At 43.9% G+C, this 57671-nt stretch carries 45 protein-coding genes (2 of these 45 only partly in view); 18 read left to right on the top strand and 27 right to left on the bottom strand.

Annotation, left to right across the window (positions count from 1 at the left end; translation table 11 throughout):
- The 4 genes from MSG34_RS07420 to MSG34_RS07405 form a co-directional block, all read right to left on the bottom strand.
- On the bottom strand, positions 1 to 2608 hold the 5' portion of the coding sequence (locus MSG34_RS07420) for an error-prone DNA polymerase (RefSeq protein ID WP_248336888.1). 485 nt of this gene lie to the left of the window's left edge; 2608 of the gene's 3093 nt are visible here — the first part of the coding sequence; it begins with the start codon at positions 2606 to 2608; the stop codon falls past the left edge of the window.
- Between the two features lie 73 nt (positions 2609 to 2681).
- Entirely contained in the window at positions 2682 to 4151 is a 1470-nt protein-coding gene (locus MSG34_RS07415; protein WP_248336886.1) for a DNA polymerase Y family protein, read from the bottom strand.
- A gap of 3 nt (positions 4152 to 4154) precedes the next feature.
- Positions 4155 to 4862, bottom strand: a complete 708-nt coding sequence (imuA, locus tag MSG34_RS07410; protein WP_048612717.1) for a translesion DNA synthesis-associated protein ImuA — start codon at positions 4860 to 4862, stop codon at positions 4155 to 4157.
- Positions 4863 to 5017: 155 nt separating this feature from the next.
- Positions 5018 to 5758, bottom strand: a complete 741-nt coding sequence (locus tag MSG34_RS07405; RefSeq protein WP_017629695.1) for a YciK family oxidoreductase — start codon at positions 5756 to 5758, stop codon at positions 5018 to 5020.
- A 137-nt stretch (positions 5759 to 5895) separates the two neighbouring features.
- Between MSG34_RS07405 and sohB the strand changes: the two genes are divergently transcribed.
- On the top strand, positions 5896 to 6963 hold the full coding sequence (gene sohB / locus MSG34_RS07400; RefSeq protein ID WP_012603584.1) for a protease SohB: 1068 nt from the start codon (positions 5896 to 5898) through the stop codon (positions 6961 to 6963).
- Between the two features lie 190 nt (positions 6964 to 7153).
- On the opposite strand, the gene MSG34_RS07395 is transcribed toward sohB, so the two are convergent.
- The 3 genes from MSG34_RS07395 to MSG34_RS07385 form a co-directional block, all read right to left on the bottom strand.
- Entirely contained in the window at positions 7154 to 8716 is a 1563-nt protein-coding gene (locus MSG34_RS07395; protein ID WP_048607450.1) for a SpoVR family protein, read from the bottom strand.
- Between the two features lie 11 nt (positions 8717 to 8727).
- On the bottom strand, positions 8728 to 9999 hold the full coding sequence (locus tag MSG34_RS07390; RefSeq protein WP_017062133.1) for a YeaH/YhbH family protein: 1272 nt from the start codon (positions 9997 to 9999) through the stop codon (positions 8728 to 8730).
- A 102-nt stretch (positions 10000 to 10101) separates the two neighbouring features.
- Positions 10102 to 12036, bottom strand: a complete 1935-nt coding sequence (locus MSG34_RS07385) for a PrkA family serine protein kinase (RefSeq protein ID WP_029405329.1) — start codon at positions 12034 to 12036, stop codon at positions 10102 to 10104.
- A gap of 354 nt (positions 12037 to 12390) precedes the next feature.
- On the opposite strand from MSG34_RS07385, the gene MSG34_RS07380 reads away from it, so the two are divergent.
- Positions 12391 to 13146 carry a MipA/OmpV family protein gene (locus MSG34_RS07380; protein WP_248336884.1) on the top strand — a complete coding sequence of 252 codons (756 nt, stop codon included), beginning with the start codon at positions 12391 to 12393 and terminating at the stop codon, positions 13144 to 13146.
- 180 nt (positions 13147 to 13326) lie between these two features.
- Here the strand turns inward: MSG34_RS07380 and MSG34_RS07375 are convergent, their stop codons facing one another.
- The 6 genes from MSG34_RS07375 to MSG34_RS07350 all read right to left on the bottom strand — a co-directional run bounded on the left by MSG34_RS07375 (position 13327) and on the right by MSG34_RS07350 (position 21234).
- On the bottom strand, positions 13327 to 13884 hold the full coding sequence (locus tag MSG34_RS07375; protein WP_050634856.1) for an outer membrane beta-barrel protein: 558 nt from the start codon (positions 13882 to 13884) through the stop codon (positions 13327 to 13329).
- A gap of 396 nt (positions 13885 to 14280) precedes the next feature.
- The gene (locus MSG34_RS07370) at positions 14281 to 14781 is read right to left on the bottom strand and encodes a YfbU family protein (RefSeq protein ID WP_017066932.1); all 501 of its coding nucleotides are present in this window, start codon (positions 14779 to 14781) and stop codon (positions 14281 to 14283) included.
- A 220-nt stretch (positions 14782 to 15001) separates the two neighbouring features.
- Positions 15002 to 15742: a pyruvate formate lyase 1-activating protein gene (pflA, locus tag MSG34_RS07365; RefSeq protein WP_010437353.1), complete on the bottom strand. Its 741-nt coding sequence runs from the start codon at positions 15740 to 15742 to the stop codon at positions 15002 to 15004.
- A 164-nt stretch (positions 15743 to 15906) separates the two neighbouring features.
- Positions 15907 to 16908, bottom strand: a complete 1002-nt coding sequence (locus MSG34_RS07360) for a lipid A deacylase LpxR family protein (RefSeq protein WP_248336882.1) — start codon at positions 16906 to 16908, stop codon at positions 15907 to 15909.
- Between the two features lie 200 nt (positions 16909 to 17108).
- Positions 17109 to 19385: a formate C-acetyltransferase gene (gene pflB / locus MSG34_RS07355; protein ID WP_050621844.1), complete on the bottom strand. Its 2277-nt coding sequence runs from the start codon at positions 19383 to 19385 to the stop codon at positions 17109 to 17111.
- A 307-nt stretch (positions 19386 to 19692) separates the two neighbouring features.
- Positions 19693 to 21234 carry a DUF3360 family protein gene (locus MSG34_RS07350; protein ID WP_048616229.1) on the bottom strand — a complete coding sequence of 514 codons (1542 nt, stop codon included), beginning with the start codon at positions 21232 to 21234 and terminating at the stop codon, positions 19693 to 19695.
- Positions 21235 to 22025: 791 nt separating this feature from the next.
- On the opposite strand from MSG34_RS07350, the gene MSG34_RS07345 reads away from it, so the two are divergent.
- From MSG34_RS07345 to MSG34_RS07330, 4 genes are all read left to right on the top strand, one after another.
- Complete coding sequence (locus MSG34_RS07345; RefSeq protein WP_004736532.1) at positions 22026 to 22796, top strand: ABC transporter ATP-binding protein; 771 nt, start codon at positions 22026 to 22028, stop codon at positions 22794 to 22796.
- A 136-nt stretch (positions 22797 to 22932) separates the two neighbouring features.
- The gene (locus MSG34_RS07340) at positions 22933 to 23703 is read left to right on the top strand and encodes an ABC transporter substrate-binding protein (RefSeq protein WP_017066930.1); all 771 of its coding nucleotides are present in this window, start codon (positions 22933 to 22935) and stop codon (positions 23701 to 23703) included.
- Between the two features lie 79 nt (positions 23704 to 23782).
- Entirely contained in the window at positions 23783 to 24523 is a 741-nt protein-coding gene (locus MSG34_RS07335) for an ABC transporter permease (protein WP_017066929.1), read from the top strand.
- A 2-nt stretch (positions 24524 to 24525) separates the two neighbouring features.
- Positions 24526 to 25203: an ABC transporter permease gene (locus tag MSG34_RS07330; protein WP_017062123.1), complete on the top strand. Its 678-nt coding sequence runs from the start codon at positions 24526 to 24528 to the stop codon at positions 25201 to 25203.
- 71 nt (positions 25204 to 25274) lie between these two features.
- On the opposite strand, the gene xthA is transcribed toward MSG34_RS07330, so the two are convergent.
- The 3 genes from xthA to emrD form a co-directional block, all read right to left on the bottom strand.
- The gene (xthA, locus tag MSG34_RS07325; protein ID WP_248336880.1) at positions 25275 to 26081 is read right to left on the bottom strand and encodes an exodeoxyribonuclease III; all 807 of its coding nucleotides are present in this window, start codon (positions 26079 to 26081) and stop codon (positions 25275 to 25277) included.
- A 169-nt stretch (positions 26082 to 26250) separates the two neighbouring features.
- Entirely contained in the window at positions 26251 to 28341 is a 2091-nt protein-coding gene (locus MSG34_RS07320) for a S9 family peptidase (protein WP_248337241.1), read from the bottom strand.
- A gap of 348 nt (positions 28342 to 28689) precedes the next feature.
- A complete protein-coding gene (gene emrD / locus MSG34_RS07315; RefSeq protein ID WP_017065927.1) occupies positions 28690 to 29895 on the bottom strand; it encodes a multidrug efflux MFS transporter EmrD in 1206 nt (401 codons plus the stop codon).
- Positions 29896 to 30394: 499 nt separating this feature from the next.
- On the opposite strand from emrD, the gene MSG34_RS07310 reads away from it, so the two are divergent.
- Positions 30395 to 32512, top strand: a complete 2118-nt coding sequence (locus MSG34_RS07310) for a methyl-accepting chemotaxis protein (protein WP_248336878.1) — start codon at positions 30395 to 30397, stop codon at positions 32510 to 32512.
- A 128-nt stretch (positions 32513 to 32640) separates the two neighbouring features.
- Here the strand turns inward: MSG34_RS07310 and MSG34_RS07305 are convergent, their stop codons facing one another.
- The 5 genes from MSG34_RS07305 to dinG form a co-directional block, all read right to left on the bottom strand.
- Entirely contained in the window at positions 32641 to 33774 is a 1134-nt protein-coding gene (locus MSG34_RS07305; protein ID WP_248336876.1) for a cupin domain-containing protein, read from the bottom strand.
- 50 nt (positions 33775 to 33824) lie between these two features.
- Positions 33825 to 33995, bottom strand: a complete 171-nt coding sequence (rsmS, locus tag MSG34_RS07300) for a pleiotropic regulatory protein RsmS (protein ID WP_017055021.1) — start codon at positions 33993 to 33995, stop codon at positions 33825 to 33827.
- Positions 33985 to 34533: a primosomal replication protein gene (locus MSG34_RS07295; RefSeq protein ID WP_048612727.1), complete on the bottom strand. Its 549-nt coding sequence runs from the start codon at positions 34531 to 34533 to the stop codon at positions 33985 to 33987. The genes rsmS and MSG34_RS07295 overlap by 11 nt, the downstream gene beginning before the upstream one ends.
- Positions 34534 to 34555: 22 nt before the next feature.
- A complete protein-coding gene (locus MSG34_RS07290; RefSeq protein ID WP_048616240.1) occupies positions 34556 to 35335 on the bottom strand; it encodes a TSUP family transporter in 780 nt (259 codons plus the stop codon).
- Between the two features lie 129 nt (positions 35336 to 35464).
- A complete protein-coding gene (gene dinG, locus MSG34_RS07285) occupies positions 35465 to 37540 on the bottom strand; it encodes an ATP-dependent DNA helicase DinG (RefSeq protein WP_248336874.1) in 2076 nt (691 codons plus the stop codon).
- A gap of 513 nt (positions 37541 to 38053) precedes the next feature.
- Here dinG and MSG34_RS07280 point away from each other — a divergent pair.
- Both MSG34_RS07280 and MSG34_RS07275 read left to right on the top strand, forming a co-directional pair.
- Positions 38054 to 39070: a porin gene (locus MSG34_RS07280; protein ID WP_048607339.1), complete on the top strand. Its 1017-nt coding sequence runs from the start codon at positions 38054 to 38056 to the stop codon at positions 39068 to 39070.
- 74 nt (positions 39071 to 39144) lie between these two features.
- Positions 39145 to 39792, top strand: a complete 648-nt coding sequence (locus tag MSG34_RS07275) for a DUF2057 family protein (protein WP_248336872.1) — start codon at positions 39145 to 39147, stop codon at positions 39790 to 39792.
- 73 nt (positions 39793 to 39865) lie between these two features.
- On the opposite strand, the gene MSG34_RS07270 is transcribed toward MSG34_RS07275, so the two are convergent.
- Positions 39866 to 40594: a pseudouridine synthase gene (locus tag MSG34_RS07270; protein WP_248336870.1), complete on the bottom strand. Its 729-nt coding sequence runs from the start codon at positions 40592 to 40594 to the stop codon at positions 39866 to 39868.
- A gap of 321 nt (positions 40595 to 40915) precedes the next feature.
- Between MSG34_RS07270 and MSG34_RS07265 the strand changes: the two genes are divergently transcribed.
- Positions 40916 to 43141, top strand: a complete 2226-nt coding sequence (locus MSG34_RS07265) for an NADP-dependent isocitrate dehydrogenase (RefSeq protein ID WP_248336869.1) — start codon at positions 40916 to 40918, stop codon at positions 43139 to 43141.
- Positions 43142 to 43490: 349 nt separating this feature from the next.
- On the opposite strand, the gene cspD is transcribed toward MSG34_RS07265, so the two are convergent.
- Positions 43491 to 43712 carry a cold shock domain-containing protein CspD gene (gene cspD / locus MSG34_RS07260; RefSeq protein WP_004736548.1) on the bottom strand — a complete coding sequence of 74 codons (222 nt, stop codon included), beginning with the start codon at positions 43710 to 43712 and terminating at the stop codon, positions 43491 to 43493.
- A 585-nt stretch (positions 43713 to 44297) separates the two neighbouring features.
- Here cspD and clpS point away from each other — a divergent pair.
- A complete protein-coding gene (gene clpS, locus MSG34_RS07255) occupies positions 44298 to 44618 on the top strand; it encodes an ATP-dependent Clp protease adapter ClpS (RefSeq protein ID WP_004737430.1) in 321 nt (106 codons plus the stop codon).
- Positions 44619 to 44657: 39 nt separating this feature from the next.
- A complete protein-coding gene (gene clpA, locus MSG34_RS07250) occupies positions 44658 to 46931 on the top strand; it encodes an ATP-dependent Clp protease ATP-binding subunit ClpA (protein ID WP_248336867.1) in 2274 nt (757 codons plus the stop codon).
- Positions 46932 to 47147: 216 nt separating this feature from the next.
- On the opposite strand, the gene infA is transcribed toward clpA, so the two are convergent.
- The 3 genes from infA to aat all read right to left on the bottom strand — a co-directional run bounded on the left by infA (position 47148) and on the right by aat (position 48856).
- The gene (gene infA / locus MSG34_RS07245) at positions 47148 to 47366 is read right to left on the bottom strand and encodes a translation initiation factor IF-1 (protein ID WP_001040192.1); all 219 of its coding nucleotides are present in this window, start codon (positions 47364 to 47366) and stop codon (positions 47148 to 47150) included.
- A gap of 81 nt (positions 47367 to 47447) precedes the next feature.
- Positions 47448 to 48146, bottom strand: coding sequence for an arginyltransferase (locus MSG34_RS07240; protein WP_248336865.1), 699 nt, complete (start codon positions 48144 to 48146; stop codon positions 47448 to 47450).
- On the bottom strand, positions 48146 to 48856 hold the full coding sequence (gene aat, locus MSG34_RS07235) for a leucyl/phenylalanyl-tRNA--protein transferase (RefSeq protein ID WP_248336863.1): 711 nt from the start codon (positions 48854 to 48856) through the stop codon (positions 48146 to 48148). Before aat ends, MSG34_RS07240 begins: the two co-directional genes overlap by 1 nt.
- A gap of 53 nt (positions 48857 to 48909) precedes the next feature.
- Between aat and MSG34_RS07230 the strand changes: the two genes are divergently transcribed.
- Both MSG34_RS07230 and aroA read left to right on the top strand, forming a co-directional pair.
- A complete protein-coding gene (locus MSG34_RS07230) occupies positions 48910 to 49365 on the top strand; it encodes a glycine zipper 2TM domain-containing protein (RefSeq protein WP_004736438.1) in 456 nt (151 codons plus the stop codon).
- Positions 49366 to 49527: 162 nt separating this feature from the next.
- Positions 49528 to 50808 (top strand): 3-phosphoshikimate 1-carboxyvinyltransferase, encoded by a 1281-nt coding sequence (gene aroA / locus MSG34_RS07225; protein WP_122081766.1) that lies wholly within the window; start codon positions 49528 to 49530, stop codon positions 50806 to 50808.
- A gap of 60 nt (positions 50809 to 50868) precedes the next feature.
- On the opposite strand, the gene MSG34_RS07220 is transcribed toward aroA, so the two are convergent.
- Positions 50869 to 51114 (bottom strand): YciN family protein, encoded by a 246-nt coding sequence (locus tag MSG34_RS07220; protein ID WP_017062104.1) that lies wholly within the window; start codon positions 51112 to 51114, stop codon positions 50869 to 50871.
- Positions 51115 to 51553: 439 nt separating this feature from the next.
- On the opposite strand from MSG34_RS07220, the gene topA reads away from it, so the two are divergent.
- The 4 genes from topA to MSG34_RS07200 form a co-directional block, all read left to right on the top strand.
- Positions 51554 to 54184: a type I DNA topoisomerase gene (gene topA, locus MSG34_RS07215; protein WP_248336861.1), complete on the top strand. Its 2631-nt coding sequence runs from the start codon at positions 51554 to 51556 to the stop codon at positions 54182 to 54184.
- A gap of 524 nt (positions 54185 to 54708) precedes the next feature.
- Positions 54709 to 55938 (top strand): glucose-1-phosphate adenylyltransferase, encoded by a 1230-nt coding sequence (glgC, locus tag MSG34_RS07210; RefSeq protein ID WP_080582251.1) that lies wholly within the window; start codon positions 54709 to 54711, stop codon positions 55936 to 55938.
- Positions 55928 to 57382 carry a glycogen synthase GlgA gene (gene glgA / locus MSG34_RS07205; protein ID WP_248336859.1) on the top strand — a complete coding sequence of 485 codons (1455 nt, stop codon included), beginning with the start codon at positions 55928 to 55930 and terminating at the stop codon, positions 57380 to 57382. The genes glgC and glgA overlap by 11 nt, the downstream gene beginning before the upstream one ends.
- A 285-nt stretch (positions 57383 to 57667) precedes the next feature.
- On the top strand, positions 57668 to 57671 hold the 5' portion of the coding sequence (locus MSG34_RS07200) for an alpha/beta hydrolase (protein ID WP_017062100.1). The gene runs 794 nt beyond the window's last position; 4 of the gene's 798 nt are visible here — the first part of the coding sequence; the start codon lies at positions 57668 to 57670; its stop codon lies off the right edge, out of view.

Here is a 57671-nt window from a genome sequence, read left to right as displayed (position 1 = left end):
GTAAATCCGACGCCGAGTCCATGATCGCCCAGCGAGTCTGGAAGCGGTCTCCAGAAACGTTATGTAGCGCATTGGCCGATGCCAGTAGCTCGATATCTTTCTTATTCATCGATAACTGTTTCACCTGACTAGGGTGGCGATAACCGGATGGTGGACGATTGGCGAGCACGCTTTGAATTCCATGCTCGCTGAATCCTTTGATTTGTCGCAGCCCTAAGCGAATCGCTAAACCATTCTGATGAGAGACAACCGTGTGGTCGTTTTGAGAAGCGTTCACACATACCGGGTGTATCACCACATTGTGTCGTTGTGCGTCTTGTACCAACTGTGAGGGACTATAAAACCCCATGGGTTGGCTATTCAACAGAGAAGCGTAGAAACATTCAGGGTAGTAGCACTTCAACCAAGCTGAGCAATACGCTAACACCGCAAACGAAGCGGAGTGGCTTTCAGGAAAACCGTACTCGCCAAAACCGCATATCTGTTTAAAGATCTGTTCGGCAAACTCTGTCTCATAGCCACGCTTTTGCATCCCTTCGATGAGCTTGTTTTTAAACTTAAAGACGTTGCCATTTTTTTTCCAAGCGGCCATCGCGCGTCTGAGTTGATCTGCTTCACCACCTGTGAACCCTGCAGCGACCATCGCGAGTTTGATCACTTGCTCTTGGAATATCGGTACACCCAAGGTGCGCGACAGTACTGATTCCACGTCTTTAGATGGATAACTGATTGGCTCAATGCCATCTCGACGCTTGAGAAACGGATGCACCATATCGCCCTGAATAGGACCTGGACGAACGATAGCGATTTGAATCACCAAGTCGTAATAAGTCTTCGGTTTAAGCCTTGGCAGCATGCTCATTTGTGCGCGTGACTCAATTTGGAATATCCCGACCGTATCTGCTCGCTGAATCATGCCGTAAACCTGAGGATCGTCCTTAAGGCGAGTGATCTCAGCAATGGTCAGTGATCGCCCGTGAATACGTTTGATCAGGTCGAAACATTTACGAATCGCAGAGAGCATACCAAGCGCGAGCACATCAACTTTCAGCAGCCCCAAGGTTTCTAGATCGTCCTTATCCCATTGGATAATGGTTCGATTGTGCATCGCGGCATTCTCGACGGGAACCAGTTCATACAAAGGCCCAGAAGATATGACAAAGCCACCAACGTGTTGAGATAAGTGACGTGGGAAGCCGATGATCTCATTAACCAAATGGATAAATTGTTGCCCCTTCAATGAATCAGGTTGTAGCCCCAATTGAGTTAACTGAGCCTGCCAACCTAGGCTTTTGTCCCTGCGATTCGTGTTCTTAATGAAGTAGTCGAGCTGAGTTTCTTGTAGCCCCAATGCTTTACCGACATCTCTTACCGCACTTTTAAAGCGATAAGAGATGACCGTTGCGGCAAGTGCAGCCCGTTCTCTACCGTATTTTTGGTAGATGTATTGAATAACTTCTTCGCGGCGTTCATGTTCAAAATCGACATCAATATCAGGCGGCTCATCGCGCTCTTTACTGATGAAACGCTCAAACAGCACCGAGATCTGTCTTGGGTCGACAGAGGTGATTTCTAAGCAGTAACAGACCACGGAATTGGCCGCTGAACCTCGACCTTGGTAAAGAATGCCTTGGCTTTTGGCAAACATCACGATGTCATGAATGGTGAGAAAAAAGAAAGGGTAGTCAAGCTCGCCAATTAACCCCAATTCTTTCTCTATGATCTGTTGGATGTCGTTAGGTACACCTTGTGGGAAGCGAGTCTGTTTTCCCTTTTCGACCAACATGCGCAGATAACTCATGGGTGTTTCACCTTGAGGAATCAGCTCACTGGGATATTCGTAGCGCAAGCTATCTAAATCAAATTCACACAACTCAGCGATGCGGTTGCTCTCTTCTAGCCACTCTGCTTTGAAGATATGAGAGAGCTTATTGATACTCCGTAAACAACGTTCTGCATTAGCGAGTAAGTGACTGCCCACTTCGGTAATGGGTTTTTGATATTTAATCGCAGTGAGTGAGTGCTGCAAGGGTAAGCGATTCGCATTGTGCATCAACACACCACCACAAGCTGTAATCGGCAGTTGGTAGTGTTGTGAAAGCTCAACGCAGTAATCTGTGTACTGCTGGTCGGTTTGTTTTAGGTGTCGTTGTAAGCCTATCCAAAGCCGACCTGAATGGTGCTGGGAGAGCCATTGTCCCCAGTGCGCGTCTTCATTTTTCTGTTGAGGAAGCCAAAGAATAAAGCAGTGCTTAGCCGACATGATATCCCACTCAGAGAGCTGATAATGTCCCTTGCTGCTACGACGTCTCGCGTTGGTAATTATACGGCACAGCTCGGCGTAGGCTTGTCTGTTTGGGCATATCAAGATCACTTGGCACTCTTCATTTAACCAAAACATGCTACCGACAATTTGCTTGAGTGACAGTTTATGTTGCTTGATTGCAGAGTGAACCTTCACGATGCCCGCGACTGAGCACTCATCAGTAACCGCGAGTGCTTTGTAACGCAAGAAATCGGCCTGTAAAACAAGCTCTTCCGCATGCGAAGCTCCCTCTAGAAAGGAGTAATTACTTTGACAGAAAAGCTCTGAGTATTGCTGAGACATAACGTATTCTCACTTAACCATTGCGAGTGAACATGATTGAAAAGGGACGCTGAAATTGAATAAGTAGAACAGACTAGCTAAATAAGCCGTGCAAAAACCACTGCTTATTTGGTGTTCTAAATACCCATAGCCATCGACCGTTTTCACTGTGAGCAATAAAGTAGTCACGAATGATTTTCTCGCCATCCCACCATCCAGAAACAATACGTTCAGGGCCTTGAGATAAGGTGACGCTTTCGGTTAAGGCTTCGGGCTCTGGCAGTAAAATACTGGGCCGGAGTCGTTGTTGATGGACGTTGAGATCTATGGTTTGTTGCTCGCTCTCTGGGGGCGTTTGCCTTTTTGCCACAGACTTACTCAGCGTTGGGAGCGAATACTGATTGGCCTTTTCTGGCCTTGGATCGTGCTGTATTTTCGGTGTTTGAATGCAGGCTTGTCCAAGCTTTGCTTGCAGTAGTGAGAGCAAATCTAACGCGGCAAGTGTTCCGGTATTACCATCAAAAAGATCATGGTAGGCCATTTGGGGTTCTCCATGACGAATCAAGCTGAGGGTTAGCCCCTGAACCGGTGCTGTGAGCTTTAGTGACTCTAAGGTGAGATGAGTAAGGTTCGCCCATTTTTCAGCAAGGTAATCACCTTGTGCCGAATAAAAAGAGACAGGGTGATCGTCTTTATCTCTGAGGTGCAAAGTCAACGTTAACTCGAAAGCCACTCGGTCGCGTAGCTTCAAAAAACACTCGAGTTGATTCAGTAATTTCAGCAACGGCTTTTCGATGAACAGGATGTTTTCAATATCAAACAACAGCTCCAAATATTGCTGGAAATTTTCTGGTGGGTGATAGAAATCAATTGGGTGCTTGAACTGCCCATTAAGGCGACCGACATAATTCACCAAGTCGATATCAAAGCGGCGTGCGACCTCTTGCAAAGGCAGCTTTAATAGATCTTCAACGGTATTGATACCGACACGGTTCAGGCGTTCTACTTGCTTGGTCGGTAGCTCACTGGAATTCAATGCTTGTTGATTGACCCAAATTTTCATCTGCTCAACATTGTTTGTTGCTTGGTTGATCGCTTGCTTACCCAAAAGGATCGCTGAAAGCGGCGAATAACCCGTAGCGAAGCTGAACTGGATATTGAGTGTTTCTAAGTGGCTTTTGAGCTCATGCCAGTAGTTATCTAACCCGTCGTAAAGTGACAGCATGTTAGAGGCTTTAATCAGCAAACCATTAGGTGGCAATAACGCCATGTCGGAAGTGACTAGATACGCCCATTGAGCGATCTCTTTGAGCTTACTTTTCTCCAGTTCAATACTGTAAGGGTGGACGTGTAAGTTGTGGGACAGCGCCGCCGCAGACCCTAAGCCCATACCAAGTGAAATTCCCGATTGCAGCGCAGTTGGGTTCGCTTGCAGTACACGGTGATCTTTTTCATCCACGATGATAATAGGTTGTTCGAGGGAGTCTTCGCTCGAACCCAATTCATTAGAGTTAAACAAGGTATCCAACTGCAGAGATGGAAAGTGCAGATAAAGCCACAACATACGCTAGCCTTGCTTCGCAATAGGAAAAGCCAGCACAGTGTTACCAGACAAAGCACGGTCTAAATTGTCTTCATAAACGACTTTCTCTGTGAGTAGCGGCCAGTTGTGTGTCATGTCTAGAATAAAGCTGCCATACGACCAGCTGCCTTTTCTTTTTGTTACCTCTACCTTCAATCCTTGGGCGTGAGAAGACAGCTTCATGCTTAAAGAAACGGGTAGGGATAGTTGATTATGGCTGGTGGCTTTAAAGTGAAACTGCAGGCACTTACCGGTTTCGCTTGCTGCTTGTAAGCGCTTTGTTTGGTGTATTTCTAGATCGGCTCCCCATAGCAATACAGAGTGACAAGCGCCGCTTTTGAGGCACTGTTCAGCTGCCCACAACGCATCGAGATCGCGTTGGGGCTGGATAACGAGAATGTTCTCTAATTCAATGCCTTGGCTGTTAAAAAACTCGGCACAGATCTTCCCTGGCGGGTTAATGAATATGGCCAGTTTTTGCGAGTTTTGTTGAGATAAATAGGGCGTAAGGAGACGAAGCTCGCCGATCCCTTGTTGTGATTCAACTTCAATAACGCCGTGCGTCGGGAAGCCACCATCAAGCTGTTTATCCAGTTGAGGATAGCCTGTTGAAGTGGTACTTCCTTGCGTTGTTGATTGTAACCCTTTCCAGATTAGCTGGCGGTCTTGTAAGTTTTTTATGAGTTCATGCATAATTAAATACCTGTATATTTATACAGTATATTTAACAATGAAAAAGATGCAAAGCAAAATGATGAAAATCAGGTGAACTAAATATTAGATGGTTGATTTAGATACAAAAAAAGCCGCTATAGAAGCGACTTTTTACTGTTGGTTAATGATATCAGTTACTTAGGTTGAGCATCGATACATTGGCCATTAATGTCTGTCACACTTGGGTTCATTAAGTGTAGGTACAGTGGGATGATGTCGAGTGGCGTTTTTAGCTTATTCGCATCTTCTCCTGGGTACGCTTTTGCACGCATGCGTGTTTGAGTGCCGCCCGGATTGATTGCGTTAACACGGATGTTTGTGTCTTCAAGCTCGTCCGCTAGGATTTGCATCATACCTTCGGTAGCAAACTTAGAAATCGCGTAAGTGCCCCAGAATGCGCGGCCAGAGTGACCAACCGTTGAAGAGGTAAATACGATGCGACCCGCTTCTGCTTTCTTAAGTGCAGGCAGTAATGCTTGAGTCATCAAGAACTCAGACTTCACATTGATCTGCATAACATCATCAAAGGTTTCTTCATCGATCTGCTCAAACGGACTCAGAGTGCCAAGAACGCCAGCATTATGAAGTAGACCGTCTAAACGACCGAACTGTGATTCAATGGTTTCAGCCATATCAATGTAGTTCTGCTTTGTCGCACCTTTTAAATCCAATGGGATAATCGCAGGTTGTGGGTAACCAGCGCTTTCGATTTCATCGTAAATGAATTCAAGGTTTTTAACATTGCGGCCTAACAGAATGACAGTTGCGCCATGTTGAGCGAAGCTTAGTGCGGCTTGGCGACCAATGCCAGCACCGGCACCTGTAACCAAAATTACTTTATCTTTGAGGGCATCTGTAGAGATTGGGTAATCCACTGTGCTTATCCTTCTTTCTTTTATTATGTTCGTCATTCCATTGATGTTTAATCACACAGATAACCGCAGGAATGATGAGAAATTCTTGGTAATCGTGACAAGATGGTTACAATACACTAATTCATACAATAGGGGATATGACATTGGAATTTTTGTTGGACTACGGCTTGTTTTTAGCCAAGATTGCGACCGTTGTAATCGCCATCATCGCAATTTTAGTGATTGCTAAATCTGTGGGTGGGAAATCAAGCGCGATTAAAGGTGAGCTGGAAATCACGAACCTATCTGAACATCATAAACAGACGATTGAACAACTAGAGCACCATCTACATGATGATGCTTTCATCAAAGCCCGTGATAAAGCAGAAAAGAAAGCGGAAAAAGAGAAAGTTAAATCACGCGGTAAAGAAGTGAAGAAAGCAGCGAAAGAGGGTGAGCTTGATAGTAAGCGTGAACCACATCTATTCGTTCTTGATTTTAACGGCAGCATTGATGCGAAAGAAGTGGCTTCATTACGTGAAGAGGTAACGGCGGTTCTGGCTGTGGCTCGTGAAGGTGATGAAGTATTGCTTAAACTTGAGTCTGGCGGTGGCATGGTTCACGGCTATGGTTTAGCATCTTCTCAACTTGATCGCATCAAAGCAGCAGGCTTGCCTCTGACTATCTCGGTAGACAAAGTCGCAGCAAGTGGCGGTTACATGATGGCATGTATCGCAGACAAAATTGTATCTGCACCGTTTGCTATTGTTGGCTCTATTGGTGTTATCGCTCAACTGCCAAACTTCAACAAACTGCTTAAAAAGCACGATATTGAGTTCGAACAGTTAACGGCGGGTGAGTACAAGCGCACGCTTACTATGTTTGGTGAGAACAGCGATAAAGCACGTGAGAAGTTTAAAGAAGAGCTAGAAGAGACACATGGCCTATTCAAAGACTTCATCCGTGATCACCGTCCAGCTCTCGATCTTGAAAAAGTAGCAACGGGTGAGCATTGGTTTGGTACACAAGCACATGAACTTGGGCTGGTGGATGAGATCAGTACTTCTGATGATTTAGTCGTAGCGGCATGTAAGGACAAAACAGTTCTAGCGATTCACTACGTACAGAAGAAAAAGCTTTCAGACAAATTAGCGGGCGTGGCAGGTAAATCTGCAGACAGCGTGCTGATGAAGCTGATTGAACGCGGTCAAAAGCCGATTGTTTAAGCTTATTGAGTTCTAGTTCTAGTTCTAGGCTTAGTGTCTTACGTTCATTTACAGACGTTTGAGCCTTAAAAAGAAAGCGCATAAGTCATCAGACTTATGCGCTTTTTATTGCTCCACTTCCGAGCGGGTGACCACTATGTTGTAGGGGGAGCGGAGTTTTATACCAAGCACTGACTTACTGTGATTGATATTAAATCTTGGCTCCATAATCATTACGTTTTGGACAAGTAGTCAGAATCTCTCTATGACCCGTATCTTTGAGCTCTTCCAAAATCACATCAAAGCCCCACAAGCGATAGAGATGCTTCATCACTTCGTCGTAGCCTTTATCAAGCGGGATACGGTCATGAGGCACATATTGCAGTGTCATTGAGCGGTCACCACGTACATCGACATTAAACACCTGAATATTCGGTTCAAGGTTACTTAGGTTGTATTGCGCCGCAAGCTTCTCACGAATCAGGCGATAGCCCGGATCATCATGAATGGCACTCACCTCGATGGTGTTTTTACGGTCGTCGTCGAGTACAGAGAACAGCTTAAAGTCTCGAATGATTTTTGGAGAAAGGTATTGGCTGATAAAGCTTTCATCTTTGAAATTGTGCATCGCAAAGTGCACTGCTTCTAACCAGTCACTTCCTGCCAGATCTGGGAACCATTCTCGGTCTTCATCGGTTGGCTCTTCACAGATGCGTCGGATGTCTCTAAACATCGCAAAGCCAAGCGCATAAGGGTTTATTCCGCTGAAATAAGGGCTGTTGTAGGCAGGTTGTGCGACGACACTGGTATGGCTGTGTAGGAATTCTAAGATGAACTTATCACTCACCAAGCCTTCGTCGTAAAGATGATTAAGAATGGTGTAATGCCAGAAGGTTGCCCAGCCTTCGTTCATCACTTGAGTTTGTTTTTGAGGGTAGAAGTATTGGCTCACCTTGCGAACAATGCGAACACACTCTCGCTGCCAAGGTTCAAGCAGTGGTGCGTTCTTCTCGATAAAGTAGAGAATGTTTTCTTGAGGCTCGCTAGGGAAGCGGATCTTGGTCTCTTCTTCCTTACTTTTATTCTGAGGAACGGTTCGCCACAGCTCATTCACTTGAGATTGCAGATAAGCTTCGCGTTCTTCTTGTCTTGCTGTCTCTTCTGCAATGGAAATCTTCTCAGGACGTTTGTATCGGTCTACGCCGTAATTCATCAGTGCATGGCAAGAATCAAGGAGCTGCTCGACCTCAGCGACGCCATATTTCTCTTCACAACCACTGATGTACTTCTTAGCGAACAACAGGTAATCGATGATGGAACTGGCATCGGTCCATGTTTGGAACAGGTAGTTGCCTTTAAAGAAAGAGTTGTGGCCGTAACAAGCGTGAGCCATTACCAGCGCCTGCATTGTGACCGTGTTCTCTTCCATCAGGTAAGCGATACAAGGATCGGAGTTGATCACGATTTCGTACGCCAAGCCCATCTGACCATGCTTGTAGTTTTGCTCGGTTTGAATGAATTTCTTACCAAATGACCAGTGATTGTAATTGATCGGCATACCAATGCTTGAGTAGGCATCCATCATCTGTTCTGAAGTAATCACTTCAATCTGGTTTGGGTAAGTATCTAAACGGTAATGCTGCGCCACACGCTTAATTTCTACGTGGTATTTCTCCAAGAGGTTGAATGTCCAATCTGGACCATCAGGCAGCATCTTGTCGTTTTTCTTCTTTGCAGCTTTGTCTTTCTCTGCAACGTTTGATTTCGCTGTCATGGCAAACTCCCTTACGCTGTCTCTTTCTGGAACAGTTCTCTAAACACAGGAAAAATATCATCCACCGTTTTAATGTTTTTCATGGCGAAGTTGTCAAAGCTACTCTCGAGTTTTTCGTATTCGTGCCAAAGCGTTTGATGAGAGCGGCGTGTTATTTCGATGTAAGAGTAATATTGGCAAGTTGGCAGAAGCGTATTGACCAGTAACTCTTTACAACGAGGAGAGTCATCAGCCCAGTTATCGCCATCAGAGGCTTGTGCTGCATAGATATTCCACTCATTCGCAGGGTAGCGGTCTGCGACAATTTCCTTCATCAATTTCAATGCACTCGAAACAATGGTGCCACCCGTTTCTTGTGAGTAGAAAAACTCATGTTCGTCGACCTCTTTAGCCTGAGTATGGTGACGAATAAACACAACATCGACGTTTTCGTAGGTGCGGTTTAAGAACAGATACAGAAGAACATAAAAGCGCTTCGCAATATCTTTTGTGGCCTGATCCATTGAGCCGGACACATCCATTAGACAGAACATCACGGCTTGGCTAGATGGAATAGGGCGCTTCTCATAGTTTTTAAAACGTAAGTCGAAGGTGTCAATGAACGGCACGCTTTCAATCTTTTTACGTAACTCGGCAATCTCTTCTTTGAGGCGACCTTCTTCAAAAGGTTGTGCTGGCTCCGTCATTTTAACTTGGTCAAGCTGTTCCATCAGTAGGTTAAGCTCGCGCTTTTTACCTGCTGTCATCGCGGTTCTACGAGCCAGAGATTGCTGTAGTGAACGAACGATAGCGATGTTGGATGGAATCCCCGCGCTTTGGTAACCAGAGCGGTGAGTTTTCCATTCGGTGATTTTATTGACCTGATTTTTCTCTAGATTAGGTAGAGCTAAATCTTCAAAGAGAATATCAAGATACTCATCTTTTGAAATTTGGAAGGTAAATTCATCTTGGCCTTCGCCATCAGGGCTTGCGTCGCCTTGGCCTGAACCACCACCTTGACCGCCACCTTTAGGGCGTTCGATTTTATCGCCAGTGATGAACTGATCATTACCAGGGTGAACGCGCTCTCTTACGCCGCCTTGACCTTGGTGAAAGTTTGGCTCTTTGATGTCTTTATGGGGAATAGTGACGTCTTCACCCGTTTCTGTATTGGTGATTGAGCGTCGGTTAACTGCATCGGCCACAGATTCTTTGATTTGCTCTTTATGACGTCGTAAGAAACGCTGTCTATTCACAGCACTCTTATTTTTGCCATTGAGCCTCCGATCGATAAATTGTGCCATAAGAACTCCCTCTCAGCTGATGTCGCGATCCTACTTTTTACTCGGGTATAAGAGTTATTGGTTTATACGAGCTGCTCAGTTGAGCAGCTCAATACCGTTTAGTTATGAGGATTTACGAACTCTTAGGTACCACTCAGATAGCAGTCTCACTTGTTTCTCGGTGTAGCCTTTTTCCATCATACGAGCAACGAAGTCATCATGTTTTTTCTGATCATCCGTTGAGGTCTTAGCATTGAACGAAATAACAGGAAGTAGCTCTTCTGTGTTAGAGAACATTTTCTTCTCAATCACAGTGCGCAGTTTCTCGTAGCTCGTCCACACTGGGTTTTGACCGTTATTGTTGGCTTTGGCACGAAGCACAAAGTTCACAATCTCATTTCGGAAGTCTTTAGGGTTACTGATACCGGCGGTTTTCTCGATTTTCTCTAGTTCACCATTCAGAGAAGCACGGTCAAATAGCTGGCCTGTTTCTGGATCGCGGTACTCTTGGTCTTGAATCCAGAAGTCTGCGTAGGTGACATAGCGGTCGAAAATATTCTGACCGTACTCAGAGTAAGACTCTAGGTAAGCGGTTTGAATTTCTTTACCGATGAACTCTACGTAGCGTGGCACTAGGTATCCTTTCAAAAACTCTAGATACTTCTCAGCGGTCTCTTGAGGGAATTGCTCACGTTCGATTTGCTGCTCAATAACGTAGAACAGGTGCACTGGGTTCGCGGCCACTTCGGCTTGGTCGAAGTTAAACACACGAGATAGGATCTTAAAGGCGAAACGCGTTGATAGCCCAGACATGCCCTCGTCAACACCAGCATAATCTCGGTACTCTTGGTAGCTCTTCGCTTTTGGATCGGTGTCTTTTAGAGTCTCACCATCGTAAACACGCATTTTTGAGAACAGAGAAGAGTTTTCAGGTTCTTTCAGTCTCGATAGGATGCTGAATTGCGATAGCAGATCGAGTGTGCTCGGGGAACAAGGGGCTTTGGACAGCTCACTGTGTTCAAGCAGTTTCTGGTAGATCTTAACTTCTTCAGAGACGCGCAGACAGTAAGGGACTTTTACAATGTACACACGGTCGAGGAAGGCTTCGTTGTTTTTGTTGTTACGGAAGGTCTGCCACTCGGATTCGTTCGAGTGAGCCAGAATCATACCGTCAAATGGCAGTGCTGAAAGTCCTTCGGTACCGTTGAAGTTACCTTCTTGCGTTGCCGTTAGTAGAGGGTGTAATACTTTGATTGGCGCCTTGAACATCTCCACGAATTCCATCACACCTTGGTTGGCTTTACACAGCGCACCAGAGTAGCTGTAGGCATCAGGATCATCTTGAGAGAAGTGTTCAAGTTTACGAATATCAACTTTACCAACCAGAGACGAGATATCTTGGTTGTTTTCATCACCTGGCTCTGTTTTCGCGATCGCAACTTGATCGAGAATAGAAGGGCGCAGTTTGATGACTTTGAATTTGGAAATATCACCGCCAAAATCGTGCAGACGTTTCGCTGCCCACGGAGACATAATTGAGCGAAGATAGCGTTTCTCGATGCCGTATTCGTTCTTCAATAAGTCGCCATCTTCGTTAACATCGAATAGACAGAATGGGTGATCGTTTACAGGGCTTCGTTCACCGTCAGCAGACAATACATAGATTGGCAGTTTCTGCATCAGGGCTTTAAGTTTTTCTGCGAGAGAAGATTTACCACCGCCCACAGGGCCAAGTAGGTAAAGGATTTGTTTACGTTCTTCTAAACCTTGCGCAGCATGTTTTAAGTAAGAAACAATCTGTTCAATCGCATCTTCCATACCGTAGAAATCTTTAAATTCGCTGTAGCGTGAGATGACACGGTTTGAGAAAATACGACTCAGATGAGGGTCTTGAGCGGTGTCAATGACCTCCGGTTCGCCAATGGCTAGTAATAAGCGCTCGGCAGCATTAGCGTAAGCACTTTTATCGTCTTTACACAGCCCTAAGAACTCTTGCAATGTCAGCTCTTCTTCCTTGGCTGCTTCATAACGTGATTGATAGTGGTCAAAAATACTCATAGTCACATTCCCCTTGTTAACCAGTCAAAACTGACGAGCGATTGAAAAATAGGCTCTCCCTACATTTTAAGGTTAGACCCGCTTCCACAATTTTGCTTAACAATTATGTATTTATTTACAATTTTGCGTGTGAAAAACGTGGCGAGCGCAATAGGCAACTTGAGGCGCGTAGAATCCAATTATTTTACATTCGAGGGGATCTGGCCGTTTGTTTTGAGATTTTAGGTCGCTTAATAATACTCACAATGGATTTATGTGTGTTAGATGTATAACTGGGCTCTATTGATTTTTTGGAATGAAGTACCATATAATGCGCGGCGTTATCAAAAATTGCTCAATAAATAGGTAGATGTAGTGAAGACTAATGGGTTAAAAATAGTGGCTATCAGTGCTGCGTTACTGGCTTCAACAACAGCACATGCAAGAATCTCGCAGTGGTCATTGGGTGTTGCCGCCTCTTATTCTCCTGCTGTTTATAAAGATACACCATCAAACCGTGCCGTGATCCCTATGATTGGTTATGAAGGTGAGCACTTCTTTATGCGTGGTTTCAGCGCTGGTTATCGCTTATTACCAGCAGGCTCACCGCAAAACATCGTATTTCGAGCGGTTTATGATTCAAGAACATTAAAGCCGGGTGATTCCGATAACGTCGATATTCAAAAGTTGGATGAACGTGATGCCTCGATATTGGGCGGTATCAGTTATCAAGTGATCACTCTGGTTGGTATGTTTGAAGCGACTGCGGGTTCGGATTTAGGCTTTAAGCACAACGGTATTTATGCGGAAGCAGCATGGCGTCTACCTATTCGTCGTAATGGCTGGGCGATTACCCCATCTATTGGTTACGCCTACAACAGCGAGCGTTTGAACAATCATTTATATGGTGTGAGTTCAGCTGAAGCGGCAAGAACTAACTTAGATGAATTCGACGCAGACTGGGATGGTCAGTACTTTATTGGTTTAGGTGGCTATCTGCATGTTACGCCAAATGTTCGAGTAACTGGTGGCGTTCGATATACCAACCTTGAAGGCGATATTGAGAATAGCCCAATACTTGAAAGTGGTATCAACATGGCCGCAAACGTTGGTGTTGCTTACGTTTTCTAGTTGCTTTGTTTTTTCTCTGTGTGTGCGAACATTAAAAAAGGGTTACTTATGATGAGTAACCCTTTTTATTTATGCGAAGTACAGGCCGATGACAACAAGAATCGGAGCAAAGAAACGCATTGTATGGCTAGATTTAGCACTCATCAGCTCAATTGATGTAAAACCTTCCTGCTTCATACGTTAGAAAGTGAAACCAGCTTGTAGACCTAGAGTGGTATCACTGCCTAGGTTTAGACCACCTGAGCTGAAGTCGTACCAATCGAAACCGACACGTGCCATAAACTTCGAGTTACCAAACATTGGTTGCGCTGACTTAAATTCAGCACCGATGCCGTAAGTTGAGCCCCACTTGCTATCTGAACTCTTGTGAGTGTCTGATTCGTCTGCATTAGTCCATGTTGATTTAGAATTAAAGTTTGAGTAAGCAAGGCCAACCTTACCGTAGATGGCAAAAGATTCATCGAAACTATATTTATACATTGGCGCTAGAGACATTTTAAAGTGTTGGTAATCGACCTTGTGCTTAGTTAGGTTGCTGCTTACGTGGCTGCTATCTGAATCGATATAATTCATCGTTGATTCTAGATAAAAGTTTGTATCAAGAATTTGTGAACCAACAGTGAATTGTGCGCCTGTGTCGTCTTCGTTAATGCCAACGCCACCAAGTACGTACATTTCGTTAGCTGCGAAAGCTGAAGTAGACATGATAGCTAGTGATGCAAGGATGAATTTTCTCATTTTGTTTATCGCTCTGGTTAATAAATTTCGGGGGGAATTCTAGCTATCTTATTTAAAATAAAAAACACCGTTCAAAATCGGGCGATGGTTTTTAATTTGTATTAAAGGTTTCGAAGTGGAATTAACAAAGATGAATGACCTAATTGTTTGTAAATACTAGGTTTTTGTTCGTTGGTTAATGGGCGATATCAGAGAAATTAATTGGAAATGGTTCAATATTTAATATCTTATCTTTATGATTCATTCGCGTTTTCTGTATCTGAAGTGCACTTTTTATCCACATCGCTTCATAAGTCCCGTTTTCTCTTTGTGTGCGAACATTAAAAAAGGGTTACTCATGATGAGTAACCCTTTTTCTTGAAACTTTTTAAAAGTTATCGCTGATCTATTAACGTATTAAGCGCTAAAGATTTGAGATAGCTCTGTCGCACATAGGTGGTACTGACGAGGGCAGTTGCGCCATGTTGTTAGCATGCGACGGTACTTCTCTAGCATTGGCATTTGGCTATTGAAGTGGTGATCGGCTTTGTCGAATTGAGGGTAAAGACCTTCAGAATCAACAAGGAAACGCACGTAATGTACGATCTGCGCTTCAGAAGCGATATCAAAACCTAAGAACTGCAGGCGACGTTGGTCTACTTCGGCACGTTCTTGTTCTGCAAGCATTTTGTTCGACTCTTGCATTGCATGGTACATCTCCATGATGTCGATAATTTCGCGACATTCTGCTTCAGTCAAACAACCAAACTCTTTGTTAAGCTCACGCATTTGGAGTTCGTAACCACGTTCTACAATCGTTTGTAGACGTTGGTATTTAGCTGAGTTCTCAGGATCCATTTGAGACATTAGGTAGTATTGATTTGATAGAATTAGACGCTGAGCATTGGTCATTTCCATGGGAGGAGCCTCACTAAAAAACTAAATGTTGTATTCTTTTGTTGCAGTAAGAGTAACAGCATTCCTACGAGTGGAAACATGATCTCAACACGGATTTAATATGATTTTTTGAATTGATAAACAAAAGTTGTAAAGAAAAGTGAAAGGATAGTTTGGCACGAAAAGAAAACGCCTCAATCGAAATTGAGGCGTTTGAAAACACTATGAACGTAAGTCTAGATTAGTATTTTACGTTTGAATGGTATTGGCTAAGAACAGCAACAATCTCGTCCATTTTCTCTTTGCTTGGCGGGTTTGTACCTTCAAGAGGGTAATCAAAACCAAGCGCTTCCCACTTATGTGCACCAAGTTTATGGTATGGAAGCAGTTCTACTTTCTCGATGTTATCCATGTCTTTGATGAATTCACCTAGCAGATGAGCATCTTCAGGTGTGTCCGTGTAGCCAGGGACAATCACATAACGAATCCAGGTTTTCTTACCAATTTTGTGCAAGTAGCGTGCGAAATCAAGAGTACGTCTGTTTGATACACCAATGAAATCGTGGTGAATCTCATCTCGCATGTGCTTAAGATCGAGCATTACTAGATCAGAGGCTTCTAGTACTTCGTCAACCACTTCAGTGTGCTTACGAATGTAGCCATTAGTATCAAGGCAAGTGTGGATGCCTTCAGCTTGAGCTGCGCGGAAAAAGTCACGAACAAACTCAGGTTGTAGCATCGCTTCACCACCAGAACAGGTGATACCACCGCCCGATGCTTTCATGAAATGACGGTATGATTTTGCTTCGTTGATGATCTCTTCGACCGTTACTTCCTTTCCGTCATGAAGATCCCATGTATCACGGTTATGACAGTACATACAACGCATTAAGCAGCCTTGAAGAAACACAATAAAGCGGATACCAGGGCCATCGACAGTACCACAAGATTCGAATGAGTGAATGCGACCAGTTGTAGACATGAGCTATTCTCGTAGAGGAATTTATACCGTTTATTTTATTACAAAAACGGTACATAAAATAGGGTCAAATGGTAACGAGACCTTTAAAAATAAAGGCAATCACCTGTGAAGATGATTGCCTTTATTAAACTTGAAAAGTAAAGGACGAAAGCCCTTACTGGTGGCTAGAAGAAAGCAAACATTGTGATACCGCCAGTGGTGTACACTGACTCTTTTGCTTCTTCGTAATCCGGTGTTTTTGCTGTTAATGCGAAAGAGGCACCAACGTATTGGTTATACCAAGCGACACCAAGCACAGCAGTCGCTTGAATGTTCTCTAAAGTCACATCGTAGATAGCAGGGTCTTCGTTGTTTTTATTAGCGTACTCATCAACACCTGAGCGATCGCCTTCGATAGTCAGGTCGTTGAATCGGTAGCGACCTTCAAGGCCAGCATAGGTAAACCAACCAGCGTTTGATGCGCCGATCATGCCCGGTTTGAATGGGTTTTCTGTGGTGATGTTGGCTGCACCAAAGTTACCGCCCAAGTCCGTACCCCAACGGAACATAAAACCAGTCGAGATATCACTTCTAAAGTTACCCACGTTGATTTCTGAAACGTTAGAGATTTCGTAGTCAGTATTCGCAAGAGCTTGATTACGCATTAAGTTGAAATGGCTTAGGTAACCAACGCTTCCCGCCCACTCATCATCGACTTGGTATTCCCAACCCATAGGCTCATCCGATTTAGTGATCGAGTGAACCAGCTTCTGAGCGTCTTCTGACAGCGCGCGCTCACCCGTGGTACCAAACGTGATATTAAAACGCTGGGCTTGCTGTGGGTTTAAGCTGATGTAGTTGAATTCAGTGTGTAGGTAACCTGCGTATGGGCGATCATTAGGCGATGGTGTTTCTAACTCAATGTCAGAAGGCGTATACATCTTGTGGCCAATGGTGATTTCCCACTTATCTAGAGAGCTGGCGCCCCAGTAAGAAAGGCTCAGTGGTTTTGCCCAGTTGTATGGCGTAATACTTGATGATGTATAACCCAGAAATAAGCCGTTGGTATAGTCTTGGTCGACACCAAAAATACCATCATTATCTAAAGCAAAAGTCAGCGTAGAACGCTCAGAGGCTAAAGATGAGAAAGAGAGAAGAATCAGGGGTAAACAACGCAGGTATTTCATGGAGCAGTTACTCTTAAATTATGAACCGCGATATTACCGTAATTTGACAGAATTTGTGGAAAAAAAGTGAATGGCAGGGTGCTTTTTTGCTCAACCTAACATTTCGCGGGATAGGTGAGTGTAGTGCGATTTATTTCAGATATAAAAAAGCCCCGCACATTGGCGAGGCTAATATTATTTACTGTCTATTGAGCGTGAGCTTATAGAGACTCAGTAAATGTACGTGCGATTACGTCAGCTTGTTGCTCTGCAGTTAGAGAGTTAAAGCGAACAGCGTAACCAGATACACGGATTGTTAGCTGAGGGTATTTCTCAGGGTGCTTAACTGCGTCTTCAAGAGTTTCGCGGTTAAGAACGTTAACGTTAAGGTGTTGACCACCTTCAATGCCAGCTTCGTGGTGGAAGTAACCATCCATTAGGCCTGCAAGGTTAGCACGTTGGCTATCTTGTTCTTTACCTAGTGCGTTTGGCACGATAGAGAACGTGTAAGAGATACCATCTTGTGCGTCAGCAAACGGTAGTTTACCTACAGACGTTAGTGAAGCTACAGCGCCTTTCTCATCACGACCGTGCATTGGGTTTGCACCAGGAGCGAAAGGAGCGCCAGCACGACGACCGTCTGGAGTGTTACCTGTTTTCTTACCGTAAACCACGTTAGACGTGATAGTAAGAACTGACTGTGTAGGGATAGAGTTACGGTAAGTCTTAAGCTTACGGATCTTGTTCATGAACGTAGAAACTAGTTCACAAGCAATATCATCTACACGAGAGTCGTTGTTACCGTATTTAGGGTAATCGCCTTCGATTTCGAAGTCAGTTGCAATGCCATCTTCGTCGCGGATTGGTTTAACAGTCGCGAACTTGATTGCAGATAGTGAGTCAGCTGCAACAGATAGACCAGCAATACCACAAGCCATTGTACGACGAACGTCACGGTCATGAAGAGCCATTAGAGACGCTTCGTAGCTGTACTTGTCGTGCATGTAGTGAATGCTGTTTAGTGCAGTCACGTATTGCTTAGCTAGCCAGTCCATGAAGTGATCTAGACGGTCCATTACTTTATCGTAATCAAGAACAGCGTCAGTCATTGGAGCTTCTTTAGGACCAACTTGCATCTTAAGTTTTTCGTCCACACCGCCGTTGATTGCGTAAAGCATTGTTTTCGCAAGGTTAGCACGAGCACCGAAGAACTGCATTTGCTTACCAACGATCATTGGAGATACACAACAAGCGATAGCGTAATCATCAGACTCAAGGTCAGGACGCATTAGGTCATCATTTTCGTACTGGATAGAAGAAGTATCGATAGATACCTTCGCACAGAAACGTTTGAAGCCGTCAGGTAGTTGCTCAGACCAAAGAACAGTGATGTTTGGCTCTGGAGAAGGACCCATAGTGTATAGAGAGTTAAGGAAACGGAAGTTCGAACGCGTTACTAGCGTACGACCGTCGATACCCATACCACCCATAGACTCTGTTGCCCAGATTGGGTCGCCAGAGAATAGCTCATCGTACTCAGGAGTACGTAGGAAACGAACCATACGCAGCTTCATTACGAAGTGGTCGATCATTTCTTGTGCTTGGTCTTCTGTAATTTTGCCAGCAGCGATATCACGCTCGATGTAGATGTCTAGGAAAGTCGAAGTACGACCTAGAGACATTGCAGCACCGTTTTGAGATTTAACAGCAGCTAGGTAGCCGAAGTAAGTCCACTGGATAGCTTCTTGAGCTGTTTGAGCTGGCTCAGAGATATCGAAACCGTATTTCTCAGCCATTTGCTTGATTTGACCTAGAGCACGATGTTGCTCTGAGATCTCTTCACGCAATTGCATTGTTGCAGAAAGATCTTCGCCGTTCTCGAAACGCTCTTGTAGAGATGCGAATTGAGCCGCTTTGTCTTTCATTAGGAAATCAATACCGTAAAGTGCAACACGACGGTAGTCACCAATGATACGACCACGGCCGTAAGCATCAGGAAGACCAGTCAGAACACCAGACTTACGACATTTTAGGATATCAGGAGTGTAGATATCGAAAACGCCAGCATTGTGTGTTTTGCGGTATTCTGAGTAGATTTTTGAAACCATTGGGTCAAGAGTTTCACCGTATGCTTTACAAGAACCTTCAACCATACGTACACCACCGTTAGGGATGATTGCACGTTTTAGTGGCTTCTCAGTTTGTAGACCAACGATAGTCTCAAGATCTTTCTCAATGTAACCTGCATCGTGAGCAGTAATGGTAGAGATAACAGAAGTATCGAAATCTACAGGTGCTTTAGTTGCGTTTTCCTGTTTGATACCTTCCATTACCGAAGACCAAAGCTTGTTAGTTGCTTCAGTACCCTCAGAAACTAGGAAAGACTCGTCGCCTTCATACGGCGTGTAGTTCTTTTGAATGAAATCACGAACGTTTACTTCGCTTTGCCACTCACCTGCAGCAAAATCTTCCCAAGCTTTAGCAAATTGCTCTGCCATGACATACCTACCTTTTTAGTAGAAAAAATACGTACATTAACACTGTTGAGCCAGCGCCCCTCGTAAGGGTAGTACACTCTTATTAATAACAATATATATGAGCATATAAGCGTCATATGGTTATATATATTGTCACTACCTTTTATATGTTGTCTTTACTCTATGTATTCAAGACTACGCTAAAAAATTTCTGCAAACCTTAAACTAAATCAATAAATGCCAAAAAAAGTTGAAAAAATTTGAGTGGCAGGGGTTGCCACCCAAACTTTTTTTTAATCCTAATACTACTTTTGTGTAGTAAGGACCATTATAGCCAAGCTTTTAGGCCATATTGACTTTCTAGCATACCAACTGCAAGCATTGCTACTAGACAGATAACTAAAACGCCAACTGGGATAACAATCTTATCTACAAATGATAGACGCTTCGCACGCTCTTTATCACCAATTAGACCGTTATTATCTAGAAGCATAGTCAGTGCCCATGCTAATACTGGGTTAACAACTGCTGAACCGAAGATACAGATACCAGCCGCTTGAGAATCTTTTGAATCCTTAACCATTTGCATACCCGCTTCAAGTAGAGGCAGAGATACACCTACAAGTAGCGCAACACGCATCACTGGTGGCCATACTGCTACATCCATTGGGAAACCAAGAATCGCAACAATAATACATAGAGAACCAAGCAAGATTGCGCCGCCGGGAATTGGACGTTTCGCGATTGCTGCTGGGATCATGTACGTACCCCAAGAAGATGTGATGTTACCACCACCAACCGCTGTACCCACCATTTGACGAACAGAACACATAGTCATTGTGTCATCTACGTCCATAAGCACTTTTTCAGAACGTTTAGGGTAGTTAAGTTCTTGGAAGATACGGTGACCTAGGAAGTCAGGTGACCACATTGCTACAGCAAGGATTGCAAATGGTAGAGATGCAATGAAGTGTTCAACGTTTGGCAAGCCAAGCATCCAACCTTCAGAAGTCGAACCCCACCAGTAAACTGGGTTTAGGTTTGGAATACCCATTTCAGTTTCGAATACGATGTCGAAGCCAGCACCTAATACTAATGCAATAGCAAGGCCAGTGAATGCACACACTGGAATAGCTAACCAACGCTTGTTCACTTTTGCTAGGAAAGCGTAGATAGCAATAGTAATAGCAAGAACGATTAAACCAACGTAACCCATGCTGCCCGCTTCAACAGTAGAAGATTGAAGACCAACCGCCCATTCTTGAATCGAGTTGATTTGGCTCATGGTACCCGTTAGGCCTAAGAAGATAAGCAAGCCCCCCGCGGTACCTTCCGAAGTCAGGTTAACCAGCTTGGAGCCGCCTTTTAGGAAACTTAGGATTAGACCGAAGATACCGATAAGGATTGCCAATGCAAGAGGGTGAGCACCAGCGAGAGCGATGGTACCAATAAGAGGAATCATTGGGCCGTGGTTACCGGCAAGGTTTGCTTTAGGGTTAAAGAAACCAGAAGCAAGGATACAGAACAGCAGTGCAGGGATAAGCATTTCTACACGAGCGACTTCAATCGCAAACTCTTTACCAAGGTTTACGTGATCCCAAGCTTGAGTTAGGCCATCAGCCCAAGACATCATTACTGCAGAGTACATCGCGATGATACCAATGGTACCAGCAAGTGCAGGAACAAGGTCTTCAAGTTCAAAGCGGAAGTCACGACCTGGAAGGTTTAGACCGAAGCGGCGAGGCTTCATGATTTGAAGCTCGTGATCTAGATAATCTGAGCGGCTCTCAAATTCAGAAGCAGGGCGGTGTAGCTCTTTATAGCTTTTCTCTTCTACTTCAGAGTTCGCATTGTTCACAACGTCTGACATAGATTCCTCATATTTTATGTTAGTAATTCTAAAATTGAATTCTATAAGTTCGCGTAATTGCGTTATTTCTTAGTTATAACTCATTAACATTATGTTGCACGGTTTTGATGTGCTTTATGCAGCTAAGTTAAAAGAAATGTTTGGCATTTTTAATGCCTTATTCTTTGCTGAGGAGTCTAACAAGCTTACCCTTTAGGGTGATTGATCTTGATCACTTTATGAGTGTATGTGAAAGAAAGCTACAAAACGCAGCGATTCATTAACTTCCCATTGATGAATCGTGTAATTTGTTTTCACAAACTGTCGTTTTCTTATCTTCTCCGAGCCTTTACCGCTATGGCATTGGCTGAATGCTTTATGTTTACTGAGTTATCTCACTATTACTCGCTTGCCCCACGCACTGAGTAAAATACTTACAATGTAATAACCTTAAAATAATTGTGCCTTATGGTGAGGGAAGTGTGCTGAATCTGTGCGCTATATTTTGTCGACAGTAATGTTTATAAGTTCACAAAACGTGTTTTTCTTGTGAGACATCCAGCTACGAGAATCTCATTTTGATTAACTTTATTTAAACAATGTAAGGGGTGTAATTACAGCTTATTGATAGAACCCATTCATTAAATTGAGGCGAAAACGCTACCTTTTGCATAATAAGTCAGAGTGAATCGCTATTTATTCCAAATTATTAGGTTAATAATTTGTTGCATGTTATTCCGTGTGGTGCTAGTTTGTATCGCATGAAAAGGTCGGAGTACCTTGCATTTTCACAAACTTGGGAGAGAAAGCGCATGAAAGATGTACCAGCGCTGGACATAAAGGATCTACACAAAACGTTTGGTCAAAATGAAGTTTTAAAGGGAATTTCACTTTCTGCGCATAAAGGCGATGTAGTATCGATTATCGGATCTTCAGGGTCGGGTAAAAGTACTTTCCTTAGATGTATCAACCTTTTAGAGACACCTACCGCAGGCGAGATTTGGGTTAATGGCGAATTAATTCAAATGAAAAACAACCGCCAAGGTGTTTCTGTTCCTGCCAATGAAAAACAAGTACAGCGAATCCGTTCTCGTCTGGCGATGGTTTTTCAGGGTTTCAATCTGTGGTCTCACCTGACCGTTCTCGAAAATGTTATCGAAGCGCCTGTTCACGTCTTGGGCGTACCTAAAGCACAAGCGATTGAAAATGCAGAGTTACTACTGAAGAAAGTAGGGCTGTATGAGCGTAAAGATTACTATCCGGGCCATTTGTCTGGCGGCCAACAACAACGTGCTGCGATTGCGCGAGCGCTAGCGGTTGATCCTGAAGTTATGCTGTTTGATGAACCTACATCGGCGTTAGACCCTGAGTTAGTAGGCGAAGTGCTTGGTGTAATGCGCGATCTAGCAGAAGAGGGAAGAACCATGCTTGTGGTAACTCACGAAATGGCTTTTGCTCGTGACGTATCTAACCATGTGATGTTCTTGCATCAAGGTCTAGTGGAAGAACAGGGCGATCCAGCTAAACTGTTTACGGAACCTGAATCTGAGCGTTTACAACAATTTATCTCATCGATTTACTAATCAGAATTGAAATGCCGTTGCCAAGGTAAACTGCGACGGTGTGAACAATAAAACACAACAAGTAAGTTAATAAGTAACAACAAACACAATATTAAAACTAGCAAAACATAAAAACCTAAATCACAGGAGTAGGGATATGAAAAAGTGGTTATTAGTCGCGGCACTTGCTGCAACTGCTGCAACGGGCGTAGCTCAAGCAAAAGAATGGAAAACAGTACGTTTCGGTATTGAAGGTGCTTACCCTCCATTTAGCTGGACAGAAGCTGACGGTTCACTGAAAGGCTTCGATGTCGATATGGCTAACGCGCTTTGTACTGAAATGCAGGTGCAGTGTAAGATCGTTGCACAAGATTGGGATGGTATTATTCCTTCTCTACTTGCTCGTAAATATGATGCGATCATCGCGGCAATGTCTATCACGGAAGAGCGTAAGAAAAAGATCGACTTCACTGGTAAATACGCACTTATCCCAAACAACTTCATCGCTAAGAAAGGTGCCGACCTTAACTTTGATGATCTAAGTGGTAAAAAGATCGCCGTTCAACGTGCAACAACGCACGATAAGTACCTAACAGACAACTACGGTGACACTGTAGAAATCGTTCGTTACGGTTCATTCGATGAAGCTTACCTTGATCTAGCTAACGGTCGTGTTGCTGCTGTACTGGGTGATGCATCTGCTCTAGAAGAAGGCGTACTAAACAAAGCTGGTGGCGAAGACTACGAGTTTGTTGGTCCATCACTAACCGATCCTAAGTGGTTCGGTGAAGGTTTTGGTATTGCTCTACGTAAGCAAGACAAAGATCTGACTAAGCAATTAGATGCTGCAATCCTTTCATTACGTGAAAAAGGCATCTACCAAGAGATCGCTGCTAAATACTTCAACTACGACGTATACGGTGAGTAATCTCTAGCATCACTTCTTAAGGGAGAGGTTCTCCTCTCCCTGTCTTACCAACTTTTTCGCAGTTCTGTTGGAATTCATTATGTTTGATTTACAAGGATATGAAGCGTCGATCCTGAAAGGGGCGGTGCTCACAATCGAAGTTGCCTTGCTGTCGCTAATTTTAGCTATGGTTCTTGGTATGCTAGGTGCCTTAGCAAAACTAGCGCCTTATCGCTGGGCTCGTGCTATCGCAACCCTCTACACAACCGTTATTCGAGGCATTCCTGATCTCGTCTTGATGATGCTGATTTTCTTTGGTGGACAAATCCTTTTAAACAACAGTTTGTATTCCATCAATGAGTGGCTCAATGAGTGGTTCACATCAAGTGATCCTAACCACGAATGGACCGCTTACTTACCTGATTATATTGATGTCAGTCCATTTGTTGCTGGTGTCTTAACCATTGGATTCATCTTTGGCGCTTACATGGCTGAAACCTTCCGTGGTGCGATCATGGCGGTTGATAGCGGTGAAATGGAAGCAGCAAAGGCCTATGGCATGGGGCCTGTTCTAGCGTTCCGTCGTATTCTATTACCGCAAATGATTCGTCACGCACTGCCGGGTTTTGGTAACAACTGGTTGGTTTTACTTAAAACTACCGCGCTGGTTTCCATTATTGGCCTAGAAGATATGGTGCGTGTTAGCGCACTGGCAGCGGGTTCAACCAAAATGCCATTTACCTTCTATATGACAGTGGCGATTATCTTCTTATTCTTCACCAGTGTTTCGACGGGCTTACTTAAGCTGGTTGAACGTAAATTCAGTATCCACGCGAGGTAGTTATGGACTTTTCATTGATAATTGAAAGCCTGCCGATTTACCTTGGTGGTTTGTGGACAACGGCTTGGATGGTTTGTGTCGCTTTGATTATTGGCTTATTCGTAGCCATACCATTAGCGATCGCTCGTAATAGCCCAAATATGCTGATTAACGCTCCGGCTTGGTCATTCATCTATTTCTTCCGTGGTACGCCGTTATTGGTGCAGTTGTATCTGATTTACTACGGTATGGACCAATTCTTCCCAGTAAAAGACACGCTATGGGAAAACGCTTGGTTCTGTGCTCTGGTAGCATTCATTCTTAACACATCAGCATATACAGCAGAGATCATTCGCGGTGCTATTAATGGCTTACCTAAAGGTGAAGTTGAAGCAGCAAAAGCGTACGGCATGAGCACACCAAAGACTTACCGCCGAATCATTTTGCCAAGTGCTCTACGTCGTGCATTACCGGCTTACAGTAACGAAGTTATCTTCATGCTTCACGGCTCTGCGGTAGCTGGTATCGTAACCATTATGGACTTAACAGGTGCAGCGCGTTTGGTTAACTCTCGTTACTATGCTCCATTCGAGTCTTTCCTAACGGCAGGTCTGTTCTACATGGCGCTAACGTTTATCATCATCGCGATTTTCAAATTCGCAGAGAAGCGTTTCCTTGCTTACTTAAGACCCCTTAGCTAACCGCACGGCATCCATACAGTTAACAAAACGGCGCTCATTGAGCGCCGTTTTTTATTTGCAGACTTTGTTGTTTACTTAAACGTTGACCAAATCGGAGCGTGATCTGACGGTTTTTCAATGCCGCGTAGCTCGTAGTCGATGCCAGCTTCAGTACACTTGTCAGCAAGCTTTTGAGTCGCAAGGACTACATCAATACGCAGGCCACGGTTGTCCACGAAACCTTTTGAACGGTAATCAAACCACGAGTATTGATCGTTCACTTCAGGGTGAAGCATACGGAAGCTGTCTACGAAGCCCCAGTCCATCAATGTTTTCAACCATTCGCGCTCTTCTGGTTGGAAAGAACATTTACCTGTCTTTAACCAACGTTTCGCATTAGGTTCACCAATGCCGATGTCTGCGTCGATAGGGCTGATATTAATGTCGCCCATTACGATCACTTGCTCATCTTTGTTGTGATAGTCGTTTAGGTAAGTCATTAAGTCTTTGTAGAACTGACGTTTGTACGGGTATTTTGTTTCATGCTTGATGTTATCCCCTTGAGGGAAGTAACCATTTAGCACGGTAACTTTTTCACCATTTTCATCTTCAAACGTCGCCATGATCATGCGTTTTTGATGATCTTCATTATCTGTTGGGAAACCCTTCTGCACAGAGATAGGCTCTTGCTTACACAACATTGCCACACCGTAGTGGGCTTTTTGACCGTGGAAGTAAACCTTGTAGCCCATTGCTTCAACATCAGCAATTGGGAAGGCTTCATCGTGCACTTTTATCTCTTGCAGACCAATCACGTCGGGTTGGTGTTTGTCGATAATAGCTTGCAGTTGGTGAAGGCGGGCTCTGAGGCCGTTGATGTTGAAGCTAATTACTTTCATTTGTTTTTATACCTCTCGTAAACCTTTGTCACTGCTTGTCTTTAAAGGCTTTTGATTTGGTGGATTTCATGGTTCATCGTATTTAACCATGCTTGATAATTTCTGTCGCCACTTTGTAGAGACAAAATGGCGACATTAAATGATGTGAATACTTACAGTTACGCAGAATCTATTGAGTCTTTATTAAATCCAAAAAGAACGCGTATTCGAGTGCGTCTTCATTTAGTCGTTTAAATCGACCAGAAGCGCCACCGTGACCGGCTTCCATATCGGTTTTGAACAGCAACACGTTGTTGTCTGTTTTCATCTCACGCAACTTCGCGACCCATTTCATTGGCTCAAAGTACTGTACTTGTGAATCATGCAGGCCTGTCGTTACCAACATGTTCGGGTAGCTTTGCACTTTTATATTGTCGTATGGTGAGTAACTTAACATGTAATCGTAGTAGGCTTTATCGTTTGGGTTGCCCCATTCGTCATACTCGTTGGTGGTTAGAGGAATCGATTCATCGAGCATGGTTGTCACAATGTCTACAAACGGAACATGTGCACCAATACCACGGTACAGTTCTGGTGCTTGGTTGATGATTGCTCCCATTAATAGACCGCCAGCAGAGCCACCAACGGCGAACACTTTATCCTTAGCGCCATAGCCTTCTTCAACAAGCTCTTTGGTTACATCAATAAAGTCGTTGAACGTGTTTTGTTTGGTCAGTTTTTTTCCATCTTCATACCAAGGGCGACCAAGCATTTCTGAACCGCGGACATGTGCGATGGCATAAACAAAACCTCTATCTAGTAGGCTTAGGCGAGTTGAGCTGAAGGTCGGTTCGATGGTAGAGCCGTAAGACCCATAGCCGTATTGGTAGATTGGATTAGTGCCGTCTTTCTTGAATAAGTCTTTACGATAAACCAAAGAAACAGGGACTTGCTTACCATCGCGGGCCCTAACCATGATTCGCTCTGATTGGTAGTTATCCGCTTCAAAATCACCTAAGACGGGGGTTTGCTTCATGAGCTCGGATTCACCTGTACTTAGGTCGAAATCATAATAAGTACCTGGCGTGGTTAAGCTGCTGTAATAGATACGAACTTTTGAGTTATCTAATTTATAGTTACTCGTTAGGTAAGCGGCAAATGCGGTGTCGTTAAATTCAAGTGGGAACTCGTAGCCTGTTGAGAGTTGGCGAACTTTCACTGTAGACAAGCCATCCGCGCGTTGTTCGTAAACAAGATGGTCATCAAACAACTCGAAATCAACAAGCTGAGTATTATCGTCTGCTGGGATGACATCGACCCATTTTGAGCGATCATGCATCTCTTCAGCTGTGACTTTCATTAAACGGAAATTGACCGCTTGGTAGTTGGTGTAGATGTAATACCAATCACCTAGCTTAGCGATGCTGTACTCTATGCCTGTCTCTTTTGGGTAGAAAGCCTCAGCTGTAGCCTTTGGGTTGTTGGCATCGATGACTGAAACACCGCTGGTTTCTGTGCTCGAGTGCCAAATATAGACCTGTTCACCATCTTTGCTTTTACTCAAAGAGGTGTAGTAAGCGCTATCGGTTTCTTCGTAGATTAACTCATCGCTTGCCTGAGCGGTGCCTAAAACGTGGCGGTAAACTTGATAACCCAGCAATGTTTGTGGATCTTTCTTGATGTAGTAGAAGGCTTGGTTGTCGTTTTGCCACGCGATTGCACTTGAAGCGCCTTCAATTTCATCTTTTAGGTATTCACCTGTCGTGAGGTCTTTGATCTTGATGGTGTAAATTCGGCGGCTCAGCGTATCTTCGCCATAGGCCAACAAGTTTTCGTCTGGGCTGATCGTTAAGCCACCAATACTGAAGAATTCATGCTCTTTTGCTAGCTCGTTAACATCTAAGATGACTTGCTTGTCTGTGCCTAAAAAGTTTTTTTCACGCAGGTGAACTGGGTATTCGTTGTCACCTGTGACCTTATTCGAGTAGTAGTAACTGCCTTTGCGAACCGGTACCGAATTGTCGTCTTTGGCGATTCGGCCTTTAATCTCTTCAAATAATTGTTTTTGTGCTGTTTCTGTATGTTTCAGCACTGTATCTGCGTACTGATTCTCTTGTTCAAGTTGTTGTAAGATCTCTGGATCTTGGCGTGCATCATCGCGCATCCAGTAGTAATCATCGATTCGGCTGTCACCATGAATCGTCATTGTGTGAGGGACTTTCTTAGCAACGGGTGCTTGGGTTTGCTGAGCGACGAGTTGTGATTGGGAGTAGTGGTTCATGGTTGAGATTCCTTGATTGCTGCATCCGGCGACAAGCGCTATTGATACGGCTAATGTGGTTAAAGCGATACGCATCTGTATATCCTTAGTCTGTACCTTACTCGTTTTAATGCCAGCATCCTTGGTTGTGAGAGTTCAGGTACGTTGGTGTTCTTCCAGTGATATTATTTATAATTGGATTCTGGATATGCACCTTCATCGTAAGTGTCTGTTATTGTTTTCAAAAAATCAAAGCAATGTTAAATGAAATTACTGATACGTGAGAGTGGAAGGAATAATGTGCAACAAAAAGGGACACACTGTTCAGTATGTCCCTTTCCTTTGTTTGGGCAGGATTCGAGCTTTACGTTAAATAGCCAATGGCATTTCATTTGAGTGGTCAGGTTTACGATTAACCCAACGTAAACCAAGCATAGCGATGAATGACATTGCAATCATCAAGCAACCGAGTGGCAGTTGGTCTTGAGCTGGGAAGAACGATGCCAATAGTGTTGCGATGCCAGCACCTAGGTTTTGCATTCCACCTAAAATCGCACCTCCAGTACCAGCGTGGTAGGGGAATGGCGAAAGTGCCCCTGTTGTCGCCGCAGGGAATAATATGCCAGCGCCCAAGAAGTAAATGGTTGCACCGCCAATTAAGGTTAATGCTGTTGTTTGACCAAACAGACCCGGTATCAATACCACTGTTGAGCCTACCAAGATAGCTACTAGACCAACATTCAGTGCGCGGCGCTCAGAGCGACGTTGTGCGATGTAACTAGATAAGCCAGCACCGACTAAGTAACCCGGAATAGGCAAGACAAACAACAAGCTTACTGTGGTTGCCGGTAAGCCAAGCACGCCACCAAGCAATACACCTGCAGCTGCTTCAAATACGGCTACACCAGCAAATGTTGCGACCAATACCAATAAGAAACCTTGGAAACGTTTATCAGACAGAACGAATTTGTAGCTGTTGGCAACCGATTCATGCTTGCGTCGTTCTTTCGGCAGTGTTTCCATCATGCTCGTCATCATAGTGATCACAACAGCAATGCCGAACAGCGCAAGGAACAAGTAGCTAGAACGCCAACCGAAAACTTCGGTTAGGTAACCGCCTAATACAGGAGCCATCAATGGTGAGAAAATCACACACATGCTAATCAAGCTGTTTGCACGGTGCAGTTCTGCGCCTTCAAAACAGTCGCGAGTCAATGTACGAGACATCGCACCACCACAACCGATGCCCAAACCTTGGATAAAGCTGCCCGCTAAGAACCATTCATATTCGTGAGCGAACAATGCTACCAAAGTACCGATGATGTAGATGATCAAACCAATCACGATGATCGGTTTACGACCTAGGCGATCAGAAAGTGGGCCGTAGACAAATTGCGACAGACCATAAGGGATCAAGTAACACGCCATCACCGCTTGCAGTGAAGATGCCGAAACTAAGAACTCACCTGCCATATGACCGATAGAAGGCACGTACATCGTTTGAGTCATTTGACCTACGGCAGTCAGAATAGCGATTAAAAAGGTAAGTTTCGCTAATGGAAACGAGGCGGACATTTGCGTATCTCTCCAAAAATTAAGACGTAAAAAGCCTTAGCGCTCCATTAAAGGAGAGCCAAATGAATAAAGTGATCAGGGAATCTAGGCGCGAGATATTAGAGCTTGATTGCAGGCTTAGCAATCAAAAAGTGTGAAGTTGAGCAAGATAAAAATCTATAACTTGGATTATAAAAACTAATCCGAAATCGCTGCGTTTTAAAGAGGGAGAGGGTGGAGAGGGCTTCCTTTAAATATCGCTGTTTTGGCTATGTCCAAAGCCCTAAAACCTAAGCAACATAGCCAATGATTATATGAGTACATCATTTGAAATCACAGAAAAAAGGAAGAAAACACGCTCTATTAACATTTGTGTAAACTTTCGTTTTATATGTAAGCAATTTGTGCTGTAATTATCCGCTAAGCTATTCGTCTAACTTATTTACATTGTGTACAGCAATTCGTTGTCGGTGTGATAGTTATGGTTATGGAAGTCTTTTGGCTTAAATAAGGATATTAAATGCGCTCTCTATCGGTACAGTGGAAAATAACCCTCTTAGCAGGTTGTTGTTTAATCATTACGTCACTGTCTCTTATTGGTTTCTCGATCTACAACGCGACGAGTAATCAACAAGTCATCAAATCTCAAAGTTCAGAATCAGTTATCAATAAAACTCAGCAGCTGCTGGCGTCTGTTTCTCAGCTTAATGCTCAAGAAACTCAACGTTATGTAGACGAAGCTATTTACCGCGCAGAGATGCTTGCGGCCAGTGCTCAGTTTCTAAAAAACAATGCAGACGAAAACTTTACGCCAAGTGAAGAGCTTCGTACCGCCTTGGATGAAATGGTTCGTCGCTCGGTTTTAAACTTCGACTCTATTCAAGGTGCATATCTAGTTTTCAAGCCTGATTTACTCGATAGTGAAGATGCGAATTATGTCGATGCTGACTATGTTGGCTCTAACGAAAAAGGTCGTTTTGCTCCTTATTGGAAGGTAGCAGATAACGGTGAAAATGTTCTAGCGAACGTTCTTTCAGAATCGATCTTGAATGATGACAGCAATAGCGAACGTTTTTACTGTCCTTTGTCTTCAGGGCAAACATGTATTAGTACGCCTAGAGTGGTTAACAGCGGTGGTGTAACACTACTTACGTCCTCTATTTCGGTACCCATCTTAGTCGACGATGTCGCGATTGGTTTTCTTGGTATTGATCTAAGACTCGATGGTTTAACCAGTGTGATTACTCAATCTGACCAGAGCTTGTTTAACGGTGCGGGCAAAGCTTACGTGGTTAGTCTAGATGGTTCAGTCATCGCTTCTGATGATTCAAGCATTGCAGTCGGTTCAACCTTCCAAAGTGACAATACAAACAGTGATTTAATGACCGACTTTATCTTTGGTGGTGAAGTGACAACGCAATGGAGTGAGAACGGTGAGTGGTTACTTGCCTTTGCACCTGTTGTTGCGGCTAACCAAACTTGGGGTGTATTGTTCGAGATCCCAAGAGAGAGCGTCGTCGCTGATGCCAACAAATTGGATTCCATCATTAGTAATAAGCTAAGTGAAGGCATCAAGACGGAAGTAATTGCAGGTACCGTATTCATTTTGTTCGGTTTAGCTATTATCGCATTTGCTTCACTTTCAATTGTGAAGCCTATTCGACAAGTGGTCGAGCGACTTAATGATATTGCTTCTGGTGAAGGGGATTTGACGCAGCGTTTAGAGGTTAAGTCTCAAGACGAAATTGGTCAGCTATCTAAAGGGTTCAACTTATTCTTAGATAAGCTACAACACACGATTAAAGAAGTCATTCACACCACTGAGCAAGTGGCGAGTACGACAAGCCAGGCTAAAGCATCGGCATCAAGCACTCGAGAAAGCAGTGAATCTCAATTTAAAGAAGTCGATCTTGTGGCAACAGCGGCTGAAGAGATGACCCAAACAGCGGGCTTAGTGGTACAAAACGCAGAAGTGGCCGTTGATGCAGCGTGCGAAGCGAATCGTTCTGCTCAACAAGGGCAACAAGTTATTGAGCTTTCAGCCGGTGAAATGAGAAAGCTGGTGGAACGTATGTCGAGTGCTGTTCCTATTGTTGAAGAGTTGGCCAAAAATAACGGCAACATCACCGAGATCTTAAGTGTGATTGAGGGGATCTCTGAGCAAACTAACTTACTGGCATTGAATGCGGCGATTGAAGCGGCTCGTGCTGGCGAACAAGGCCGTGGCTTTGCTGTTGTTGCGGATGAGGTAAGAAACCTCGCAAGCCGAACACAGTCATCGGTTGGTGAGATCAGAGCGGTGATCGACAAGGTTCATGCTGGAACTCAAGATGTCGTTGAAGCGATACAAGAAGGAAATATACTTGCAAACGACACTGCGCTACACGTTCAAAAAGCAGTTGAAGATCTGGGGTCGATCTTTACTTCTATTGAGGCGATCAGTGATATGAACAGTCAGATCGTTCGAGCAGCTGAAGAGCAACAATCGGTTTCCGGTGAAGTAAATCAAAGCGTGGTTAATATTCGCGATTTGAGTGCGAAGATCTTGGAGCAAGCCGCGGCTTCTGAGCAAGTGGGTAATGAAATTGATCAACTGTCTCAACAACAACAAAAGTTGGTCAATCAGTTCAAGGTATAGTTGTTCAAGGTATAAGCATTAAGCCTTAACCAATTCTCGAATAGAAAAAGGGACAAATGAAGATTTCATTTGTCCCTTTTTTTAATTGTTTCTATAGATGCTAGTCAATAACCAGCGGTTGACGCTGCTTACTCTTCGATAAACCAGTAGCCTTTGTTGACCAGTTCAGTCACGACAGTTACGCCCGAAGGAGATAGGGCAGTAGCCGAGGTAATCATGGTCTCATCGCAAAGTATGTTGAGTAACGAAGAGTCCGCTTCATCAACCTTAACCACTTCGCCATTGATGTAAGCCGTGTTGCTTTCATTTTCGTGGTAGAGCGCTTTTAAGCCTGATACTCGGTGAATCTCACCTTCAGACTCTAAGTGTTGAGCGATCTCTTCTTGAGTCCATAGTGGCTCTGGAGCAACGATATCAAGCTGGTGGCGTGATTGGCTTAGCAGACAACCCATGAATTCACTGATGGTTTCAGGTTGCTCTAGTGCAGATTTCAACATGTCTGTGAGATTGCTTAAATCCGATGAACGAATTTTTCCGTAGCCTTCTTGCGTTTTGAATTCTGGATCGTGCAGGTGAACGTCTCCCATATCATGAGCAAGCACAAAATCGGCAAAGTTGCTGATCAGCTCTTGTTCTTTAGGAGAGCGGTAGCCAATAGAGTAGCTCATTGACGGCTCTAACGTGTTCCCTTCATGAGGGAAACCCGGTGGGATATAAAGGATATCGCCCGGCTCTAAAGTTTGATCAATGATCGGGTCAAAACCTTCAATTTGACGAAGTGCAGACGCTTGAACAGTCTCTTTGTATTGGCCAACATCTTTAGCGCCCACCTTCCATTGACGTTTGCCTTGACCTTGAATGATGAAGACATCGTATTGATCAATATGTGGGCCTACGCCGCCTTCAGGTGCTGAGTAGCAGATCATGAGATCGTCGAATAACCAGTTTGGTAACGCTTGGAACGCCTCAGCCAGTTGATTTGCGCCTTGGTGCCAGTGGTTCGCTGCTTGAACGATCAGTTGCCAATGAGTTTCGGTTAATTCGCCAAATTTTTCTTCGGAGAATGGGCCGTGTTCTGCAGTCCACTGATTGTCGAGGTTAGAGACAAAGCGAGAATCCACTTCTTCTTCCATCGATAAACCAGCAAGTTCTTCCGGCGAAATTGGGTCGACGAAGTTTTGGAAGCCACCCTTTAAGATGGTTGGTTTTTTATGCCAGTAGTTTTCAAGAAACTCGGGCATAGAAAAGCTAAGTTGGTACATGTGAATCCTGTATATTTTTATGCTAGATGCTAGATGCTAGATGCTAGATGCTAGATGCTAGATGCTAGTTTGGCTTGTAAATCTTGCTGGACAATTTTGATTGCTTCTAACGCGACTTTTGGATCGATTTCGTTGCTTTCGAGCAGATAGATCAGGTCGACAGCTAACTTAACTTCTTCTGGTGCGTTATCCAGTGGTGATGGTGTGTTATCAGTGTTCATTTCGCTTAGGGTTCTCTAAGTTAATCAGTCTCTCAATATTTTTCATTGAGTCTTCACAGCGTTCTAATCGTTCTTTGGCTAACTGCCAAGCCTCTTCCGCTTTTTTCTTACTGTGGCGAGGCGCAGAATCAAACGCTAACTTTCGTACTCGTACTAAATCGACCAATCGCTTTTGCCAGTCTTGGTGCTGAGCGAGTTCGTTGTATAGGTCGTTAAGGGTTTTCCCTGACTTACTTTTTCGGTCCAAGCGTAAATCGTGGTTGGCTAACTCTCTTTGGATTGCTGCAATCTGATTGGTCAGCTTTTCTGTGAGGTAGTTGGCTCTGGATGCGGTCAGTTGATTTGTGGTTTGTTCACGTACAATGGTGCGGTACGTTGCCTGAGTTTCAAGTGCATAGGGAAGCAAAACAGAGGCGCCACATTTAAATAAGGCTCGGTCAAATAAGGCTTGATGATATGCCCCTCGAGATTTATCAACCTGAGAGCAATGACCAATCAAGGTATCAATGACACTTTTTAGCTTTGAAAATTGATTCATTTCACTTCCCGTTGGCTACTGCCTATAAGTTCACAAACCAAGCTTCGTATGCCAGTTTAATCGCAAGTACGCTTACTACGGTAACAAACACAGGTCGTATAAATGTAGCACCGAAACGAATAGCAGAGTGAGCACCAACAAACGCTCCGGCCATTAAACAAAGACCCATGGTTAAACCTAGAACCCAATCAATATGACCAAGAATCGCGAAGGTCACCAAAGAGGTAAAGTTACTGGTAAAGTTCATGGCTTTGGATAGACCAGAGGCAAGTAAGATGTTTAAGCGGTAAAGCGCCATAGAGCTTACCGTCCAAAACGCGCCAGTTCCTGGGCCTGCAACCCCATCATAAAAACCAAGAATGAACCCTTGGTACTTTTGTTTTCTCTTAAGTACAGGGCAAGGTTTAGGAGACACGTTGTGATTGGCATTCGGTGTCTTATGAAAAATGGTATAGACCGCTGCGGCAAGAATGACTAACGGTAATACCTTTTCTAACCACTCGGTGCTAATAGCGTCAACAGTGAGTGTGCCGATGGTCGCACCTATTAAAGTAGATATGAATGCATTGACCCAACACTCAGGCTTGAACAGCTTTTTACGGTAGTAAGTGAATGCAGCTGTAGATGAAGCGAAAGTCGCTGCAAGCTTGTTAGTACCCAATGCAATGTGTGGCGGTAAACCAAGTGATAGTAAAGCTGGAACGGTTAACATCCCTCCGCCACCTGCGACAGCATCAATAAAGCCTGCTGCAAATGCAACCAGAGCAAGTATGACCAACATGGTTGGCTCAATCATTTCCATAAATAGCTAGTGTTCTCGTTATCGGCTGATAGGGCAGCCACATGAAAAATCGATGGATTAGTCATGTTGGGTTGTGAATGCAAGGGCCTAGCGATGACAGGCCCATAACTACCTCGAGGGCAGGGGATATTAGTATTTTATTGTTCTTTTAAAAGGCGGTAGTGAATCGAGTAGGGACTTTCCGTATCGCTTCGTTACTATGCGTCTATCAAGGATCGTGACTTTACCAGAATCTCTTTCCTTACGCAGTAGTCTACCCACAGATTGAATAAGCTTTTTACTCGCATCTGGAACAGTAATCTGCATAAAAGGGTTACCACCGCGTGATTCAATATATTCTGAATGTGCTTGCTCTACGGGAGAGGTAGGAACACCAAAAGGAATCTTAGTAATAACGAGGTTTTCAAGAAGCTCACCCGGTAGATCAAGACCTTCAGAAAAGCTGCCAGTTCCAAAAAGAACGCTGGTTTTACCTTGATCTATTAGCTTTTTATGTTTTTTTAGGATTTCAGTTCGTGATGTATCACCTTGAACCTGCAATGCCCACGACTTTTTAACGAAATCTGTTGCTAAAGCCTCTGCAACTTTATTCATTTGCCAGTAAGAAGAGAATAGAACGAGATTGGCTTTTTTGTCTTCTATTACCTTAGGCAAAATTTCAATAAGATATTCGGTAAACTGAGGTGCTTGTGGTTCGTACTTCATTGCCGGAACGATCAGCTCAGCCTGATTCTGGTAATCAAACGGTGATGCCAAAGCCAAAAACTGTACGCCATCTTCTGCTTTTTGGCTGATACCAGCTTGATGACAGAAAAAGCTGAAAGAGTTTAGTGCTCTCATGGTCGCAGATACTAATACGGCACCCACACAGCGGCTCCAGATTTGCTGATCCAGTTGCCAACCCACCTCTAGTGGTGAAACATTCACAACGAAGTCGCCTTCGCTTTCTTTGTTTAGTTCGAGCCAACGAGCCAAAGGAGCGCCTTTTTCTCTCTTCGGTTCAGCCATTAAGCGCCAAACTTGAGCAAGGTTCTCTGTTCTTTGTATATAGAAGCCAATTTCTGCGAGTGCTGGCTCTGCAAGCTTTGCTGAAAGTTCTCCGTCTTTAACTCGTTCTGCAATTAGGTCTGCAATCTTCGCAACGGCTTGGCTCGCCTTTTGCGTGAGCTGCTTGAGATCTTTAGATTCATTTTCAAGCCACTCTGGTAAGTCGCCATGTTCGAAGCGATACAAGCCGTCTTCAAAGTGGTTAGCGTCAAACTGTCTACTCATTTGAGTCAGAGTAGGGATCAGCTGTTGCACTGAGTCTTGCAGTTCATTTCTAAATCGGTGGACACGCTTTTCGTCAGCGAGGCCTGACAGTTTTGTAATGGATTGGTTCAAACGCTCCAACCATGACGCCGCGCCTTTTAAGCTCGCAGCCGCAGAAGAGTGATCTCTGGCTACATGCGGTAAATGGTGAGCTTCATCGAATATATAGATGCTATTTTCTGGCTCAGGCAGTATCACACCGCCGCCTAAGTCAGCATCAGCCATCACTAAACTGTGATTGGCGATAATCACGTCTGCTTTATCTAACTCTGAGCGCGCTTTCTGGAAAGGACAATCTCTATGCGTGGGCATACTGTTGTTACAGCTGTGCTTATCACTGACAATCATCTGCCAAATCATATTTTCGATGGGTTTTGGCCACGAATCGCGGTCACCATCCCATTTACCTTGGGTTAGGCTGCGGTACATGGTTTGCAGTTGGTCGATATCCTTTTTCTTCGGCTTAGATTCGAACATTGCCATTTGTCCGCCATCAACCCCGCAGGCAGCGGCTAGCTTTTCGGAACAACAATAACGCTGTCTGCCCTTCGCTAATATGAAAGAAAACTCTCGATCAGTCAGTCTTCTATATAGAGGGAGATCTTTATTGACGAGCTGTTCTTGTAGCGCAACCGTCGCTGTCGATATGACTATTTTTCGATTATTGAGCACAGCGACAGGAATAGTAGCCATTAAATAAGCCAGTGATTTCCCGATCCCTGTCCCCGCTTCTGCAACAATCATGCGATTGCTTTTGTGGTATTGACCACAAAGTGTCTTCGCTATTTCTGCAACAAGGTAATTTTGGGCACGGCGAGGTACAAAGTTGTCCAACTGATCTTGGAGGTTTTGATAACTGGTGCGAATAGATTTTTGAATTTTAGTAGTTAGCATACTGTGACCTACGTAACGGAGCGAGGATAGTAGCACATATCACTAGTCGGTACATTTACGGTGAAATAGCTTGCTTTTGAATCAAAGGTAGATCTTGTTCACAAAAAAAAACTGAACCATCAGGAACTTAACTATTTTATTTATGTTGCGAAATATAAATATTAAAAAAGACTGGCTTGTAGGCGTTAAGTTCTGAAATATGGCGTTTATGTGAGTTAATTGTGGTGTTAAATGCTGTTTTGTTCTTTTTTTGGATTATTATATTTCCTGATAAAACTAAGGATAAGTTGCTCGTAAAACAATGAAAAAAAATGTAAGTGTTTGATTTTGATTGTTTTGTGTTTTTTTTAGGTTTGCTTTTAGTTTATTTGACACGCAGGATAATCTTTTGCAATCTAGACCTCGAAATTTAGTGACGGTGATTAACCAACAAAGAGTGGTAATGACCAGTCATAAAAATAAAAGGGAACCGGGCAAGGATCTCCCATTCTTAGAAAAGGCAGTGGATTTATTATGAAAAAGACTCTATTAGCGCTAGCTATCGCAGCTACAGCAACTTCTGTAAACGCAGCAGAAATTTACTCTAACGACGATACTAAAGTTAGCCTAAAAGGTGAGGTAGATATCTACCTATCTCAATCTGAAGTAGACGAGACTCTAACTAAAACAGTTAAGAACGAAGCTGACGTTTCTACTTGGGCTAAAATCCAACTAGACGCTGAGCAAAAACTAAACGACACATTCACTGGTTTTGCTTCTTTCGAAATCGAATCTGATGGTAGCGATGCTAAATTTGATGACGTACTAGTTGGCTTCAAAACTGACACTTGGGGTATGGCTTTCGGTGAGACTGGCGACCTAGCAGAATCTGCAGACGCTATCCAGAAAGACGATATCACAAACGAAGGTAACTACATGGGCTCTACTGGTGGTCACCACCGTGAGTCTACTGGTAAAGGTGTAGTATTCAAAGGTCAATTCGTTGAAGGTTTCACTATCGTAGCTGACATCAACACTGACTCTACTGAAGATGTTGATAACACATACGGTATCTCTGCTGACTACGCATTCAGCAACTTCTCTATCGGTGCTTCTTACATCACTGGTGATGCTGAGAAAGACGTAGATTACTCTCTAGCTGGTGTTTCTGCTTCTGCTGAGTTTGGTGGCCTATACCTAGCTGCAACTTACGCACAATTTGAAGGTAACAAAGGTTACGGTTACTGGAAAATCACTGACGTTTCTGGTAAATACGGTAACGGCGAGACTATGGGTGTAGCTGCTGCTTACCAAATCGACGCAGTTCGTCTATACACTACTTACGCAGTAGCAACTACTGACGAACTATCTACATCTTCTGGTACTGAGAAGATCTCTGATATCGATTCTACTAACCTAGTTGTTGGTGTTGACTACGCATTCCGTGACAACATCCTATTCCTAGCTGAATACCAAACAGGTGATTTCGAGTACGATTCAAAGACTCTAGATGCTGACGGCGTTATCGCTGGTGTTTACTACTCATTCTAATTAGTAGTTAACTATGCTATACAAAAGCCAGCGTTAAGCTGGCTTTTTTACATTTATTGATAAAGGAATCTTACATGAACAAGTGGTATTTGAGTATTGTCTGCCTATTCTCTGCACCATATGCAACGGCTGCTCTTGATTTAGCTTCTGGGGTTTCACTAAATACTTTGAACGGTGAGGTTGTTGAAAGTGCAAAAGATGCGGTATTTGCTCCAGGTGAAAACCAACTCGTTCTAGATTATTCGGGGTATTTGAGCAATAAAGGTAAGCGCGAATTCATCAGTACAGTACCTTACATTATGGTAGTTACTGTTCCTGAAAATGCAGATGTTGATGTTGATCTCGTAAGCCGAAAATATGAGAAAATCGCAAAAAATATGGATAGAGAGCTGCCGATTTTTAATGTCTCTGTAGATGGTAATGATGTAGAAGTCGTGCAAGAAATTTTACCGCCATCTAAAGGCGCACTTCCGTACAGCGATATTCCTCAGCTGGTTAAAGACTACAACCAAGAAAGAGGTTTGGTTTTCGACTCAGGAAAGATTCGCTCATTGAAAGAAGAACTCGCGGCAGTACAAACTGGTGCTGTGGTTGGTGCGACTGTTGCTACTGATAGCACGGTTCAAGAGTCTGAAAATACGCTTCAACTTAAGCTATGGTATTCAAGAGCTAGTGAAGAAGAGCGTAAAGCATTCCAAAAATGGTTAATTGACCAGAAGTAAGACCTAAAATTTTTTAAAGCGAGGTGCTCTTGTCTATGACAGGTACCTCGCTTTTTCATTTCTACTATGTTGACTAGATCTCTTTCCACTCTCCAGGCTGTAGCTGCCCCACATTCATATTACCCATTGAGTAACGGATAAGACGCAGGGTTGGGAAGCCGATATTGGCTGTCATTCGTCTTACCTGACGGTTACGCCCTTCGATGATTGTAATAGCTAACCATGTTGTTGGTATCGCGGCTCTGAAGCGTACTGGAGGGTTTCTATCCCACACTTCAGGTTCTTGCATCACTTCGACTTTAGCTGGTAGTGTCATTCCGTCTTTTAGTTCGACACCTTTTCTCAATTTATCTAAATCTTCCTCAGAGGGTGCGCCTTCAACCTGTACCCAGTATGTCTTTGGGGATTTTGAGTTTGGTTGAGTTAGCTTAGCTTGAAAAATACCATCGTTGGTCAAGACCATTAACCCTTCGCTGTCGCGGTCAAGGCGACCTGCAGCATAAACGTCTTTCACTTGAATAAAGTCCGCTAGCGTTTTTCTCCCTTCGCCATCAGTAAATTGGCTAAGAGTATCGAAAGGCTTGTTGAACAGAATTACTTTGCGATCTTCGAGTGCTACCTTAGGTTTTGCATTAGTAGGCTTGCCTTTATATCGGTGCTTACTGGAGTGAGATTTCTTGTGCGAATTGCCAGTGTTATTCTTATCACTGCTTCGGCTTTGTCTATTACCGCTTTGTTTTAATGTTGCACCAGAACGAGCCGGTTTGTCTGAACGAGATGCGCTGCGTGAGCGAGTAGACATGTTAACTACCTTGCAAAAATGTAAACGAAGTGTGCTGAAAAGTTTTCACTGAAACGGAATTGAGCTATCATTTGCGCGCCTAAAAGACACAAAATAGAACAAGTTGATGGACTCTTAAGCCTGATTTGTTTAATTATACCTTCGTGTTTTATTATAACAACGCACTCACGGATTTGGTTCATGCTGTCATCAAGATTGCATGAAAAATAAGATAGAGTACGACTATCGAGTAAGCAGTTTTCACTCTTAGAGTGGCTTACTGGTCAATTTATAACACGCTCACTACTTTAAATGAGCTTGTAAGAACTATAGGGAAATTTCATGCCTACTGAAAAACCAACGATCATCTATACCATTACAGACGAAGCTCCGGCACTAGCAACTTACTCTCTGCTGCCAATCATTCAATCTTTTACAGCTTCTTCTGGTATTAACGTTGATACTCGCGACATTTCACTTGCAGGGCGCATTATTGCCAACTTCCCTGACTACTTGAACGAAGAGCAACGTATTGGTGATGCATTAGCAGAACTAGGTGAATTGGCTAAGACACCAGAAGCGAACATCATCAAGCTTCCAAACATCTCTGCATCAGTACCTCAGCTTCAAGCAACGATCAAAGAGCTACAGTCAAAAGGTTACGCACTTCCTAATTACCCAGAAGAAGCAAACACTGACGAAGAGAAAGCAGTAAAAGCAACTTACGACAAAATCAAGGGTAGTGCAGTAAACCCTGTATTGCGTGAAGGTAACTCGGATCGCCGCGCTCCACTTTCAGTTAAAAACTACGCGAAGAAGAACCCACACTCAATGGGTGCTTGGTCTGCAGATTCTAAGTCGCACGTTTCAAGTATGGACGACAAAGACTTCTTCGGTAGCGAAAAGTCAGTAACCATTGAAGGTGCTACAGAAGTTAGCATTGAATTCGTTGGCAAAGATGGCGCGAAGAAAACATTGAAGCCAGCTTTTGCACTGCAAGATAAAGAGATCATTGATGCGTCAGTGATGAATAAGGCCGCTTTGGTTGCGTTCTTCGAAAAAGAAATCGCATCGGCTAAAGAGCAAGGCGTACTGCTTTCTCTTCACATGAAAGCGACGATGATGAAAGTATCTGACCCAGTGATTTTTGGTCACGCGGTTAAGGTTTACTACAAAGACGTATTCGCTAAACATGGTCAGCTGTTTGAAGAGCTAGGCGTTGATGTAAATAACGGCATCGGTGATGTCTACGCGAAGATTGCAGCGCTTCCTCAAGATCAAAAAGAAGCAATCGAAGCTGACCTGCAAGCGGTATACGAGACTCAGCCACCACTAGCGATGGTTGATTCGGATCGCGGTATCACTAACCTACACGTACCAAGCGATATCATTGTGGATGCATCAATGCCTGCAATGTTGCGTTCTTCTGGTCAAATGTGGGATCCAGAAGGTAAGCAAAAAGATACCAAAGCAATGATCCCAGATCGTAGCTACGCGAGCATCTACCAAGCGGTTATTGATTTCTGTAAAGAGAACGGCGCGTTCGATCCAACAACGATGGGTAGCGTACCAAACGTTGGCTTGATGGCTCAAAAAGCGGAAGAGTACGGTTCTCACGATAAGACTTTCATCCTTGAAGCTGCTGGTCAGGTTCAAGTTGTTGACGCTTCAGGCGCTGTGCTTCTAGAGCAAGACGTAGAGGAAGGCGATATCTTCCGTATGTGTCAGGTTAAAGATGCACCAATCCAAGACTGGGTTAAGCTTGCGGTAACGCGTGCTCGTGCATCGGGTGTTCCAGCGGTATTTTGGCTAGATGCGTCACGCGCACATGATGCTCAGCTTATCAAGAAAGTTGAAGCGTACCTTCCTGAATACGATACCGATGGTCTTGAAATTAAGATCCTCGCTCCACTTGAAGCGACTCAATACTCACTGGTTCGTATCAAAGAAGGCCTAGATACTATTTCGGTTACAGGTAACGTATTACGTGATTACCTAACTGACTTGTTCCCGATTCTAGAGCTTGGTACATCAGCTAAGATGCTATCGATTGTTCCACTCATGAACGGTGGTGGTCTGTTTGAAACAGGTGCTGGCGGTTCTGCTCCTAAGCACGTTCAACAAGTAGAGAAAGAAAACCACCTGCGTTGGGATTCCCTAGGCGAATTCTTGGCATTGGCTGCATCTCTAGAGCACCTGAGCGTAGTAACAGGTAACGCTAAAGCACAAGTTTTAGCTGACGCGCTTGATAAAGCGACGGGCGAGTTCCTTGATAACAACAAGTCTCCTTCACGTCGAGTGGGTGAGCTTGATAACCGTGGTAGCCACTACTACCTAGCGGCATACTGGGCTAAGGCGCTTGCTGAGCAAACGGCTGACGCTGATCTTGCTGCTGAGTTTACAGGTGTGGCAAGTCAACTGGCTGAAAGTGAAGAAGCGATCGTTGCAGAGCTAAACAACGCTCAAGGTGTGGCTGGCGACTTAGGTGGTTACTACCTAATGGACGATGCATTGGTTTCAACACTAATGCGCCCAAGCTCAACGCTAAACGCGTTTATTGATGCATAATGATTGGACTCATCGTTAGTCAGTCATGAACGTGATTTGCTAACGATTTGCTTAGTTTGAAAGCTAAGTCATAGATAAAGTCAAAACGAGAGACGCTTTAACGATAACGTTAAAGCGTCTTTTTTTGTTCTTTTTTAATCCCCCCAAGACCTAGCTTAATAAGAATACACCCGCGAACGAATGGTCTAGTGAGCAACCTTATAGCCCCAAAACGAAAAAATAGTCCCCAAAACGAAAAAACCGCTCACGTAATCCTGTGTTACAGGTATTAAATGAGCGGTTTCAATATTCTGTTTACCTGTCAGCCGTTAATGACGACTGACGGAGGTTAACATGAGTTGGCATTCGCCTATTTTGCGGCGCTGCCTTCTACAGGAACAACGGAGCTAGCATGCGAGCCTTTAGGTCCACTTTCTACTTCATAGTCGACCTGCTGACCAGCCTTTAAGGTTCGATAACCTTCCATTTGTATTGTGGAGTAGTGCGCGAAAATATCGCCGTCTTCACCTTCTGGACAAATAAAGCCAAACCCTTTGGCATTGTTAAACCATTTTACTGTACCTGTAGCCATGCTATACATCCCTCATGCATTTTGTTACTAACGTTGTTATATCAATTGTTGTAAGTGCGATTGATATCATTCCTACCAGCTAAAGAATTTCAGCTAATAGCTTGAATCTCGTACATTGCTTACGGAAATTAACGCTACCCTGCGTAATTATTCCTTATTGTTAATTTTTGAAGCGTGTTACTGATTTTAATTCATGTTGCAAAAATGTATTAAAAAACCTTTTAGCTCCAATGTAGCTAATGATTGAGTACAGTCAATAGTAAATTGGTATAAAAGTGATCAATTTTAATAACAAATCACATTCGAGATTAACTGCAAACTATTAACTAAATAGTAACTTAGCGGTAATCTTATCGTCAGCATCAATAGTTATGGCGTCTTTTTAATCAATCACATATGTTAATCCTGTTAATCGAGATCTTTTATTTGCAGCGATGGAAATGGTGGATTAGGCTCAGTATAGAGGAATATTTTTTGGTACTGTTTCTCGGTGCAGTTTCTTAGTACACCGTAAAGCGTGAATGTGGTAAATTTGAGTTAGGTAAACACTCACGACTTCCGAAAAATAACCCTTAGCAAAGCGATATGAGCAGAAACTTTGAATGGGCATCTCCAGGCTCAGATTTACTGGAGAAAGAAGCAACAAAAGTAAAGCCACCGGCGATGTATAACGTTGTGTTGAATAACGATGACTACACGCCCATGGACTTTGTAATCGAGATCCTAGAGCGATTCTTCTCACTAGATATCGAAAAAGCAACGGAAGTGATGCTCAAGGTTCATTATGAAGGTAAAGCTATATGCGGCACATACAGTGCTGAAATAGCGGAAACAAAGGTAGCGCAGGTCACGATGTACTCAAAGGAAAATGAGCATCCGCTACTATGTACAATGGAGCAAGTATAAATTGCTCGAACAACACTGTTGTTCCCTTAGGAGGTACTTATGCTAAATAAAGAATTAGAGACGAGTTTAAATGGCGCATTTGCTCGTGCGCGAGACAAGCGACATGAATTCATGACTGTCGAACACCTCCTACTAGCATTATTAGAAAATGATGCGGCCAAGGAAGCGCTCCAAGCTTGTCAGGCTGATCTCGATGCTCTTCGCAATGAGCTCGATATTTTTATCGATCAAACGACCCCACTTATCCCTGAAAGCGACGAAACTCGCGAAACTCAGCCAACGTTGAGCTTCCAACGAGTACTTCAACGCGCTGTGTTTCATGTTCAATCTTCAGGTCGCAGCGAAGTAACAGGTGCTAACGTACTTGTGGCTATTTTTAGTGAGCAAGAATCTCACGCGGCATATCTTCTTAAGAAAAACGACATTAGTCGCTTAGATATTGTTAACTTCATCTCACACGGTATTACTAAAGCCAGCAACGAAGGCGACAGCCCTTCATCATCTGATTCATTTGGTGGTGCAGAAAATGCTGAAGAAGCTAATTCAGAAGATCGTTTAGAAAACTTTGCTACTAACCTTAACGAAGTCGCAAAACAGGGCAATATTGACCCATTAATCGGTCGCGACAAAGAGCTAGAACGTACTATCCAAGTTCTATGTCGTCGTCGTAAGAACAACCCTCTGTTAGTGGGTGAAGCGGGTGTAGGTAAAACTGCCATCGCGGAAGGTCTTGCATGGCGCATCGTTGAAGGACAAGTGCCTGAAATCATTCAGAGCAGCGTAATTTATTCTTTAGATATTGGTTCACTGTTAGCAGGGACGAAATATCGTGGTGACTTTGAGAAACGTTTTAAAGCGATTCTTAAGCAACTGGAGAAAGAAGAAGACGCGATTCTGTTCATCGATGAGATCCACACCATTATCGGTGCCGGGGCTGCATCGGGTGGTCAGGTTGATGCGGCAAACTTAATTAAACCACTACTAAGCAGTGGTAAATTACGTTGCATCGGTTCAACAACGTACCAAGAGTACAGCAGTATTTTTGAGAAGGAGCGTGCTTTAGCTCGTCGCTTCCAGAAAATCGATATTATCGAGCCATCGCTAGACGATACAACCAAGATTCTGATTGGCTTGAAGCCAAAATACGAAGCTCACCACGAAGTGCGCTATACCAACAAAGCGTTGCGTGCCGCTGTGGAACTGTCTGCTAAATACATTAATGAACGTCACCTTCCAGATAAGGCCATTGACGTAATCGATGAAGCGGGCGCTCGCAGCCGTTTGGCACCTGCAAGCCGTCGTAAGAAAACGGTAAGCGTGGCTGATATTGAGTCAATGGTTGCGAAAATGGCGCGTATTCCTGAGAAGTCAGTATCGTCTTCAGACAAAGATACGCTGCAGAAACTGGATGACCGCATGAAAATGTTGGTATTCGGACAAGACCCTGCAATCGATGTATTGAGTGAAGCGATTAAGCTGACCCGTGCTGGATTGGGTGCAGACAATAAACCTGTTGGTTCATTCTTGTTTGCTGGTCCTACTGGTGTCGGTAAAACAGAGGTGACGGTTCAACTGTCTAAGTTGATGGGTATTGAGCTTCTGCGCTTTGATATGTCTGAGTATGGTGAGCGTCACTCTGTGAGCCGCTTGATCGGTGCGCCTCCTGGTTATGTTGGTTACGACCAAGGTGGTCTGCTAACTGATGCCGTAATCAAGAACCCGCACTCTGTTGTGTTACTGGATGAAATCGAGAAAGCTCACCCAGATATCTTTAACTTGTTACTGCAGGTAATGGATAACGGCACGCTAACTGACAACAATGGTCGCAAAGCGGACTTCCGCAATGTGATTCTAGTGATGACGACCAACGCAGGTGTGGCTGAAACCGAGAAGAAATCGATCGGCCTGATCCAACAAGATCATGCGCCAGATGCGATGGGCGAAATCAAGAAGGTATTTACTCCTGAGTTCCGTAACCGTCTTGATAATATTATTTGGTTCAACAGCCTTGATCCAAGTGTGATTAGCCAAGTAGTTGATAAGTTCATTGTCGAGCTTCAGGTTCAACTGGACGCTCGTGGCGTGTCTTTAGAGGTTTCTGAGGATGCTCGTAACTGGTTAGCTGATAAAGGCTATGACAAGACCATGGGTGCTCGTCCAATGGGACGTGTGATTCAAGAGAAGCTTAAGAAGCCACTTGCTAACGAATTACTGTTCGGTAGCTTGGTTGATGGCGGTACGGTTAAAGTATCCCTGAAAAAAGACGAATTGGATTTCATCTATGTTGGTGCTAAAGAAGAGGTTATGCATTAACGAAGTGATTGATAACTCAAGGGCTTAAATATAAAACGCATGACTTCGGTTGTGCGTTTTTTTATGCTTGCGAGATGCGAGATGCGAGATGCGAGATGCGAGATGCGAGATGCGAGATGCGAGATGCGAGTATTGATGTACTTGTGCAGTAAAACGTTCAGGCAATAAAAAACGGAGCCTTAAGCTCCGCTTCTTATTGTATTCGCTAATTAAAAATTAACGAGCACGGAAGACGATGCGGCCTTTAGAAAGGTCGTATGGAGTCATCTCAACAGTTACTTTATCACCAGTAAGAATACGGATGTAGTTCTTACGCATTTTACCAGAGATGTGTGCTGTCACTACGTGACCGTTTTCAAGCTCAACACGGAACATTGTGTTTGGTAGAGTATCAAGGACAGTGCCTTGCATCTCGATTACGTCTTCTTTAGCCATCTAATCCTCTTTCGAAATTTGGCGGTTTTCAACGGCTTGATTGTGCCGTTAAAATCAAAATATGTAAAGTTGTCGCGTATTCTACCCTTGCCACCGCTGATTTACTAGCCTTTGATGACGTTGAAATCGTACTTTATAGTTCATCGCAGGGCATTCATCGATTTGATAACCCAAATATAACCATTGTTTTTGTTCTTTCTGGGCATGTTGGATCTGAAATAGAACGCCAAGTGTTCCCATCGAAATGTCTATATCAGGATCGAAGAAGGTATAAAACGCGCTCGTACAGTGAGCCATGATGTCGGTTACGGCGATACCAACCAACTTGTTCTCATCATAGATGTGCATGAACTTTGTAGTAAGCCACTCATTTTTAGAGAATTGTAGAAACTCTTCTTTCTTAGGTGGGTACATGGTTCCCGAACGGTGACGAGCGGTGATATAGCGACTGTATAAGTCAAACCAGTTACCATCCATCTCATCTTTCAGTTCCCAGCGCAGTGATTTCCCTTTGTTCAGGATCCGTCGTTGGCTTTTGGAAAGCTTTACCTCAGGAATTGAAAGACGAATTGCTTGGCATGCTGAGCAATTATCGCAATGTGGTTTATAAATGGTTGCTCCACTGCGGCGAAACCCATTCGCAAGCAGAACTTCATAGTTATCTGAGGTGTGCATGTGTTCGTCAAGCGTGACTGCCACTCTCTCTTCGAAGTGAGGTAAGTAGCTGCAAGCGTGATTGTCTGTTAATCCAATTCTGATTTGTTGTAAATCTGGATTCATTAACGCATTTCCTTTAGCCATTGGGTTTGAAAGCATGCATCGTCAACGGAAAATTCTTTGAGTAATTGCAGAGAACCTAGGAATTCATCCCTATCAACCTCGATAGCGCCTAAGGATTCCAAGTGAGGGTTCATGACTTGGCAATCAATCAGTTGTCCGCCGAATTGTGTAAAGTGCTTACAAAAGTACCACAGCGCAATTTTAGAGGCATTGGTCTTTAGGCTGAACATCGATTCACCGCAAAAGACTTGGCCTCTTTGTAAGCCGTAAAGTCCACCGATCAGTTCATCATCTTGCCAAACCTCAACCGAGTGGCAGAAACCTAATGAAGCGAGTTTGCGGTAGGCTGACTGCATGTCGCTGTTTAGCCAGGTTTCTTCTTCGGGTCTTAGTGAAGAGCAATAACCAATTACTCTGTCCGTCGCTTGGTTGATGCTGACTCGGTAATTGTGCTTTCTTTGAAACTTTTTAAGACTTTTTGACGGTTCGAATGTCTTAGGATTAAATACCGCTCGCGGTGCAGGGCTCCACCAAAGTATAGGCTCACCTGGGCCATACCATGGAAATATACCTTGGCTATAAGCGTTTAAAATTCGCATTGGTGATAAATCACCACCGAAGGCGAGCAGACCGTTGGGTTCATCAAGCGCGTCGAAAGGCGAAGGAAACTCTATACTAGTAGTATCAAGTTCGGTTAGGTATATAGTCATAAGTACCGCATTACAGATTAATCACTGACCAAGAGGTCTTTAGGAGTTTTACCATGAAGAAGTTGCTTTGGATTTTACTTGTTTTGCCCATGTTGGCAAATGCAGCTTACAACAGAAACCAAGCTCGACCAGTAAACGAGGTGGTTTATGGTGAGATTGATACGGTCAGATACATCACTCAGCAAGAGATCGTTGAGTCGAAAGCGAATGGTTGGGAAACCTTGTTAGGCGCGGCGATTGGTGGCTTGATTGGTAATCAGTTTGGCGGCGGCACCGGTAAAGAAGTGGCGACAGCTGTCGGTGCAGTAGCGGGCGCGGGTATTGCTCGTAACCGAGGTAACACACAATATAAAGTAGAGTACAAACTGGTCGAGTTATTGGTCAAAACCAAAGACGACAAGTTGGTCAACATTATCCAAGATGTCGATAACTCGATGCTGTTCAACCGAGGCGATGATGTACGAATTCTCTATTTTTCAGATGGTGTTCGAGTTGATCTCGTGTACTAGTCTATAAATACGATTGGTTGGCTAATTAATCACCGGTTTGGGTTGGATTAGCTCTGGAGTTCGTTGGAAAAGTTCGTTAGTCTGCAAGTACGAAGAATTATTCATCACCCGAAAATAAATACGCGCCAGTGACTTCGGGTGGTACAAGGACTATAAGATTTAATGGAAAGCCTTACGTTACAACCAATTCAAAAAGTGAACGGGGAAGTTAACCTACCTGGTTCAAAAAGCGTTTCCAACCGTGCACTTCTTTTGGCTGCACTTTCTACTGGAACCACTCGCCTAACAAACTTGCTAGACAGTGATGATATTCGTCATATGTTGAATGCATTGACGCAGTTAGGTGTTGATTATCAGTTGTCTGCAGACAAAACCGTTTGTGAAGTGACAGGTGTTGGTGGTGCATTCTCAAGTGACAAAGCCCTAGAGCTTTTCTTAGGTAACGCGGGTACGGCGATGCGTCCGCTGGCGGCTGCACTATGTTTAGGTCGCGGTGAATACGTTCTTACTGGTGAGCCGCGCATGAAAGAGCGCCCAATTGGTCACTTAGTAACGGCACTGCGAGAAGCCGGTGCCGACGTTGAATACTTAGAGAACGAAAACTACCCGCCATTGAAGATCACAGGTACCGGTCTGAAGAGCGGTACGGTTTCTATCGACGGTTCGATCTCTAGTCAATTCTTGACGGCATTTTTGATGGCTGCGCCTTTAGCTGAAGGTGAAGTGACCATTAAAATTGATGGTGAATTGGTTTCTAAACCTTACATCGATATTACGCTGCACATCATGAAGCAATTTGGTGTGGACGTGATCAATAACGATTACCAAGAGTTTGTGATTCCTACCGGGCAATCTTACTCGGCACCGGGTGACTTCTTGGTTGAAGGTGATGCATCATCTGCGTCATATTTCCTTGCAGCCGCTGCTATCAAAGGTGGTGAGATTAAGGTCACTGGTATTGGTAAAAACAGTATCCAAGGTGATATCCAATTCGCTGATGCGCTTGAGAAAATGGGTGCGGAAATCGAATGGGGTGACGACTACGTTATCTCTCGTTGTGGCGAGCTGAAAGGCATTGATATGGACTATAACCATATCCCAGATGCTGCGATGACTATTGCGACAACCGCATTGTTTGCGAAAGGCACAACGGCAATCCGTAATGTCTACAACTGGCGTGTGAAAGAGACAGACCGCTTGGCTGCAATGGCAACAGAACTACGTAAAGTCGGCGCTGAAGTGGAAGAGGGTGAAGATTATATCATTGTTACCCCTGTGGCTGAACTGACTCATGCGGCGATTGATACTTACGATGATCACCGTATGGCGATGTGTTTCTCGTTGGTTGCCTTGAGCGATACGCCTGTGACGATTAATGATCCAGGTTGTACGTCAAAGACATTCCCTGATTACTTCGACAAGCTGAAAATGCTAAGTCTTTAAAATGTTTAGTATGTAGAGGTTTAGGAACAAAAAAGCTTGCCTAAGTGGCAAGCTTTTTAATTATTGCTGAATTGTAAATTCTTTCGAAAGGTGGTGCGCTAAGTATTTAAACATGTTAAATACCGCGGTTGTATTCTCGGTCGGCATTCCATTGCTGTCTAAGAAGTATTCACCTTTGAAGACGAGTACATCGTCTTTTTCTACTACGCTGTTTGCGCGCATGCCTTCAATGTAGTCATCATGTGATTGGATAATTTGGTTTGCGATAAGCAGTAAATCAAATTCTGCTATTACTTTCTTTGTCATGAGTTTATCTCTGATAACTGAATATAACGTTGAGTTTATGGTGTCGAACTAGAAATTCAATGATTTCACAACCGATTAAGAGAGTCTTTTCAAACATCCACAATTTATTTTGTGATTTACGGCAAAAATAATTGAATGGGGCTCGCGTTAGATTCGCGGACAAGCTTAGTATGAGCCCGTTTAGACGTAATGCCTGATGAATAGGCTCTTGCAAGTATTCTTAGTGAGTACTTTATAGCTTCTTTATATTGTGACCCTTTTATCTATGAGTCGTCGAATTGTCGAGCGATCAGATCCAATTTTGAAAAAAGCGGTTGATCTTCTAGTAATCTCGCACAATAGTAAAAAAAGAAGCAATGAATTTAGAATATCATGCGTAAAAGCCCACAAGCTAAATTGTTGGTGCTGAAGCATCGTGATTAAGGACGTTAGAGTCAATATGGGTAAATCGCTCGTTATAGTGGAGTCGCCAGCCAAGGCTAAAACTATCAATAAATATCTTGGCAAAGACTTTGTCGTTAAGTCGAGTGTAGGTCACGTACGTGATTTACCAACGGCGGGTCAAAGTACTGGTCAAAAGGCTGCTGCAGTTTCAACCAAGGGTATGAGCCCAGAAGACAAAGCTCGTATCAAGAAAGAAAAAGATCGCAAAGCTCTGATCAAAAAGATGGGTATCAACCCGTATAAAGAGTGGGAAGCGAACTACCAAATCCTACCTGGTAAAGAGAAAGTCGTCGCTGAATTGCAAAAACTGGCTGAGAACGCAGACCATGTTTATCTCGCAACCGATTTGGACCGCGAAGGAGAAGCTATCGCATGGCACCTTCGTGAGATCATCGGTGGCGATGAAACGCGATACAAGCGAGTGGTTTTTAACGAAATCACCAAGAATGCTATTCAACAAGCTTTCGAAACTCCAGGTGAGCTAAATATTGATGGCGTAAACGCACAACAAGCACGACGTTTTATGGACCGTGTTGTTGGCTTTATGGTGTCACCTCTGCTTTGGAAAAAAGTAGCACGAGGCCTGTCCGCTGGCCGTGTTCAATCAGTAGCGGTAAAACTACTGGTAGAGCGTGAGCGCGAGATCAACGCCTTTATCCCTGAAGAGTTCTGGGATGTGCATGCTGATACTAAAACAGCAGAGAAAACCGACTTTAGACTGCAAGTAGCACAGAAAGACGGTGTTGCGTTTAAACCTGAAAATGAAGCGCAAACACAAGCTGCTGTTAGCGTTTTAGAAAAAGCGCAATACGAAGTATGTAAACGTGAAGACCGCCCAACCAAGAGTAAGCCGTCTGCACCTTACATCACGTCGACACTGCAACAAGCGGCGAGTACGCGTCTTGGTTACGGCGTAAAGAAAACCATGATGCTGGCTCAACGCCTGTATGAAGCGGGTTACATCACTTATATGCGTACTGACTCAACCAACTTGAGCTCAGAAGCGGTAGAAGCCGCTCGTGAATACATTGGTTCGGAGTACGGCGCGCAATACCTTCCACCTAAAGCACTTGTATACGGCAGCAAAGAGGGCGCTCAAGAGGCCCACGAAGCGATTCGTCCTTCAAGTGTAGATGTTAAGTCGGAAGATCTAAACGGCGTAGACGCAGACGCACACAAGCTTTACTCGCTAATTTGGAATCAATTCGTAGCGTGTCAAATGACGCCAGCTCAATACGATTCAACGACAGTAAGCGTTAAAGCCGATGAGTACACGTTAAAAGCGAAAGGTCGTATCCTTAAATTTGATGGTTGGACTCGTGTTCAGCGTCCAATGGGTAAGAACGAAGATACGATCCTTCCAGCAGTTCAGATCGGCGATAAGCTTGATCTGATCGCGCTAGACCCTAAACAGCACTTCACTAAGCCACCGGCTCGTTTCACTGAAGCGGCGCTAGTTAAAGAGCTTGAGAAGCGTGGTATTGGTCGTCCTTCAACATACGCATCTATCATCTCGACGATTCAAGATCGTGGTTATGTAAAAGTTGAACAGCGTCGTTTCTATGCTGAGAAGATGGGTGAAATTGTTACTGACCGTCTAGACGGCAGCTTCAACGACCTAATGAACTACGACTTCACTGCTCGTATGGAGCAGAAGTTGGACCAAATCGCAGAAGGCGAAGCAAGCTGGAAAGGCGTGCTAGATAACTTCTTCGAAGACTTTACTGGCGATTTGGAAAAAGCAGATTTAGACGAAGACGCTGGTGGCATGAAGCCAAATCATATCGTGGAAACCGATATTGAGTGTCCGACTTGTAGCCGTAAAATGGGTATTCGTACTGCTTCGACAGGCGTATTCCTTGGTTGTTCTGGTTACGCACTTCCACCAAAAGAGCGTTGTAAGACAACAATCAACCTTGGTGATGAAGAAGGCATTATCAACGTGCTTGAAGAAGACGTTGAAACAGCAGCACTTCGAGCTAAAAAGCGTTGTCCTATTTGTGAAACGGCAATGGATGCTTATCTGATTGATGATAAGCGTAAGATGCACGTATGTGGTAACAACCCGAACTGTGAAGGTTATGTGGTTGAGCACGGCGAATTTAAAGTGAAAGGCTACGATGGTCCACTTGTTGAGTGTGACAAGTGTGGTTCTGACATGGTTCTGAAGAACGGTCGTTTTGGTAAATACATGGATTGTACGAGTGAAGACTGTAAGAACACTCGTAAGATTCTGAAAAATGGCGAAGTTGCGCCACCGAAAGAAGACCCGGTACATTTCCCTGAACTTCCATGTGAAAATTCAGACGCGTACTTTGTTCTTCGTGATGGTGCTTCTGGTCTATTTATGGCTGCGAGCAACTTCCCTAAATCACGTGAAACACGTGCACCATTAGTGGAAGAGTTGGTTCGTTTTAAAGACCGTATCTCACCTAAGTTCCAATACCTAGCATCAGCGCCAGTTGCTGACCCTGATGGTAAGCCGGCAGTGGTTCGTTTTAGTCGTAAGACCAAAGAAAACTACGTGCGTACTGAAGTAGATGGAAAACCGTCCGGTTGGACTGCGTTGTACATCGACGGTAAGTGGGAAGTTACGGATAAGCGTAAAAAGCCTAAAGAGAAGTAACTGAACGTTATTGATGAAAAAGCAGCCTAATGGCTGCTTTTTTTTGGTCTCTATATGACTAAATATGCAACTTGTTGATTTTGTGTTTCGTCTGCGAGAATTTATTAAATTCACATCGTAAAATAAATGACGGCAATTAATCAGATCTTCTTATGCAACTTTAACGAGAATGTAACTTAATTAAAATATTGTAACTCACAGATCAGCGTTTAGTTGTATACCTGATGTGTGTCGGGTGTTAATGTAATGTTTCGTCTGGACGGTGTAGTGTGAGCTGCTTTAAGTCTTAGGAAAGCAATCAGCTTACGTACCACAGAATGGCGTATTAAAAATTGAATTCGGCCGAAAAGTCGATAACGTATATAAAACCAAGTGCAAAGAATAGTGCACACATAACAACGTTTGGCTTAGGATATTGTCACTATATGTGAATGGATATTCGCTAAATACCGAAATAAGTGTTGGTGCTCATCCCCCAGAGGAAGATACCTCTACGAGTACTAACATCGACAAGCTATAGATATATGGAGAATAAAATGGCTGGTGTATTGGGAATGATTCTTGCTGGTGGTGAAGGCTCTCGCTTAAGACCTTTAACTGAATCTCGCAGCAAACCCTCGGTTCCTTTCGGTGGTAGTTACCGCTTAATTGATTTCGCTTTGAACAACTTCGTTAATGCTGATCTAATGAAGATCTACGTATTAACACAATTTAAGTCACAGTCACTGTTCCACCATATGAAAAAAGGCTGGAATATCAGTGGCATAACAGACCGTTTTATCGACCCAATTCCTGCGCAAATGCGTAAAGGAAAGCGTTGGTATGAAGGCACAGCAGATGCTATCTACCAAAACATGGGCTTTATGGAGTTGGAAGAACCTGATCAAGTATGTATTTTTGGTTCAGACCATATCTATAAGATGGACATCAAACAGATGCTTGATTTCCATAAAGAGAAGAAAGCGGCTCTAACAGTATCAGCATTGCGCATGCCGCTTGCTGAAGCATCAGAATTCGGTGTTATTGAGGTTGATGCTGACGGCCGTATGATTGGCTTTGAAGAGAAACCTGCAAATCCGAAGTCGATCCCGGGCGATCCAGAATCAGCGCTTGTTTCAATGGGCAACTACGTGTTCGAAGCGAAAGAGCTTTTTGCTGAACTAACGGAAGATGCTGATAGAGAAGGTTCGACACACGATTTCGGCAAAGACATTATTCCAAATATGTTCCCACGTGGTGATGTGTTTGTTTATGATTTCAGCACCAACCGTATTACTGGTGAGAAAGAAGAAGTTTACTGGCGCGATGTAGGTACGATTGACGCGTACTGGCAAGCGCACATGGACCTTCTTAAGAAAGATGCGCCATTCTCGCTATACAACCGTAAATGGCCTCTACACACTTATTACCCGCCACTACCACCAGCTACGTTTACTGATTCGGCAAATGGTCGAATTCAGATCATTGATAGCCTTGTGTGTAGCGGTAGTTATGTACGTGGTTCGCGTATTGAAAAAAGTGTATTGGGCTTCCGCAGCAATATCGCATCAGCGTGTGATATCAGCGAAAGTATCTTACTCGGTGACGTAAAAGTGGGTGAAGGTTGTATCTTGCGCCGTGTTATCATTGATAAAGATGCAGACATCGCACCGGGTACACAAATTGGTGTGAATCTGACAGAAGACAAAAAGCATTACCACGTATCTGACGATGGTGTTGTAGTGATTTCTAAAGGAGCACGAGTTGGTTACTAAGACTCTCTCGGTACTTTTTGTAGCGTCTGAAGTTGAAGGCTTGATTAAAAGTGGTGGCTTGGCTGATGTAGCCAAGGCACTGCCGAAAGCGTTGCAAACACTCGAACAGGACGTTCGAGTGACTATCCCCGCATATAGAAACATTCCAAACATTGATACAGCAGAAGTTATTTTATCGACTGAACTCGATCATTGGCCTCATACGGCTTATCAAGTTAAAAAACTGAGTGTAGAAGGCGTTCCAGTTTTTGGTATTGAATGTGCCAAATATTTCGACCGCCCGGAAATGTATGCAGAAAACAATCAAGCTTATGCTGATAACGGAGAGCGCTTCTCGTTCTTTAGTGCAGCCTGTCTTGATATGCTTCCTAAGCTTGGTTTTCAACCGGATATCATTCATGCAAATGACTGGCATACTGGTTTCGTTCCTTTCTTGCTTAAATCGCGTTATCAACAACACGATTTCTTTGAAAATACGCGCAGTGTTATCTCGATTCACAATGCGGTTTTCAAAGGTGTGTTCGCATACGATGAACTTCAATTCCTGCCAGAGATGCACAGTTACCATGTACCTGAAGCTTCAGTGAGTGACACTCATGTCACTATGCTAAGAGCTGGCGTGATGTGTGCGGATAAAGTGAACGCAGTAAGTCCTACCTATGCAGAAGAGTTGAAAACGGAATTAGGTAGCCACGGTATGGCTGCAGAATTCCAACACAGATCAGCTGATCTGATCGGCATTTTAAATGGGTGTGATTACGGGGCTTGGAATCCGGAAACTGATGCTTTCCTACCTCGTAAATACAAAGCGACCAAACACAGCATGGCTCGCGGAAAATCAGCTTGTAAGCAAAAACTGCAACAAGACGTAGGTTTACCCGTTGCCGATTGCGCGGTTTATGGCATGGTTTGTCGCTTGACGAATCAAAAAGGTGTTCATTACTTACTGCCTATCATCGAACAGTTTTTGAAAAATGATCTTCAGATCGTGATTGTCGGTACTGGCGATCCGGTTTTGGCGAGTCAATTGAAAGAGCTATCAGCCCTTCACTCAGATAAGTTCTCGTTCGTGGAAGCGTACAATAATGAACTTGCGCACTTGGTTGAAGCGGGCTCTGATTTCTTCTTGATGCCTTCGGAATTTGAACCGTGTGGCTTAAACCAAATCTACAGCATGGCTTACGGTACTTTGCCGATTGTTCGTTCTGTGGGAGGTTTAAAAGACAGCGTGAATGATTACGATCAGGATCCTGAAGTCGCGACTGGGTTTGCTTTTGAAGAGCCAACACCGGAAGCGTTATTGGCTGTGTTACATCGTTCATTACTGCTTTACGCACAAAACCCATCTGAAATTAAGCGTGTTCAGCTTTATGCGATGCAGCAAGATTTTAGTTGGGAAGATGCGGCTAAAGAGTACCTAGCTATGTACCATTCAGCATTTTAACTTGTTGACTTAGCTTTAAAATTAGCTGGCGAGCGACAACCGCTCGTAATAAATGAAGGCGCTCTAATTGTAGAGTGCCTTTTTGTTTCCTGGTCAGAGCACATCACGTTTACGAAGACAAAGCTTGCAAACTCATTTTAGTCAGGTAGAAAAGGTGAGGTAGGTATTCACATGACTAATGATAGGTTTGACACTATTATCACTTAAAGTTCTTAATAGCGTGATATCCTTAGTCATCGCCTCGTGATGAGGCATAGCTCCATTCCAATAATTAAAGCGATAGGTATGT

It is taken from the genome of Vibrio sp. 1CM2L, from assembly GCF_023161695.1.
Lineage (GTDB): Bacteria > Pseudomonadota > Gammaproteobacteria > Enterobacterales > Vibrionaceae > Vibrio > Vibrio coralliirubri.
Note: the sequence above shows the minus strand (reverse complement) of the source record. Positions and strands in the feature narration are given on the sequence as shown.

Excerpts from the sequence above, each read along its gene's own strand:
- MSG34_RS07305 (WP_248336876.1), bottom strand. The coding sequence starts at position 33,774 with ATGTACCAACTTAGCTTTTCTATGCCCGAGTTTCTTGAAAACTACTGG.
- MSG34_RS07330 (WP_017062123.1), top strand. The coding sequence starts at position 24,526 with ATGGACTTTTCATTGATAATTGAAAGCCTGCCGATTTACCTTGGTGGT.
- MSG34_RS07370 (WP_017066932.1), bottom strand. The coding sequence starts at position 14,781 with ATGGAAATGACCAATGCTCAGCGTCTAATTCTATCAAATCAATACTAC.
- MSG34_RS07220 (WP_017062104.1), bottom strand. The coding sequence starts at position 51,114 with ATGACAAAGAAAGTAATAGCAGAATTTGATTTACTGCTTATCGCAAAC.
- MSG34_RS07240 (WP_248336865.1), bottom strand. The coding sequence starts at position 48,146 with ATGAATCCAGATTTACAACAAATCAGAATTGGATTAACAGACAATCAC.
- topA (WP_248336861.1), top strand. The coding sequence starts at position 51,554 with ATGGGTAAATCGCTCGTTATAGTGGAGTCGCCAGCCAAGGCTAAAACT.
- sohB (WP_012603584.1), top strand. The coding sequence starts at position 5,896 with ATGACATTGGAATTTTTGTTGGACTACGGCTTGTTTTTAGCCAAGATT.
- pflB (WP_050621844.1), bottom strand. The coding sequence starts at position 19,385 with ATGGCAGAGCAATTTGCTAAAGCTTGGGAAGATTTTGCTGCAGGTGAG.
- MSG34_RS07320 (WP_248337241.1), bottom strand. The coding sequence starts at position 28,341 with ATGAACCACTACTCCCAATCACAACTCGTCGCTCAGCAAACCCAAGCA.
- MSG34_RS07415 (WP_248336886.1), bottom strand. The coding sequence starts at position 4,151 with ATGTTGTGGCTTTATCTGCACTTTCCATCTCTGCAGTTGGATACCTTG.
- MSG34_RS07385 (WP_029405329.1), bottom strand. The coding sequence starts at position 12,036 with ATGAGTATTTTTGACCACTATCAATCACGTTATGAAGCAGCCAAGGAA.
- imuA (WP_048612717.1), bottom strand. The coding sequence starts at position 4,862 with ATGCATGAACTCATAAAAAACTTACAAGACCGCCAGCTAATCTGGAAA.
- infA (WP_001040192.1), bottom strand. The coding sequence starts at position 47,366 with ATGGCTAAAGAAGACGTAATCGAGATGCAAGGCACTGTCCTTGATACT.
- dinG (WP_248336874.1), bottom strand. The coding sequence starts at position 37,540 with ATGCTAACTACTAAAATTCAAAAATCTATTCGCACCAGTTATCAAAAC.
- MSG34_RS07265 (WP_248336869.1), top strand. The coding sequence starts at position 40,916 with ATGCCTACTGAAAAACCAACGATCATCTATACCATTACAGACGAAGCT.
- aat (WP_248336863.1), bottom strand. The coding sequence starts at position 48,856 with ATGACTATATACCTAACCGAACTTGATACTACTAGTATAGAGTTTCCT.
- emrD (WP_017065927.1), bottom strand. The coding sequence starts at position 29,895 with ATGTCCGCCTCGTTTCCATTAGCGAAACTTACCTTTTTAATCGCTATT.
- MSG34_RS07280 (WP_048607339.1), top strand. The coding sequence starts at position 38,054 with ATGAAAAAGACTCTATTAGCGCTAGCTATCGCAGCTACAGCAACTTCT.
- MSG34_RS07395 (WP_048607450.1), bottom strand. The coding sequence starts at position 8,716 with ATGACAGCGAAATCAAACGTTGCAGAGAAAGACAAAGCTGCAAAGAAG.
- clpA (WP_248336867.1), top strand. The coding sequence starts at position 44,658 with ATGCTAAATAAAGAATTAGAGACGAGTTTAAATGGCGCATTTGCTCGT.
- MSG34_RS07290 (WP_048616240.1), bottom strand. The coding sequence starts at position 35,335 with ATGGAAATGATTGAGCCAACCATGTTGGTCATACTTGCTCTGGTTGCA.
- MSG34_RS07375 (WP_050634856.1), bottom strand. The coding sequence starts at position 13,884 with ATGAGAAAATTCATCCTTGCATCACTAGCTATCATGTCTACTTCAGCT.
- MSG34_RS07275 (WP_248336872.1), top strand. The coding sequence starts at position 39,145 with ATGAACAAGTGGTATTTGAGTATTGTCTGCCTATTCTCTGCACCATAT.
- MSG34_RS07345 (WP_004736532.1), top strand. The coding sequence starts at position 22,026 with ATGAAAGATGTACCAGCGCTGGACATAAAGGATCTACACAAAACGTTT.
- xthA (WP_248336880.1), bottom strand. The coding sequence starts at position 26,081 with ATGAAAGTAATTAGCTTCAACATCAACGGCCTCAGAGCCCGCCTTCAC.
- MSG34_RS07340 (WP_017066930.1), top strand. The coding sequence starts at position 22,933 with ATGAAAAAGTGGTTATTAGTCGCGGCACTTGCTGCAACTGCTGCAACG.
- MSG34_RS07270 (WP_248336870.1), bottom strand. The coding sequence starts at position 40,594 with ATGTCTACTCGCTCACGCAGCGCATCTCGTTCAGACAAACCGGCTCGT.
- rsmS (WP_017055021.1), bottom strand. The coding sequence starts at position 33,995 with ATGAACACTGATAACACACCATCACCACTGGATAACGCACCAGAAGAA.
- cspD (WP_004736548.1), bottom strand. The coding sequence starts at position 43,712 with ATGGCTACAGGTACAGTAAAATGGTTTAACAATGCCAAAGGGTTTGGC.
- MSG34_RS07310 (WP_248336878.1), top strand. The coding sequence starts at position 30,395 with ATGCGCTCTCTATCGGTACAGTGGAAAATAACCCTCTTAGCAGGTTGT.
- glgC (WP_080582251.1), top strand. The coding sequence starts at position 54,709 with ATGGAGAATAAAATGGCTGGTGTATTGGGAATGATTCTTGCTGGTGGT.
- MSG34_RS07295 (WP_048612727.1), bottom strand. The coding sequence starts at position 34,533 with ATGAATCAATTTTCAAAGCTAAAAAGTGTCATTGATACCTTGATTGGT.
- aroA (WP_122081766.1), top strand. The coding sequence starts at position 49,528 with ATGGAAAGCCTTACGTTACAACCAATTCAAAAAGTGAACGGGGAAGTT.
- MSG34_RS07335 (WP_017066929.1), top strand. The coding sequence starts at position 23,783 with ATGTTTGATTTACAAGGATATGAAGCGTCGATCCTGAAAGGGGCGGTG.
- MSG34_RS07230 (WP_004736438.1), top strand. The coding sequence starts at position 48,910 with ATGAAGAAGTTGCTTTGGATTTTACTTGTTTTGCCCATGTTGGCAAAT.
- MSG34_RS07360 (WP_248336882.1), bottom strand. The coding sequence starts at position 16,908 with ATGAAATACCTGCGTTGTTTACCCCTGATTCTTCTCTCTTTCTCATCT.
- pflA (WP_010437353.1), bottom strand. The coding sequence starts at position 15,742 with ATGTCTACAACTGGTCGCATTCACTCATTCGAATCTTGTGGTACTGTC.
- MSG34_RS07390 (WP_017062133.1), bottom strand. The coding sequence starts at position 9,999 with ATGGCACAATTTATCGATCGGAGGCTCAATGGCAAAAATAAGAGTGCT.
- clpS (WP_004737430.1), top strand. The coding sequence starts at position 44,298 with ATGAGCAGAAACTTTGAATGGGCATCTCCAGGCTCAGATTTACTGGAG.
- MSG34_RS07350 (WP_048616229.1), bottom strand. The coding sequence starts at position 21,234 with ATGTCAGACGTTGTGAACAATGCGAACTCTGAAGTAGAAGAGAAAAGC.